Annotated in this window: 55 protein-coding genes and 1 riboswitch (1 of these 56 running past the window's edge); of the genes, 41 read left to right on the top strand and 14 right to left on the bottom strand. The window is 62.3% G+C overall.

The window, feature by feature from the left end:
• The 4 genes from C662_RS14955 to C662_RS14940 form a co-directional block, all read left to right on the top strand.
• Positions 1–2169, top strand: partial view of a GGDEF/EAL domain-containing response regulator gene (locus C662_RS14955; RefSeq protein WP_232433287.1) — the 3' portion only. 75 nt of this gene lie to the left of the window's left edge; 2169 of the gene's 2244 nt are visible here — the last part of the coding sequence; its start codon lies beyond the left edge, outside the window; its stop codon occupies positions 2167–2169.
• Positions 2166–3266, top strand: a complete 1101-nt coding sequence (locus tag C662_RS14950; protein ID WP_002930838.1) for an ABC transporter substrate-binding protein — start codon at positions 2166–2168, stop codon at positions 3264–3266. Before C662_RS14955 ends, C662_RS14950 begins: the two co-directional genes overlap by 4 nt.
• Complete coding sequence (locus C662_RS14945; protein ID WP_002930837.1) at positions 3267–5198, top strand: sensor histidine kinase; 1932 nt, start codon at positions 3267–3269, stop codon at positions 5196–5198.
• Positions 5199–5285: 87 nt separating this feature from the next.
• Complete coding sequence (locus C662_RS14940; protein ID WP_002930836.1) at positions 5286–6584, top strand: acetyl-CoA hydrolase/transferase family protein; 1299 nt, start codon at positions 5286–5288, stop codon at positions 6582–6584.
• A gap of 51 nt (positions 6585–6635) precedes the next feature.
• Here the strand turns inward: C662_RS14940 and C662_RS14935 are convergent, their stop codons facing one another.
• The 3 genes from C662_RS14935 to C662_RS14925 all read right to left on the bottom strand — a co-directional run bounded on the left by C662_RS14935 (position 6636) and on the right by C662_RS14925 (position 8839).
• Positions 6636–7070, bottom strand: coding sequence for a CBS domain-containing protein (locus tag C662_RS14935; protein WP_002930834.1), 435 nt, complete (start codon positions 7068–7070; stop codon positions 6636–6638).
• A 234-nt stretch (positions 7071–7304) separates the two neighbouring features.
• A complete protein-coding gene (gene asd / locus C662_RS14930; RefSeq protein ID WP_002930833.1) occupies positions 7305–8162 on the bottom strand; it encodes an archaetidylserine decarboxylase in 858 nt (285 codons plus the stop codon).
• Positions 8163–8233: 71 nt separating this feature from the next.
• Positions 8234–8839, bottom strand: coding sequence for a LysE/ArgO family amino acid transporter (locus tag C662_RS14925; protein WP_002930831.1), 606 nt, complete (start codon positions 8837–8839; stop codon positions 8234–8236).
• A 152-nt stretch (positions 8840–8991) separates the two neighbouring features.
• Between C662_RS14925 and C662_RS14920 the strand changes: the two genes are divergently transcribed.
• Positions 8992–9879, top strand: a complete 888-nt coding sequence (locus C662_RS14920; protein WP_002930830.1) for a LysR family transcriptional regulator ArgP — start codon at positions 8992–8994, stop codon at positions 9877–9879.
• A gap of 468 nt (positions 9880–10347) precedes the next feature.
• Here the strand turns inward: C662_RS14920 and C662_RS14915 are convergent, their stop codons facing one another.
• The 5 genes from C662_RS14915 to C662_RS14895 form a co-directional block, all read right to left on the bottom strand.
• The gene (locus C662_RS14915; protein ID WP_002930828.1) at positions 10348–11664 is read right to left on the bottom strand and encodes a cobyrinate a,c-diamide synthase; all 1317 of its coding nucleotides are present in this window, start codon (positions 11662–11664) and stop codon (positions 10348–10350) included.
• Positions 11661–12509, bottom strand: coding sequence for a uroporphyrinogen-III C-methyltransferase (gene cobA / locus C662_RS14910; protein ID WP_002930826.1), 849 nt, complete (start codon positions 12507–12509; stop codon positions 11661–11663). Before cobA ends, C662_RS14915 begins: the two co-directional genes overlap by 4 nt.
• Positions 12510–12744: 235 nt before the next feature.
• Complete coding sequence (locus tag C662_RS14905) at positions 12745–13551, bottom strand: ABC transporter ATP-binding protein (protein ID WP_002930824.1); 807 nt, start codon at positions 13549–13551, stop codon at positions 12745–12747.
• On the bottom strand, positions 13548–14537 hold the full coding sequence (locus tag C662_RS14900) for a FecCD family ABC transporter permease (protein WP_002930822.1): 990 nt from the start codon (positions 14535–14537) through the stop codon (positions 13548–13550). The genes C662_RS14905 and C662_RS14900 overlap by 4 nt, the downstream gene beginning before the upstream one ends.
• 31 nt (positions 14538–14568) lie before the next feature.
• Positions 14569–16530 carry a TonB-dependent receptor gene (locus tag C662_RS14895; RefSeq protein ID WP_037984776.1) on the bottom strand — a complete coding sequence of 654 codons (1962 nt, stop codon included), beginning with the start codon at positions 16528–16530 and terminating at the stop codon, positions 14569–14571.
• A 140-nt stretch (positions 16531–16670) separates the two neighbouring features.
• A riboswitch (cobalamin riboswitch) is annotated at positions 16671–16904 on the bottom strand.
• Between the two features lie 92 nt (positions 16905–16996).
• On the opposite strand from C662_RS14895, the gene cobU reads away from it, so the two are divergent.
• The 13 genes from cobU (at position 16997) to C662_RS14830 (ending at position 27440) form a co-directional block, all read left to right on the top strand.
• Positions 16997–17545: a bifunctional adenosylcobinamide kinase/adenosylcobinamide-phosphate guanylyltransferase gene (gene cobU / locus C662_RS14890; protein ID WP_002930818.1), complete on the top strand. Its 549-nt coding sequence runs from the start codon at positions 16997–16999 to the stop codon at positions 17543–17545.
• A gap of 55 nt (positions 17546–17600) precedes the next feature.
• Positions 17601–18647 (top strand): nicotinate-nucleotide--dimethylbenzimidazole phosphoribosyltransferase, encoded by a 1047-nt coding sequence (gene cobT, locus C662_RS14885; protein WP_002930815.1) that lies wholly within the window; start codon positions 17601–17603, stop codon positions 18645–18647.
• Between the two features lie 6 nt (positions 18648–18653).
• Positions 18654–19421 (top strand): adenosylcobinamide-GDP ribazoletransferase, encoded by a 768-nt coding sequence (locus C662_RS14880; RefSeq protein ID WP_002930813.1) that lies wholly within the window; start codon positions 18654–18656, stop codon positions 19419–19421.
• Positions 19422–19469: 48 nt separating this feature from the next.
• Positions 19470–19709: a type II toxin-antitoxin system VapB family antitoxin gene (gene vapB / locus C662_RS14875; protein ID WP_002930811.1), complete on the top strand. Its 240-nt coding sequence runs from the start codon at positions 19470–19472 to the stop codon at positions 19707–19709.
• A 2-nt stretch (positions 19710–19711) separates the two neighbouring features.
• A complete protein-coding gene (gene vapC / locus C662_RS14870) occupies positions 19712–20110 on the top strand; it encodes a type II toxin-antitoxin system tRNA(fMet)-specific endonuclease VapC (RefSeq protein ID WP_002930809.1) in 399 nt (132 codons plus the stop codon).
• 56 nt (positions 20111–20166) lie between these two features.
• A complete protein-coding gene (cobC, locus tag C662_RS14865; protein ID WP_002930807.1) occupies positions 20167–20760 on the top strand; it encodes an alpha-ribazole phosphatase family protein in 594 nt (197 codons plus the stop codon).
• Positions 20761–20853: 93 nt separating this feature from the next.
• The gene (locus C662_RS14860) at positions 20854–22023 is read left to right on the top strand and encodes an ATP-binding protein (RefSeq protein WP_002930806.1); all 1170 of its coding nucleotides are present in this window, start codon (positions 20854–20856) and stop codon (positions 22021–22023) included.
• On the top strand, positions 22020–22940 hold the full coding sequence (locus tag C662_RS14855; RefSeq protein ID WP_232433286.1) for a mitochondrial fission ELM1 family protein: 921 nt from the start codon (positions 22020–22022) through the stop codon (positions 22938–22940). The genes C662_RS14860 and C662_RS14855 overlap by 4 nt, the downstream gene beginning before the upstream one ends.
• Positions 22941–22997: 57 nt before the next feature.
• Entirely contained in the window at positions 22998–23591 is a 594-nt protein-coding gene (locus tag C662_RS14850; protein WP_002930804.1) for a Uma2 family endonuclease, read from the top strand.
• Positions 23592–23599: 8 nt separating this feature from the next.
• On the top strand, positions 23600–24724 hold the full coding sequence (locus C662_RS14845) for a glycosyltransferase family 4 protein (RefSeq protein ID WP_002930803.1): 1125 nt from the start codon (positions 23600–23602) through the stop codon (positions 24722–24724).
• A 41-nt stretch (positions 24725–24765) separates the two neighbouring features.
• A complete protein-coding gene (locus C662_RS14840; protein WP_002930802.1) occupies positions 24766–25536 on the top strand; it encodes a hypothetical protein in 771 nt (256 codons plus the stop codon).
• Positions 25533–26357 carry a glycosyltransferase family 25 protein gene (locus C662_RS14835; protein WP_002930801.1) on the top strand — a complete coding sequence of 275 codons (825 nt, stop codon included), beginning with the start codon at positions 25533–25535 and terminating at the stop codon, positions 26355–26357. The genes C662_RS14840 and C662_RS14835 overlap by 4 nt, the downstream gene beginning before the upstream one ends.
• Before the next feature lie 30 nt (positions 26358–26387).
• Complete coding sequence (locus C662_RS14830) at positions 26388–27440, top strand: glycosyltransferase family 10 domain-containing protein (RefSeq protein ID WP_002930800.1); 1053 nt, start codon at positions 26388–26390, stop codon at positions 27438–27440.
• Positions 27441–27444: 4 nt separating this feature from the next.
• On the opposite strand, the gene C662_RS14825 is transcribed toward C662_RS14830, so the two are convergent.
• Genes C662_RS14825 through C662_RS14815 form a run of 3 tightly spaced genes read right to left on the bottom strand, consistent with a single transcriptional unit; the run spans position 27445 to position 30217 of the window.
• Positions 27445–28248, bottom strand: coding sequence for a glycosyltransferase family 25 protein (locus C662_RS14825; protein WP_002930799.1), 804 nt, complete (start codon positions 28246–28248; stop codon positions 27445–27447).
• A gap of 35 nt (positions 28249–28283) precedes the next feature.
• The gene (locus C662_RS14820) at positions 28284–29156 is read right to left on the bottom strand and encodes an alpha-1,2-fucosyltransferase (RefSeq protein WP_002930798.1); all 873 of its coding nucleotides are present in this window, start codon (positions 29154–29156) and stop codon (positions 28284–28286) included.
• A gap of 56 nt (positions 29157–29212) precedes the next feature.
• Positions 29213–30217 (bottom strand): glycosyltransferase family 10 domain-containing protein, encoded by a 1005-nt coding sequence (locus C662_RS14815; RefSeq protein ID WP_002930796.1) that lies wholly within the window; start codon positions 30215–30217, stop codon positions 29213–29215.
• Between the two features lie 142 nt (positions 30218–30359).
• On the opposite strand from C662_RS14815, the gene gmd reads away from it, so the two are divergent.
• From gmd to C662_RS14710, 23 genes are all read left to right on the top strand, one after another.
• On the top strand, positions 30360–31493 hold the full coding sequence (gmd, locus tag C662_RS14810) for a GDP-mannose 4,6-dehydratase (RefSeq protein ID WP_002930785.1): 1134 nt from the start codon (positions 30360–30362) through the stop codon (positions 31491–31493).
• 37 nt (positions 31494–31530) lie between these two features.
• Complete coding sequence (fcl, locus tag C662_RS14805; RefSeq protein WP_002930784.1) at positions 31531–32499, top strand: GDP-L-fucose synthase; 969 nt, start codon at positions 31531–31533, stop codon at positions 32497–32499.
• An 18-nt stretch (positions 32500–32517) separates the two neighbouring features.
• The gene (locus C662_RS14800) at positions 32518–33777 is read left to right on the top strand and encodes an O-antigen ligase family protein (RefSeq protein ID WP_002930783.1); all 1260 of its coding nucleotides are present in this window, start codon (positions 32518–32520) and stop codon (positions 33775–33777) included.
• An 85-nt stretch (positions 33778–33862) separates the two neighbouring features.
• A complete protein-coding gene (locus tag C662_RS14795) occupies positions 33863–35053 on the top strand; it encodes a Wzz/FepE/Etk N-terminal domain-containing protein (RefSeq protein ID WP_002930782.1) in 1191 nt (396 codons plus the stop codon).
• A 135-nt stretch (positions 35054–35188) separates the two neighbouring features.
• Complete coding sequence (locus C662_RS20350; protein ID WP_157354564.1) at positions 35189–35644, top strand: hypothetical protein; 456 nt, start codon at positions 35189–35191, stop codon at positions 35642–35644.
• 36 nt (positions 35645–35680) lie between these two features.
• A complete protein-coding gene (locus C662_RS14790; RefSeq protein ID WP_002930779.1) occupies positions 35681–37171 on the top strand; it encodes an ATP-binding protein in 1491 nt (496 codons plus the stop codon).
• 41 nt (positions 37172–37212) lie between these two features.
• Positions 37213–37644 (top strand): hypothetical protein, encoded by a 432-nt coding sequence (locus C662_RS14785; RefSeq protein WP_002930778.1) that lies wholly within the window; start codon positions 37213–37215, stop codon positions 37642–37644.
• The gene (locus tag C662_RS14780) at positions 37637–38983 is read left to right on the top strand and encodes a hypothetical protein (protein ID WP_002930776.1); all 1347 of its coding nucleotides are present in this window, start codon (positions 37637–37639) and stop codon (positions 38981–38983) included. Before C662_RS14785 ends, C662_RS14780 begins: the two co-directional genes overlap by 8 nt.
• Before the next feature lie 77 nt (positions 38984–39060).
• Positions 39061–39609 (top strand): hypothetical protein, encoded by a 549-nt coding sequence (locus C662_RS14775; RefSeq protein WP_157354563.1) that lies wholly within the window; start codon positions 39061–39063, stop codon positions 39607–39609.
• Positions 39610–39640: 31 nt separating this feature from the next.
• Positions 39641–40894 (top strand): polysaccharide pyruvyl transferase family protein, encoded by a 1254-nt coding sequence (locus C662_RS14770; protein ID WP_002930772.1) that lies wholly within the window; start codon positions 39641–39643, stop codon positions 40892–40894.
• A gap of 10 nt (positions 40895–40904) precedes the next feature.
• The gene (locus tag C662_RS14765) at positions 40905–42116 is read left to right on the top strand and encodes a hypothetical protein (protein WP_232433285.1); all 1212 of its coding nucleotides are present in this window, start codon (positions 40905–40907) and stop codon (positions 42114–42116) included.
• Positions 42117–42126: 10 nt separating this feature from the next.
• Entirely contained in the window at positions 42127–43509 is a 1383-nt protein-coding gene (locus C662_RS20060) for a Coenzyme F420 hydrogenase/dehydrogenase, beta subunit C-terminal domain (RefSeq protein WP_002930767.1), read from the top strand.
• A gap of 21 nt (positions 43510–43530) precedes the next feature.
• Positions 43531–44808 (top strand): hypothetical protein, encoded by a 1278-nt coding sequence (locus C662_RS14760; RefSeq protein ID WP_002930765.1) that lies wholly within the window; start codon positions 43531–43533, stop codon positions 44806–44808.
• Entirely contained in the window at positions 44805–45887 is a 1083-nt protein-coding gene (locus C662_RS14755) for a glycosyltransferase (protein WP_002930764.1), read from the top strand. Before C662_RS14760 ends, C662_RS14755 begins: the two co-directional genes overlap by 4 nt.
• Positions 45884–46996, top strand: coding sequence for a DUF1972 domain-containing protein (locus C662_RS14750; protein WP_037984767.1), 1113 nt, complete (start codon positions 45884–45886; stop codon positions 46994–46996). The genes C662_RS14755 and C662_RS14750 overlap by 4 nt, the downstream gene beginning before the upstream one ends.
• Positions 46997–47008: 12 nt before the next feature.
• A complete protein-coding gene (gene rfbB, locus C662_RS14745; RefSeq protein ID WP_002930760.1) occupies positions 47009–48088 on the top strand; it encodes a dTDP-glucose 4,6-dehydratase in 1080 nt (359 codons plus the stop codon).
• Positions 48085–48966: a glucose-1-phosphate thymidylyltransferase RfbA gene (rfbA, locus tag C662_RS14740; protein WP_002930758.1), complete on the top strand. Its 882-nt coding sequence runs from the start codon at positions 48085–48087 to the stop codon at positions 48964–48966. The genes rfbB and rfbA overlap by 4 nt, the downstream gene beginning before the upstream one ends.
• Positions 48963–49490, top strand: coding sequence for a dTDP-4-dehydrorhamnose 3,5-epimerase (gene rfbC / locus C662_RS14735; protein ID WP_002930755.1), 528 nt, complete (start codon positions 48963–48965; stop codon positions 49488–49490). The genes rfbA and rfbC overlap by 4 nt, the downstream gene beginning before the upstream one ends.
• 43 nt (positions 49491–49533) lie before the next feature.
• On the top strand, positions 49534–49959 hold the full coding sequence (locus C662_RS20345; protein WP_002930753.1) for a hypothetical protein: 426 nt from the start codon (positions 49534–49536) through the stop codon (positions 49957–49959).
• Positions 49960–49999: 40 nt separating this feature from the next.
• On the top strand, positions 50000–50371 hold the full coding sequence (locus C662_RS14725) for a helix-turn-helix domain-containing protein (RefSeq protein WP_157354561.1): 372 nt from the start codon (positions 50000–50002) through the stop codon (positions 50369–50371).
• Positions 50364–50816: a hypothetical protein gene (locus C662_RS20340; RefSeq protein WP_002930743.1), complete on the top strand. Its 453-nt coding sequence runs from the start codon at positions 50364–50366 to the stop codon at positions 50814–50816. Before C662_RS14725 ends, C662_RS20340 begins: the two co-directional genes overlap by 8 nt.
• Before the next feature lie 467 nt (positions 50817–51283).
• Complete coding sequence (locus C662_RS14715) at positions 51284–51595, top strand: H-NS histone family protein (RefSeq protein WP_443080867.1); 312 nt, start codon at positions 51284–51286, stop codon at positions 51593–51595.
• A 44-nt stretch (positions 51596–51639) separates the two neighbouring features.
• The gene (locus C662_RS14710; protein WP_002930741.1) at positions 51640–53025 is read left to right on the top strand and encodes an undecaprenyl-phosphate glucose phosphotransferase; all 1386 of its coding nucleotides are present in this window, start codon (positions 51640–51642) and stop codon (positions 53023–53025) included.
• Positions 53026–53095: 70 nt separating this feature from the next.
• On the opposite strand, the gene msbA is transcribed toward C662_RS14710, so the two are convergent.
• From msbA to polA, 3 genes are all read right to left on the bottom strand, one after another.
• On the bottom strand, positions 53096–54931 hold the full coding sequence (msbA, locus tag C662_RS14705) for a lipid A export permease/ATP-binding protein MsbA (RefSeq protein ID WP_002930740.1): 1836 nt from the start codon (positions 54929–54931) through the stop codon (positions 53096–53098).
• 41 nt (positions 54932–54972) lie between these two features.
• A complete protein-coding gene (locus tag C662_RS14700; protein ID WP_002930739.1) occupies positions 54973–55773 on the bottom strand; it encodes a hypothetical protein in 801 nt (266 codons plus the stop codon).
• On the bottom strand, positions 55773–57671 hold a 1899-nt coding region (gene polA, locus C662_RS14695), incomplete at its 5' end, for a DNA polymerase I (RefSeq protein WP_002930738.1). The genes C662_RS14700 and polA, both read right to left, overlap by 1 nt.

The following is a 57671-nucleotide window of genomic DNA, read 5'->3' as shown; positions in this document are numbered from 1 at the left end:
AGACGCAGCTGGACCGTTCTCATCGTCGACGACGACGAGGACGTCCATGAGAGCACCCGTTTCGCCCTCCGCGGCCTGGACATAGAGGAGCGCCCACTGCGCCTGCTCCACGCCCATTCGGCGGCGGAATGCATGGCCGTGTTGCGCGCCGAGCGCGACGTCGCGGTCGTGCTGCTCGACGTGGTGATGGAGGCCTCCGACGCCGGGCTCGTCGCGGTGGAGGGCATCCGCGGCGAACTGGGCCTGCACAACACGCGCATCATCCTGCGCACCGGCCAGCCCGGCCAGGCGCCCGAGATCGACACGATCCGCCGCTACGACATCAACGACTACAAGACCAAGAGCGAACTCACGCGCACCAAGCTGTTTACCTCGCTGACCGCGGCAATCCGTTCCTACGCGCAGTTGTGTCAGCTCGACGAGAGCCGCAGGGGCCTGGAGCAGATCGTGGCCTCCAGCCACCACCTGATGGCGCACGACGGCGTACAGGGCTTCGCCGCTGGGGTGATCACCCAGATCGCCGGCCTGTTCGGCATCCCCTCGGAGGGACTGGTGTGCGCAAGCGCCAGCGGCGACCCGGACAGCCTGACCGCAGAACAACTCAGGATCATCGCCGCGGCGGGCTGCTTCAGCCACCTCGTCCAGCACCCCGTCTCCGAGATCGGCGATCCGCAGATCATCTCGAACCTCACCCGCTGCCTGCGCGAACAGCGCAACCTCGTAACCGAAACCAGTGTCACGCTGTGCTTTTCCGGCCACGAGGATACCCGCTATGCCGTGTTCATCGATTCACCCGAACCCCTGGGCGACGTCGATCGCGAACTGCTCGGCGTGTTCTGCACCAACATCTCGCTGTGCGCGGACAACGTCGAACTGGTCACCCGGCTGCGCGAGATCGCCTTTGTCGACCCCTTGCTGGGTCTGCCCAACCGTAGCGCCTTCGTCCAGCACCTGGACACTGCGATCGAGGCCGACGCCCTCGCGGGCTGCACGATCGCCCTCATCGACCTCGACCAGTTTGCCGAGACGAACGACATGTTCGGCCACGTCTATGGCGACCGCCTGCTTGGCGCCATCGCCAGCCGCCTTCGCAAGGCCCTGCCGGGCTCGTGTACGATCGCGCGGGTCTCGGGCGATGTGTTCGCGATCTGCGGCGACGAAACCCTGGTGTCGCCCGCCCACCTCGCACCACTATTCGAAACCCCTTACGTGTTCGACGGTATCGAGCGCCCGGTGTCGGCGTGCATGGGCTTCGTGCGAGCCGACACCGGCTCCAGCGCTGGGGCCGAACTGCTCAAGGATGCATCCATCGCGCTCAAGCGCGCCAAGGCGCGCGGACAGGGCGAGCACGAGTTCTACACCTCGGCAATCGGGCTGGAGTCGCGCCAGCACACCCGGCTGCTGCACGAACTGCAGCAATCCTTCGGCAGCGATGCGCTCTTTCTCGCTTTCCAGCCGCAGCTCTCACTGGAAAGCGGACGGGTCACCGGCGTGGAGGCCCTGCTGCGCTGGCGCAGGGCCGATGGCAGCTTCGTCCCGCCAGACCAGTTCATCCCGGTAGCCGAGCGCTCCGGCATCATCACCCTGCTGGGGAACTGGGTCATGCGCACCGCACTGGGCGCACTCGCGCAACTCGACCATGCCGGCTTCAGCGACATCCGCATGGCCATCAACGTCTCGCCCGCTCAGTTGCGCGACCGCAGCTATGCCGAACAGCTCGGCCTCGCCCTGCAGGAGAGCGGGGTGGCGCCAGGGCTGCTCGAACTGGAGATCACCGAGTCAGTGGCCGTCATGGGCATGGCCCGGGTGTCCGCGCTTCTCGCCGAAGTCAAGGCACTGGGCGTCGAGATCGCGATCGATGATTTCGGGACCGGCTTTTCATCGCTGTCCTACCTCGACCAGCTCCCGGTGGACCGGCTCAAGATCGACCGCAGCTTCATCGCCCTGCTCGACAGCTGCCGCCCCGGCGCCCGCATTGCGGAGATGATCGTACCCCTCGGCCATTGCCTTGGCATCGCGGTGCTTGCCGAGGGTGTGGAGACCGAACGCCAGGCCGAACGCCTGCGCGCGATGGGCTGCAACGAAGCGCAAGGCTACCTCTACGCGCGACCGATGCCGCTCGATGCGCTCCTGCAGTGGCTGCAGACATACCGGACAAGAGTCGCATGAGCGTACAACGCATCCTCATCTTTCTGCTCGCGGCCTTGCTGGCCGCATGCGGCAAACCCGAGCCGATCGTGATTGGCTTCATCGCCGGCCTCTCCAATCGCACCACAGACACCGGTGAAGCGGCGCGCAATGCGCTCACCCTTGCCATCGAGGAGCGCAACGCGGCGGGTGGCATCGGAGGCCGTCCGCTGCGACTGCTGGTCGGTGACGACGGCCAGGACGCTGCCACTGCTCACCAAGCCATGCAAGCGCTGATCCGTGCCCGCCCGGCGGTGATTGTCGGCCCGTACACCAGCGCGATGGCCGATGTCATCCTCCCGCTGGCCGACGCAGCAGGCGTCGTTGTCCTCAGCCCTGTCATCACGGCAATGCACTTCGTCGGCAAGGACGACATGCTGATCCGGCTCAACCGCAGCACGCGCGACAATGCCGCGGACTATGCCCGCGTGCTAGCCGAACGCGGCCTGCACCGGCTGGCTGTGGCTTACGACGTACGCAACCGGGCATTCTCCGAGTCCTGGCTCACCGAACTGCGCAGCCAGTTCCCAGCCTACGGCGGAGAGGTCATTGCCGCGGTCGAGTTCGAATCCGCCGCAGATACGATGTTCAGCGAGGTCGCCGCACGCCTTCTCGAAACCGAACCCGATGGGCTGCTGTTCATCGCCAATGCAGTGGATGTCGCGCGGCTGGCACAACAGACGCGCAAGCTCTCACCAAACATGCCGCTCGCTGCCGCGGAATGGGCCGCAAGCGAACAGCTGGTGGAGCTCGGCGGCCAGGCCGTGAACGGACTGTTGATCGCGCAATCCCACGATCGCACCGACGAAGCGCCTCGCTTCACTGCCTTCCGCGACGCCTACCGGGCCCGTTTCCAGCGCGACCCCGGCTATAGCGCGATCGCCAGCTACGATGCCGGCATCGTGCTGTTCCAGGCACTGGAACGGCGCAAGAGCGGGCAGTCCGTGAAGGACGCCGTCCTGCGCCACGGTCCCTACCCCGGCTTGCAGCACCTGATCGAGATCGACGCCTTCGGCGACAGCACGCGGCCGATCCATTTCGCAGAGATCCACGACGGCCAGTTCGTCCTGGTGCGCTGAATGACCCTCCGGAACTGGCGGCTGCGCAGCTTCGTCGTTGCCATCATGGCCGCCACGACCGTCATGGTCGTGGTGCTGGTGGTAGCGGCCCTGCTCGCGATCAGCATTCCCGCCCTCGAAGATGAGACCCAGCGCGAAGTGCAGTTGCAGGCCAACGACCACGCCAACCGCACACAGATCGTGCTCGGTGCTCTTGAGTCGCGCCTGGAGGTGGTAGGCGAGAGTCATGCTCTGGTTGACGCAGAGGTATTCGCGGGCGTCCTCGACATGATCATCGCGCGCACTCCGATGCTGCGAGCGCTTTACCTCGTCGATGCCAACGGGCGTGTGACAGCGGCAGGACTGGACTCGTCGATGAGCCGGCTACGCAGCGAGATCCTCGGTAGCGATCTGTCATCCACCCCCTTGTTGCGCGCAACCCAGGCGACCCGCAGTACGACCTGGAGTGACACCTACCTGTCCGCGCTCTCGGGGGTGCTCACCGTTGGCGTCGCGACACCGGCCGGTGACTCCCACGTACTGATCGGCGAGGTGCCGCTCGACGCCGTATTGAGCACCCTGGAAGAAACCGGCAGCACTCGCCTTGCAGCACTCTGGGTAATCGATAGCCGTGGCGAGGTCATCACCGAGTCCCGCCACGGCCCGGGTGCCCGACGCATGAATCTCAACGGCCTGCCGCTTCTTCAGGCCAGCCTTGCAGGCACCCCCCTGCCCCCCTACATCGACTTCGAAGGACAGCGCTACCACGCCGGGCTGGCGCTCTCGGAGGCCCTCAACTGGCGCTTCGTCACCATTGCCCCGACCGGCCTCGACAACCCACGTGTGAGCCGTATGGTGATCGCCATCGGGGCGGCGTTCGCGATCGCCTTGTTGCTCGGCGTACTGCTGTCACGCAGCCTCGCGCAGCTTCTGCTCGCGCCACTGAACAGCATCATTGCCCAGGCCCGCGACACAGCGCACGGCAGGCAGGGCCACTGGCCGCGTGGCCCGGTGGTCGAGCTCAATGCCCTGTCCGGCGACCTTGAGGCGATGGCCGCGCACCTGCAATCGCTCAACCTCGACCTGGAGCAGCGCGTAGCCCAGCGCACCGAGGCCCTCGCCGAAAGCAACCGTTCGCTGCAGGCCACGCTGGCAGAGCTCGAGCGCACCCAGCACGAACTCGTACGCGCCGAAAAGATGGCCGCCCTCGGCGGCCTGGTGGCCGGCGTCGCCCACGAACTCAACACTCCGATCGGCAACGGGCTGATGGCGGTGAGCACGCTGCAGGGGCAGGCCGGCGACTTCCGCCGCTGCATGCAGGCCGGGCTGCGACGCTCGGACCTCGATACCTTCCTGCTCAACGTAGACCAGGCGGCAGACATCGCAACGCGGAACCTGAGCCGTGCCGCCGACCTTGTGACCAGCTTCAAGCAGGTCGCCGTGGATCAGTCGAGTGCCCAGCGCCGTCGCTTCATGCTCGACGAGGTCGTCGACGAGATCATCATCACGCTGCGGCCCTCGATCAGACGCCTGCCGTTCTCGATCGAGACCGACATCCAGCCCGGCCTGGAACTCGACAGCTATCCGGGCCCGCTCGGGCAGGTCCTGGCCAACCTCATCAACAACGCCTTGATCCACGCATTCGAAGATCGCGAGCAGGGCACGATCGTCATCGCCGCACGCCGCGCTGAGGACGGACGCATCAGGCTGACCGTCAGCGATGATGGACAAGGCATGGACGCAAGCGTACTGGAGCAGGTGTTCGAACCCTTCTTCACCACGCGCAAGGGGCGCGGCGGTACCGGACTGGGCCTGCACATCGCCTTCAACGCCGTCGCCAACGTGTTGGGCGGCAGCCTCACGGCCAGCAGCGCAAAGGGCAGGGGCAGTTGCTTCGAACTGCACATCCCAGCGATTGCCCCAAGCATGAGCGAAACAGGCGCGACAGCCTGACGCCACATCGCATCCATACGCACCAGTATGGAACCCGGTATAATCCGCGGTTACGCCACTAAAAGTACCGTTGCCACGGAGGACAGCATGACCGAGCCGCAAGCCCTTTATCTCGAACGGCGCATGACACCCGCCGATGCCGCCGGCTTCGTGCGCGACGGCGACACGGTGGTCGTACCCACCGGCGTCGGTGAGCCGCCCGCGCTGCTGCACGCACTGTCCGAACGCCGCAACGCGCTGCGCGACGTCGCGGTGAGCCAGATCCTGCCGCTGCGCAAGTTTGCCTACCTCGACCCCGAGACGCGCGCGAACATCCGCCACGACGCCTACTTCTTCGGCGGCGCCACCCGTGCAGGTGGCCAGGCGGGCTGGGTGGACTTCATTCCCGCCTACTTCTCCGAGCTGCCGATGCTGATCGACCGCGGCCTGTCGCCGGCCGACGTGGTGGTGTCGATGGCCTCGCCGATGGACGAGCACGGTTACTTCAGCCTGGCGCTGGCGCCCGACTACACGATGGCAGCGATCCGGCGCGCCCGCGTGGTGCTGCTCGAAGTGAACCCGAACGTGCCGTTCGCCAACGGCAACTGCCACATCCACATCTCGCAGGTCACCGGCCTGGTCGAAAGCGCCGAGGAGCTGTTCGAGGTCGGCCTGCCACAGATCGGCCCGGTACAGGAAGCCATCGGCAAGTACGTCGCCGACCTCATCGACGACGGCGCCACACTGCAGATCGGCTACGGCGGCATCCCCGACGCGGTCGTCATGCAGCTGCAGCACAAGCGCGACCTCGGCATCCACACCGAGATGATCGGCGACGGCATCCTGTCGCTGATCGAATCCGGCGCCGTCACCAACCGCCAGAAAACCTTCATGCCGGGCAAGACGGTTGCCACCTTCGCGCTCGGCTCGCGGCGCCTGTATCGCCACCTGCATCGCAACCCGGCGGTCGAGATGCACCCGGTGGACTTCACCAACGACCCCTACATCGCAGCGCGCAACGACAAGCTGTGCGCGATCAACGCCACGCTGCAGATCGACCTGCTCGGCCAGTGCGGCTCGGAGAGCCTGGGCCACCTGCCCTACTCGGGTACCGGCGGCCAGGTGGACTTCGTGCGCGCAGCCAACCGTTCGAAGGACGGCAAGGCCTTCATCGTGCTGCCGTCGACGGCAAAGAACGACACCGTGTCGCGGATCGCGCCAGTGCTCTCGCCCGGCACTCATGTCACCACGAGCAAGAACGACATCAACTACGTGGTGACCGAGTATGGCGTCGCCGAACTTCGCGGCAAGACCGCCAAGCAACGCGCGCAAGCGCTGATCGGCATTGCCCACCCCGACTTCCGCGCCGAACTGCGCGAAGCTGCAAAGCGCATGGGGCTGCTGTAAGCGAAACCGGGAAGTCGTGCTGCAGGGCGATCGCCCCGCAGCACGGATCGCTCAGAGGATGACGGTGATTTCCTCGCGACGCACCAGTTCGGAACCGAAGTCCAGGGCATCGAGCGCAAGCGCATCGCGCGCCGTCACCACGCCAAGCGGACGACGGTCGGCATCGACCACCGGCACGTGGCGCACGCCGTTCTCGAACATCAGATGCAGGGCATGGCCGAAGGGCTTGTCATCGGTCAGCGTCTGCGGGTTGTGGGTCATCACCTCACCGACCGGCGTGGCGTCGGGATCGAGGCCGGCGGCAAGCACGCGGAAAGTGGCGTCCCGTTCGGTGAAGATGCCGGTGAGCACGCCATGCTCGGTGATGAGGGCAGCGCTGCAGTGCAGGTCCTGCATCATGCGGGTGACTTCGCGCACCGGCTTGAAGATCGAGACGCTGACGAAGGGACGCTCGGCGAGAACCTGATGGATCGGACGGCTGGGCATGATCTGTCTCCTGATGCTCTTGTGGAAAGGCACAGTTATCAAAGCTTCAACCGTGCCAGCTTCGGCACCCTCTGCCGCAACCCGACAGCAGGCGCCAAACACCTGTTTTAGCGCATCTTTTTGACAGCATAATGACGTTACAAGAATATTGCAGCGCAATATCCCGCCTGCAGCATGCCTCACCAGCGTGCATGGACAGCATGGCTCGCACCGCGACGGTGCAAGCGAGGACGCTCAGTCCTCAACCTTCTTGCACTGCGCCATGGCCTCGCCCATGCGTACCGGCCGCGCTGCGACCCACTCGGAACTGAAGCGCAGCACGTCGCGCGGGAACAGCATCACCACGGTTGAACCGAGCAGGAAACGCCCCATTTCAGCGCCCTGCTCGAGCACGACCTCGCCCTCGGCGTAAGCGCGCTTCTCGATGTCCGGCCGCCGCGGCGGATTGACGACGCCGTGCCATACGGTCGCCATGCTGCCGACGATGGTCGCACCCACCAGCACCATCACGAAGGGCCCGAACTCGCCCTCGAATACGCACACCACACGCTCGTTACGCGCAAACAAGCCCGGTACGCCGCGCGCGGTGGCCGGATTGACCGAGAACAGTTCGCCAGGCACGTAGATCATCTGGGTGAGGCGTCCCGCGCAGGGCATGTGGATGCGGTGGTAGTCGCGCGGCGACAGGTACAGGGTGGCGAAGTCACCGTCCTCGAAGCAGGCAGCCAGGCTGCGGTCGCCACCCACGAGCGCAGCGGTGGAATAGAAGTGCCCCTTGGCCTGAAAGATCTGGTCGCGCTCGATGGGCCCGAACTGGCTGATCGCACCATCCACCGGGCACACGAAGTCGGCCTCGGCATGCGGCCGCGCACCTTCGCGCAGCGGGCGGGTGAAAAATGCGTTGAAGCTGGCGTAGCTTGCCGGGTCGGGATTGGCCGCTTCGGCCATATCCACGCCGTAGCGCTTGATGAACCAGCGGATAACGGCAGTGGTCACGCGTCCGCCCTCGAGACCGGCCAGCTTGCCGGCAAGCTGGGTAAGCAGACGCTTGGGCAGGACGTACTGCAGGGCAACGGTGAGACGTTCGGACACGGCGAGATCCTGGACAAGAGCGGCGCAGCAGGCGCCAAGGCCACGATTATAGCGGCCGCCCCGGTCTCACCCTATGCCAGCAGCAGCGATGCGGCGATCCCCCACAGCATCAGGGCGACCAGCCCGTCCAGCACGCGCCACGCCAGCGGACGGGAGAACAGCGGCACGAGCAGACGCGCACCGTAGCCGAGCAGCACGAACCACACGATCGACGCACTGATCGCACCGGCGGCGAAAAGCGGACGCAGATCCTCCGCCTGCTGGCTACCGATCGAGCCGAGCAGCACCACGGTATCGAGATAGGCGTGCGGGTTGAGCAGGCTGAAACCGGCCGCCGCGAGCAGGGCCTGGCCTCGCGACATGCGTTTGTGCTCGGCGAGGTTCATTTCCCGCCCCCCGCGCAGCGCCGAGCGCAGGGCGCGGCTACCGTACCAGAGCAGGAATGCGGCGCCACCGTAGCGCGCCATTGCCATCAGGTCCGGGCTGGCGACGAAAAGGCTGCCAAGCCCTGCGATGCCGACCAGGATCAGCGCCATGTCGCACAGTGCCGACACGCTCACGGTCAGCAGCACGTGCTCGCCGCGCAGCCCCTGGCGCAGCACGTGGGCGTTCTGCGCGCCGATCGCCATGATCAGGCCAAGCGTGAGGATGAAGCCGTTTAAGTAGACATTGCTCATGATGCGTTCCGTTGTCGTTATGGGTCGGCGGCAGCGCCCGCGCGATCCTTTGTATGCAGCGAGCGGTGCAGCACCGCAATGACCAAATGTAGCGCCACAGAAACGCACTATTAAGTAAAATCGATTTAATTCATTTTCAACAAAAACTGCTAATGATCGACCATCGCCTGCTCGCCTTCGAAGCCGTGCTGCAGGAAGGCGGCTTCGAGCGCGCCGCGCGCCGCCTGGCGCTCACCCAGTCCGCGGTGTCGCAACGGGTGAAGCTGCTGGAGGCCGAATTCGGTCAGGTGCTGCTGGTGCGCAGCAAGCCGGTGCGCCCGACGCCGGCCGGCCGTCGCCTGCTGCCTTACCTCGCCCAGCTACGACTGATGGAGACCGAAGCGCGACGCGCCCTGGAGCCGGGACAGCGCCACGGCCCGATGCGGCTTGCGGTTGGCGTCAACGCCGACTCGCTCGCAACCTGGTTCATAGGCGCCGTCGCCGAAGTGGTCCGTGAAGAGGGCCTGGTCCTCGACTGCGTGGTGGACGACCAGGATCACACTCATGCCCTGCTGGCCGACGGCGAGGTACTGGGCTGCGTCTCCACCCGCCCGGACCCGATGCGCGGCTGCGCAGCGATCCGGCTTGGCGAGATGCCTTACCTGTGCGCTGCCTCGCCGGCCTTCCGCGCACGCTGGTTCCCGCGCGGCCTCAGCCGCAGCGCGCTGGCGCACGCGCCGGCGATCATCTTTGGCCGCAACGACGACATGCACGAGGCCTTCCTGCAGCGACACTTCGGGCTGGATACCGGGCAGTACCCTCACCACGTCGTACCCTCTTCCGAGGGCTTCATGGCCTTCGCGGTCGCCGGCCTGGGTTACGGCTTCATCCCCGAGATCCAGGCCCGCGCCCACCTGGCGCGGGGCGAGCTGATCGACCTCGCCCCGCAACGTGAGGAGGTGGTGCTTTACTGGCACCACTGGCAGGTACAGTCCCCGGTGATGGCGCGGCTCGCAGGCGCGATCGCAGAAGCCGCCGCGAGAGCGCTGGGTACGCCCTGATGACCAGCCCCCGGCAATCGCCCTTACCGCGCTGTTCGGTGGAAAGCGGCGCCAGCCGTGAAGGGTTGAAGGCGATGGGGGCGGGCGGGTGCGACAAAAGGCTCGCGACTTGCGTCGCTCCTACCGCACGCCGCGCGCGCCCCCTGTAGGAGCGGCGCCAGCCGCGAGGGGTTGAAGGCGATGGGGGTGGGCGGGTGCGACGAAAGGCTCGCGACTTGCGTCGCTCCTACCGCACACCGCGCGCGCCCCCCGTAGGAGCGGCGCCAGCCGCGAGGGGGTGAAGGCGATGGGGGGTTGGGCGGGACGACGAAAGGCTCGCGACTTGCGTCGCTCCTACCGCACACCGCGCGCGCCCCCGTAGGAGCGGCGCCAGCCGCGAGGGGGTGAAGGCGATGGGGGTGGCGGGTGCGACGAAAGGCTCGCGACTTGCGTCGCTCCTATGGCACGCCATCGGGCGGCGCGACGTGCCTACGCCGCGCGGGCGTTGCCAGCCAACAGGGCCGCAACGGCGGTCGGGTTGGAAGGGAACCAGAAATGCATGTAGGAGGCGGTAATCGAGCCGAGCCGATACACCGCCTCGCCCTCGCCGCCATCCGGCCGTTGCGCACGCAGCCAGGGCTCGAGCGGTGTCACGGTCTTCGAATAATGGAAGGTGTGACCGGTGATACGCCCTTCGGGCAGGTCCGCCTGCTGCATTCCGAGCGCAGCCAGACGCTGCTGCATGATCGCCCGCCCCGGCAGCACGCCGGCAAAGGCGTGCTCGACGCCTGCCTTGTCCACCACAGCTTCGAGCAGGCTCATCATGCCACCGCACTCGGCAAGCAGCGCCCGTCCGGCCGCCACGTGGGCATGGAGGTCGGCGCGCAGGCGCACGTTGGCCGCCAGCGCCGCGCCATGCAACTCGGGATAGCCACCAGGCAGCCATACCGCGGCGCTGCCCGCCGGCAGCGTCTCGCCTGCGAGCGGGGAGAAGAACGCCAGATCGGCACCCAGTGCGCGCAAGGTGTCAAGATTGGCCGGATAGATGAAGCCGTAGGCAGCATCGCGAGCAATGGCGATGCGCCGCCCCGCCAGCAGCGGCGGGGGTGCGGGCAGCGCCATTGGCGGAAAACTCACCGCGGGCGGCAGCGCGGCCGCGCCCGTCTGCTGCAGATGATCGGCAAGGCGGTCCAGGCGCTCGTCCAGGTCGGCGATCTCCGCCGCCTGCAGCAGGCCAAGGTGGCGCTCTGGCAGCGCAGCCTCGGCGTCGCGCATGACTGCGCCGAACCAGCGCATGCCCGCAGGCAGCGCCGCACGTAGCATGTCGGCATGGCGCGCGCTACCGACGTGGTTGGCAAGTACACCCGCAAAGGACAGTCCCGGCTGATAGTGCGCCAGGCCGTGTGCGACGGCGCCGAAGGTCTGCGCCATCGCGCGTGCGTCGATCACGGTCATCACCGGGATCCCGAAACGGCGTGCAATGTCGGCGGCGGAAGGGGTGCCATCGTAGAGCCCCATCACGCCTTCGACCAGGATCAGGTCTGCCTCGCCGGCAGCAGCGTACAGGCGCGCAGCAATGTCGGCCTCGCCGCACATGCCGAGGTCGATGTTATGCACCGGAGCCCCGCTCGCCACCGCATGGATCTGCGGGTCGAGGAAGTCCGGCCCGCACTTGAACACCCGCACCCTCCGTCCGAGCCGGGTGTGCATGCGCGCAAGCGCCGCGGTGATGGTGGTCTTGCCCTGGCCGGAGGCCGGTGCGGCAACGAGCAGCGCCGGGCAGGCACGCCCCCCTGCAGCGCTCACGCTGCGCCCTTGCCGTGCACCACGGCGCAACCGGCATGCGGCAGCGGCGAGGACTTGGGCTGGTCCTGGGGTTCGAACCAGGCGAGCTTGGGGTACAGGCCGACCACGCTGCCGATCACCGTCAGCGAGGGCGGGCGCACACCTTCTTCCAGCACACGCTGCGCCAGTGTCGCGAGGTTACCCACCACCACGCGCTGGGCGTGCGTGGTACCGCGCTCAATGACCCCGGCCGGCGTCTCCGGCGGCAGGCCGTGGGCGACGAACTGCGCACAGATATCGGCCAACCGCGAAATGCCCATGTAGATCACCACAGTCTGATGCGGACGCGCCAGCATCGGCCAGTCGAGATCGACCTTGCCCTCTTTGAGGAAGCCGGTTGCGAACACCACGGACTGGGCGTGGTCGCGGTGAGTGAGCGGAATGCCCGCGTACGCCGCGACACCCGCCGCCGCGGTTACGCCGGGGATGACCTCGACCGGGATGCCCGCATCGACCAGCACCTCCATCTCCTCGCCCCCACGACCGAAGATGAAGGGGTCGCCGCCTTTCAGGCGCACGACACGCTTGCCTTGCTGCGCGAGTTCCAGCAGCAGCTGGTTGATCTCGTCCTGAGGCAGCGAGTGGTCGGCAGCCTTCTTGCCGACGTAGATCCGCTCCGCCGCGGCAGGCGCGAGCTCGACGATGGCTGGGCTAACGAGGTTGTCGTACACGACGACATCCGCCCCGGCCACCAGTCGCGCACCGCGCAGCGTGAACAGCTCCGGATCACCAGGGCCTGCCCCCACCAGATACACCCAGCCGGGCTGGGGACCGGGACGATGAACGGCAAGATCGGGAATAGTCATGTCAATTGCTCCATACCGGCCGCCGCCTTCGCCCCTGCGGCGAGGTCAAATGCGTCCAGCTTCATGTCGATGACGCCGCCCGGCGTGCCAGGTCGCGTCCAGAGGGCGAGAGCGTACGTCCTTACGACGCGCAATGCACGCTCGGCCACAGGCTAAGGCGCCTTCTGTGGCGCGCATCCGGGCAGACGCGCCCGGCCTCTGCATCAGCTTCAACGGCTTCACTCGCCGGGGCACCTCAGTCCGGCAGGAACACCACCCGCCCTTCGTGCTCGATGCGGCGCAATGGGTGACCAAAAGCCTGGCCAAGCAGGTCCGCACGCAGCACAGCGTCGCGGTCACCGGCAATCACTCCGCCGCGGCCATCGAGCAGGATGATGTGGTCGGCATAGCGTGCAGCAAGGTTGATGTCGTGCAGCACCATCACGCTGCCGCGCCCCGTTCCAGGCTCGCGCACCAGGCGCTGGAACAGCTCGAGTGTGGCGATCTGGTGGTGCAGGTCGAGGTGGTTGAGCGGCTCGTCGAGCAGGAACAGCCGCGGCGCCTGCGTCAGCAGTGCGGCGATCGCCACGCGCTGGCGCTCGCCGCCCGACAGCGTATGCACCGCGCGCTGCTCGAAGCCCGCCAGCCCCACCTCGGCCAGCGTCCGGCGCGCGATCGCAACATCCTCCGCGCCCTCCCAGCCCCAGCGCCCGAGGTGCGGGTGGCGCCCCACCAGCACGGTCTCAAGCACACCGGCGGCGAAGGGGTCGGGCTGCTGCTGGGCGAGCAGACCGCGATAGCGCGCGGCCTCGAGTGCAGGCCACGCCGCATACGGCAGGCCGCCCAGGCGCACCTGCCCCACCGTGGGCTCGCGCAGGCCGGCGAGCGTATGCAACAGCGTGGTCTTGCCAGCGCCGTTGGGCCCGAGCAGCACCAGGCACTCGCCCGCGGCCAGGCTCAGGCTGAACTCGCAGCACAGCCAGCGCTCTCCCACCTGCAGTGCGAGGCGTTCGGCCTCGAGCAAGGGTGCGGCATCGACGGGCAGGCGGCGCGCGGCGTTCATGTGCTGCTGCGCGGACTGCGCGAAAGCAGGAACAGGAACACCGGCACGCCGATCATCGCGGTGAGCACGCCCACCGGCAGTTGCTGCGGCGCCAGCAGGGTGCGCGCCGCGGTGTCGGCCAGGGTGAGCAGGGTGCCGCCTACCAGCGCCGCCGCGGGGATGAGCACGCGCTGGTCATTGCCGAGGACGAGCCGCACCAGGTGCGGCACGATGAGGCCAACGAAACCCACCGAGCCAACCAGCGTGACCGCGGTGGCGGTAAGCAGCGAGGCCAGTACGTAGAGCACGATGCGCAGCCGTTGCACGCGCACGCCGAGCGCACGCGCCGTAAGCTCACCACGCGCGAGCACGTTCAGATCGCGCGCGAACGGCATCACCGCCAGCAGCGCCAGTACCAGCACGACCCCTGCCGGCCACGGCCGCGCCGCCGCGCTGGCGTCGCCCATCATCCAGAACAGCATCGGCATCACCCGCGTATCCGATGCCAGCGCCAGCAACATCGACACCGCCGCGCCACAGCCGGCCGCGACGATGACGCCGGTGAGCAACAGCCGCGTCTGCGTCCAGCTGCCGTCGCCGTGCGCCAGGCCGAACACCACCAGCATCGCCGTGAGCGCACCGGCAAAGGCCATCGCATCGATCCAGAACGCCGCTGCCCCGAGCGTGATTGCTCCCAGCGCCCCCACCGCCGCCCCACCCGAGATGCCAAGGATGTAGGGGTCGGCAAGCGGGTTGCGCAGCAGCACCTGCATGAGCGCGCCCGCGGTGGCGAGCAGGCCGCCACTGACGAACGCCGCGACGGCGCGGGGGAGGCGGAGCTCGAGGATGATGGCGGCCGACACCCCCCCTGCATCGTCAACAAGAGCACTCCAAACAGCGGCAAGATCCAACTGCAACTCACCAGCGCGCAAGGACAGCACGATGGCTCCCGCTGCTCCAAGCAGGAGCACGCCCAGCACGGCGATCAGTCTCCGGCGCTCATGCACCTTCGCCCCCCTTTCCTCCTGTTCGTATCACTCAGAACGTGACGCGAGCACCAATCTTCCAAGTGCGCTCGAAGTCGATCGGATAAATACGATCTCCAGCCCAAGCAGACTCCAACGCTAATCCGTTCTCGCGATCAAAGAGGTTGTTCACTGCGCCATAGACCTCAACTGCCTTAGACAATCGGTGCTTGTACACGAGATCAGTCGAGTTGTAGGCACGCTGCCGCGCGGCATTTCTGTTGTCGAAATCTCCATCCGCCCATGCCTTGCTCCGCCATGTGTGGGTGATATTCATGCTCGCTGTATCCGCCACACGAAAGTTGAGCCCCATGACCAAGCTATGTCGAGAAACGCCAGGCAGTTCCTTCTCGTTGTATGCTCCTCCTCCGTCGGATTCCCGGTCTATCACCGCGCGCGTCCACGCGTAATTGACTATCGCAGAAGCACCAGCCATTAACTGCAGGCTGTTCTGGATCTCAAATCCATACTTATGGGACTTGTCAATATTGGTGTTGCTGTATGAAATCGGCTCAAGATAGATCTCGTTCTTCAATTTGGTATAGAAGATAGACGCCTTGAATCGATTCCGATCGGTAAGGTGATTTGCCCCTAACGTAATCATGCGACTCTTGGCTGGCTCGATGAAGCCATTGAAGCGCTTACCGACAAACGCCCAAGTTAGAGGATCGTACTCGCTTGCGAAAAAGCGATCGATGTCGGGAGACAAGAAAGCATCGCTGTAACTTGCAAAAACAGACAGCACCGGACTGAGACTGTAGTTGGCGCCTGCCTCCCAGGATGTTAGGTGTTCCTCCTGGCCCAGTGCTGCCCCAGCCAAAGGCTTATAGCCATATTCCACACGCTCCCGGCGCACACCAGCCGACACTGTCAGCTGTTCAAACAAATATTGCCCGTGCAGGAAACCACCGAAATTGTCTTTCGTGGTAACGCCATCTGCCCCTTTGCGATCGCCGTCAAAGCTCTGCACCCCTGCGTTCAGAGCCAGCCCGCCACGCAGAAACTGCACCGAAATCTCATTTGACTTGTAGGTATATTTCGACGGAGAAGACGGAAGATACTGCGAGCTCTTGCCCTCATCCGCATGTCGAGCATATATCCGCCATTCTGGAGTGAGAGCGAAATCAGCACCAAGACTCCAATGATCAGAGTCGAGTTTCTGTCGAGTGTAATTTCGGGAATCACTCATTGCCGGGCTGTCACGAAACTGTGCCAGAGACAAGGAGTTCGGGTAACGCGTATCTATACGTGATGCGCCAGCCTCGAAATCCAGACGCAGGGCTTCTGTTGGCCTTCCACCAGCCGCAAAGCGCCAAGTATTTGCCTCAGACTGATCGCGATGGCCAGTGGGATCTCTGTCGCTGAATCCCCCGAACTTGCCGTGATCGAGCGTTGCGGAGAGATCGAACCGATCACGAACAACACCAGCCGCCAGCACGGCCCCGCGAGTACCATAGTTGCCTGTGTAAGCATCAAGGCTGACACCGTCGCGTACCCGGGTGTAGATCTGGATGCTCCCAGCAGTAGCCCCATCGCCATAGAGCACCGCCCCGCTGCCCTTCGTGATCTCGAGGCGCTCGATATCTGCAAGCGAAATGGAACCGATCAACTGTGGCGCCATATCAATATTGTTCAGCCTGCGCCCATCGACCGAGATTACTACGTTCTGATGTCCGTTCGCACTACCATAGCCGCGCATGCTGATCTGCGGCGTATAACGATTTCCATAGCTCGGCGTCACCTGCAAAGAGGTCTGCAACGCGAGATAGTCATAAAGCGAGCGGGCACCGGATCGCTCTATGTCCTCACGCGTATGCACCTCGGATGCGTAAGGCGCATCTTGATCCTGCATATCAATGCGGGTCGCGGACACGAGCACGGTCTGCCCAACACTTTCCTGGGCCACAGCTCCTTGCGCAACAACCGCAAGGGCGGCACAGACAGAGGCTTTCAGACGCGAAACATGAAATTTCATGGGAATCTCCCCTCGGTAGCTGCCATGCGTCCCCGCATGCGACAAGCCATCCAGCACATGGACGCACCACGACCCAGGTAGAACCGAAGAGAGCAGAAAGAGAAGCCACCACGCCCGTCGCCGCCACCCCGCGGCACATCCGCCATTTCGCGCTCCGGCCGGTCTCCGGGCTCGTGCGCTGTGCCGGCGGAGCCGGACGGATGGATCGCCTTCCCGGGTCGAAGACCCAGTGGCTGCATGACCCACCTTGCGCGCACTTACCGTTGCGGGGGCAGCACAGGCATTGCGGCCTCGTTTGCGAGGGGCCGCGCACCTGTTTCCCGTTTAACCCTGGGCGAGAAACACCCGTGGGCACCGATAACGCGTTGCCCCTTCCGGGGCAGTCGGCGCGGATGATACCGTACGGGGCGGTATCGTGCACTGCAATAAGATACAGACGTTCCCTACACAAGGACCCGCCAGAACAATGACATGCGAACTGATCCTCGGTGGCGCCCGCTCCGGCAAGAGCCGCGAGGCCGAGCGCCGGGCGGCGGCGTCGGGGCTGGCGGTGACGGTGATCGCCACCGCCGAGGCGCTGGATGCGGAGATGGCTGCGCGCATCCGGCGCCACCAGGCCGACCGCCCCGCCGGCTGGCGCACAGTGGAGGCGCCGATTGCGCTCGCGGACACGCTGCGCGAGGCCTCCGCCCCCGGGCGCTGCCTGGTGGTCGACTGCCTGACGCTGTGGCTGAGCAACCTGCTCACCGATGCCCACCACCTGCCCCCGGGCGCGAGCGCCGAAGACTTGCCTGCCTTCCGTCGCGAGCGCGACGCATTGCTGGCCGTGCTGCCGACCCTGCCAGGGCACATCATCCTCGTCGCCAACGAAGTCGGCCTGGGACTGGTCCCCGAAACCGCGCTTGGCCGGTTCTTCCGCGACGAGGCTGGCCGACTCAACCAAGCGGTTGCGGCAGCGTGCCCACGCGTAGTGTTCGTCGCTGCGGGGCTGCCGCTGGTGCTCAAGGACGGCTAAACTCGCGCTCATTCCGTCTGCATCCGGCAGGCCCGCGACCCGGCATTCGTAAATCATGAACTTCCAGCTCTCCCAGCCCGACACCCTGCTCAGCGCCGCCATCCAGCACAAGATCGACCGCAAGACCAAGCCAGTGGGCGCGCTCGGACGGCTCGAGGCGCTCGCGCTGCAGATCGCACTGGTGCAGCAGACGCCTGCCCCCGAACTGCACCAACCGCACATCGTCGTCTTTGCCGGCGACCATGGCGCGGCACGCGCCGGGGTATCGGCCTACCCGCAGGACGTGACCTGGCAGATGGTGGAGAACTTCCTCGCCGGCGGGGCCGCGATCAACGTCTTCAGCCGCCAGATGGGGCTGGGGCTGAGCGTGGTCGACGCAGGCGTGAATCATGAGTTCGGCAAGCGCCCGGGCCTGATCGACGCCAAGATCGGCCCCGGCACGGCGAGCTACATCGACCGCCCGGCGATGACGCCGGCGCAGCGCGACGCCGCCCTCGAGCGTGGGCGCGGCATCGCCCATGCACTCGCCGGCAACGGCAGCAACTGCATCGGCTTCGGCGAGATGGGGATCGGCAACACCGCCTCGGCGTCCCTGATCACCCATTGCCTGGTGGGCGCCGACCACGACGCCGAGCTCTACAACGTCACCGGCCGCGGCACCGGGCTGGATGACGCCGGCCTTTTCCGCAAGCGCAGCCTGCTGGCGCAAGCGCTCGAGCGCGGCGGCCGGCCGAGCGATCCGCTGGCCGTGCTGGCCGAGTACGGTGGCTTCGAGATCGCGATGATGGCCGGCGCCATGCTCGGCGCGGCCGAAAAGCGCATGCTGCTGCTGATCGACGGCTTCATCGTCACCTCGGCATTGCTTGTCGCCTACGCCATCGATCCGCGCATCCTCGCCTACTGCGTGTTCGCCCACCGATCGCAGGAGCCGGGCCACCGCGTGCAGCTCGACTTCCTGCAGGTCGAGCCGCTGATGGAGCTCGACCTGCGCCTGGGCGAGGGCACGGGCGCAGCGCTCGCCTTCCCGCTGGCGCAGGCGGCGGTCAACTTCCTCAACGAAATGGCGAGCTTCGAGTCGGCTGGCGTCAGCGACCAGAGCTGAAGCCCGATGCGCACGCAGCTCGAACTGTTCTGCATCGCCCTCGGCTACTTCACCCGCATCCCGGTGCCGGGCTGGGTGGCGTGGGCACCGGAGCGCCTCACCCACGCCGCACGCTGGCTTCCGCTGGTGGGCTGGGTGGTGGGTGGCACAGGTGCGGCAAGCCTGCTGCTGTTCGCCCAGTTCCTCCCGGCCAGCCTGGCGGTGATCCTGTCCATGGCAGTGACGATCCGCCTTACCGGCGCCTTCCACGAAGACGGCTTCGCCGACAGCTGCGACGGTCTCGGCGGCGGCTGGGACAAGGCGCAGATCCTGGCGATCATGAAGGACTCGCGCATCGGCAGCTATGGCGCCATCGGCCTCGTGCTGATGCTGCTCGCCAAGGCCGCGGCGCTAATCGAGCTGGCCGCGGCCAGCCCCGCCACCGCCGCGACCGCCCTCTTCGTCGCCCACGCGCTGTCGCGCCTGGCGGCCACCGCGGTGCTGCACGCCCTGCCCTATGCGCGCAGCGACGACAGCAGCAAGGCAGCGGCCGTCGTCGGCCACCTGGGCCGCAAGGACCTCCTCATCGCCGCCGCCTGCGGCCTGCTGCCCGCGTTCGTGCTGCTCGCACCGCTGCCGGCGCTGGCTGTGCTGAGCCTGGCGGCGCTGCTCACCGTATGGCTCGCCCGCCTCTGCCTGCGCCGTCTGGGCGGGCACACCGGCGACCTGCTCGGCGCCGTGCAGCAGGTGACGGAGCTGGCCTGCTATGTGGGCATCGTCGCTGTCAGCCTCTGAGCACCTGGGATATACTTCAACCATATCCACACAGAACGAGGTGAGGCCATGACGAGCTCGTCGCAAACCACCGTCTTTCGCAGCAACAAGACCCAGGCCGTGCGCCTGCCCAAGGCGCTCGAGCTGCCCGAATCGATCAAGAAGGTCACGATCACCGCGATCGGCAACACCCGCATCATCACCCCCGCCGAAGCGAGCTGGGACGCCTGGTTCGACGGCCCCGACGTCAGTGCCGACTTCTTGAGCAGCCGCGACCAACCTGCGGACCAGGTGCGCGAGGCCTGGTGAGCATGCTCAAGTACCTGCTCGACACCAACATCGTCAGCTACACCATCAAGAACAAGCCTGCCCAGGTGCGCGAACGCTTTCGCCAGCACGACGGCCAGATGGCCATCTCCAGCGTCAGCCTGGGCGAGCTCGTGTTCGGCGCCGAGCGCTCGGCCCAGCCGGAGGCGAACCTCGCCGTCGTCGAGGGCTTTGTCGCCCGTGTCGAGTCGCTGGATTTCGATGCCGCCGCCGCCCACCACTTCGGCCAGATTCGCGCCGAGCTCTGCCGCGCCGGCCGCCCCATCGGCCCCTACGACATGATGATCGCCGCCCACGCGCGCTCGCGCGGCCTCATCCTGGTGACCAACAACACCTCGGAGTTCGAGCGCGTTGCAGGCTTGCGGCTCGAGAACTGGGCCTGACGCGGCACGATCACCGACGCAAGCCCGGCCGCACTGCCCTCAGCCTCTCCACGCCCATGCAACTCCATCTCATCCGCCACCCCCGTCCCGCTGTCGCGCCCGGCATCTGCTATGGCCAGACCGACCTTGGCCTTGCCGAATGCCCGGCCACCGTCGCCGAGCGCCTGCGCCCGCTGCTGCCCGAAACCTTCGCCCTGCACACAAGCCCGCTCGCGCGCGCACGCCTGCTCGCCGAAGCGCTCGGCACGCCGCGCGAGGATGACCGCCTCAAGGAGATCCACTTCGGTGACTGGGAGGGCCGCAGCTTCGCCGACATCGGTCGCGCGATCGACGACTGGGCAGCTGACCCGCTCGGCTTTCGCGCACCGGGCGGCGAGTCGCCGCGCGAGATGGCCGCGCGGGTGCTGGCGTGGCTGGAGGAGGCAACGGGTAATGGGGGACAGACCCCGATTTCCGCGGAAATTGGGGTCTGTCCCCCATTACCGGAGGCGGTGGTCGTGGTAGCCCATGGCGGGCCGCTGCGCGCAATCGCCGGGCACCTGCTGGGCATGCCGCCCGAACGCTGGATCGGGCTCGACTTCGGCTGCGGGCAGGTGACGCGGATCGACGTCGAGCGTTGGGGGGTGGTGTTGAAGTGGTTCAATCGCTGAAGCTTCGCTCGCAGTGAAGTGGCCCTTCCAGCTTGCGACATGCGCACACACCACCTATCTTACAAATCTAAACTTCAACTTTAGATTTGTAAGATGATCCCGCGATCGGCTCTCTCGACCCTTCAGCGCCTGGCGCGTGGTTTCCCCGTAATCGCCATCACCGGCCCGCGCCAGGCCGGCAAGACCACGCTCGCTCAGCAAACCTTTGCCGACAAGGCGTATGTTTCGCTCGAGAACCCGGAGGAGCGCGAGTTTGCCGAATCCGACCCCAGGCGCTTTCTTGCCCGCTTCGAGGACGGCGCCATTCTCGATGAGGTTCAGCGCTGCCCTCAGCTTCTGTCATGGCTGCAGGGCATCGTCGACACGCGCAAGCGCATGGGTGACTTCGTGCTCACCGGCTCCCAGCAGTTCGAGCTCGTCTCGGGCATGACACAGTCGCTCGCGGGCCGGGTGGGCCGAGTCGAGTTGCTCGCGCTCTCCACCCAGGAGCTCGCCGCGGCTGCTCGCCTGCCCGCGCGCCTCGACGACATGCTGTTCAAGGGTGGCTACCCCGCCCTGTACGACCGCGACCTGAGCCCGAAAGAATGGTTCGCCAATTGCGTCGCCACCTACCTGGAGCGCGACGTCCGCCAACTGATCGCGATACGCGACCTCACCCAGTTTCAGCGCTTCGTGCGCATGTGTGCCGCACGCTCCGGCCAACTGCTAAACCTGAGCGCGCTCGGTGCCGACTGTGGCATCACCGCGGTCACCGCGCGCGAGTGGCTGTCCGTGCTTGAGGCCAGCTATCTGGTGGCGCGCATCCCGCCCTACTTCGAGAACTTCGGCAAGCGCCTGGTGAAGACACCCAAGCTCTACTTCCTCGATGTCGGCCTGATGTGCTGGCTGCTCGGCATCCGCGACGCCGAGACGATCGCCACCCACGCCATGCGCGGCACGCTGTTCGAAACCTGGGTCGTCTCCGAATTCATCAAACAGCAGTTCAATGCGGGCCGCCCCGCCGACCTTTACTTCTGGCGCGACAACGTGGGCCATGAGGTGGACCTGCTGTTCGAGACGCGGGACGGTCTGCAGGCGGTGGAAATCAAGTCTGGCCACACCTTCGCCAGCGACTGGCCGGCTTCCGCCCTGAAGTGGCAGAAATTGAGCGGCAGCCCCCTGGCACCGTGGATCATCTACGGAGGCGAGGGGGAATATGAACGCCAGGCTTGCCTCGCACTCGGCTGGCAAACCTTCGCCAAGCGGGACGTATCCGCCCGATGAGTAGCACGACACTCATGCTCACCCTCTGGCTCATCACCGACAACAAGCCCGGCCACCGCAGCCAGTTGCAGGGGCTGGCGCAAGCGCTGGCAGCGCGCACGGCGGTCGATACGCACTGGATCGACGCGCCAGCCGGGCGCAGGTCGCTGTGGCAATGGCTCGGGGGCCGCTTCCCAGCCGGCGCAGACCTGCCCGCCCCGGACCTGATCCTCGTCGCCGGCCACCGCACCCACCTCGCCGGCCTCGCCGCCCGGCGCGCACGCGGCGGCAAGCTGGTCGCGCTGATGCGGCCCAGCCTGCCGCTGGGCTGGTTCGATCTGTGCGTGATCCCGCAGCACGACGAGCCGCCCGCCCGCACCAATGTCCTCGCCACCCGCGGCGTGCTCAACACCGCCCGTCCCAGCGCCGAACGCGAGGCCGACACGGGGCTGTTCCTGATCGGCGGTCCATCGAAACACCACGGCTGGGACACCCACGGCCTGCTCGCCCAGATCGACGCCATCCTCGCCGCCACGCCCGGCATGCGGTGGACGCTGACCACCTCGCGGCGCACGCCGGCCGAAACGGAAGCCGCCCTGCTCACCCTGCGCGAACGCGGAGTCGACGTGCGGCCGGTGGCCGACACCCCGCCCGGCTGGGCGATGGCGCAGGTGGCACGCAGTGCCCAGGCCTGGGTGACGGAAGACAGCGTATCCATGGTGTACGAGAGCCTCACCGCCGGCGCCGCCACCGGCCTGCTCGCGGTGCCGCGGCTGGGCGAGACGCGTATCACGGCCGGGGTGGCGCAGCTGCAGCAGGAGGGTTTCGTTACGCCTTTCGCGGGCTGGCAGCGTGAGGGCCGGCTGCACACGCCACCAACGCCTCTGCGCGAGGCCGACCGCGTCGCGGACGCGGTCCTGTCTCGATGGCCGCAATAGCGCGCGGCGCGATCGCCTAGAATACGGACATCGCCGCAACCCGCCAGGGGCACCGCCATGGGTCTCGCACTGAAAGAGGAAAAGCACCACACCTACGCCGACTACCTCACGTGGCCGGACGACGCGCGCTACGAGCTCATCGACGGCGAAGCTTTCCTGATGGCGCCCGCGCCGCTCATCGAGCATCAGGAAGTCGCGGGCGAGGTGTTTCGCCAGCTGGCCAACCAGCTCGACGGCCAGCCCTGCCGCCCCTACATCGCCCCGGTCGACGTCCGCCTGCCGCGCGCGGACGAAACCGACGCTGCCATCGACACCGTGGTCCAGCCCGACGTCCTGGTGGTGTGCGACCAAGCGAAGATCGACCGCCGCGGCGTGCGCGGCGCGCCCGACTGGCTGCTTGAGGTACTTTCCCCCAGCACCGCCGCCCACGACCAGATCGCCAAACGCCGCACCTACGAACGCGCCGGCGTGCGTGAATACTGGCTGGTGCATCCGGGCGACCGCACGCTCACCGTCTATGTGCTCGAAAACGGCCAGTACGGCCGCCCGGAGATCTACGAACTGAAAGATGAGACCCCGATCGGCGTGCTGCCGGGCGTGTCGATCGCGTGGGATGCGCTCGTGGCGCGTCTGCCAAAGCCGGAGTACTGAACCGAGCGATGAAACCCCTCAAGGTCCTGCAACTGCTCCCCGCGCTCGACAGCGGCGGCGTCGAGCGCGGCACGCTGGAGATCGCGCGCGCGCTGGTCGCGGCCGGGCATGAATCAGTGGTGCTGTCCAAGGGCGGGCGGCTGGTCGAGCAGCTGCAGCGCGAGGGCTCGCGTCACATCACGCTCGACCTCGGGCGCAAGTCGCCGACCACCTTCCTGCAGTACCGCGCGCTGCGCAGGCTTTTCGAGGCCGAGCGCTTCGACATCGTCCATGCGCGCTCGCGCCTGCCCGCCTGGGTGGCCTGGCTCGCCTGGCGTGGAATGCCGGCGGACACGCGCCCGCACTTCGTCACCACGGTGCACGGCATGCACTCGGTGAGCCGCTACAGCGCCATCATGTGCGCTGGCGAGCGCGTGATCGCGGTCAGCGACACGGTGCGCGACTACATCCGCACGCATTACCCGCCGGCGCACTGGCCGCATCTCACCGATGACCGCATCACGGTAATCCCGCGCGGCATCGACCCGGCGGAGTTTCCATGCGACTACCAGCCATCTTCAGAGTGGCTGGCGCGCTTCCACGCCGAGTTCCCCCAGATCGGCCAGCGCAAGGTGCTGACGCTGCCGGGGCGGCTCACGCGGCTGAAGGGACATCACGACTTCATCACCCTCATCGGCAAGCTGGTCGCGGACGGACTGGACGTAATCGGGCTGATCGTCGGCCGCGATGACCCGAAGCGGCCCGGCTACGCGAAGGAAATCCGCGAGCGCGTGCAGGCCGAAGGGCTGGGTGAGCGCATCGTGTTTACCGGGCATCGAAGCGACGTCCGCGAAATCTATGCGATCTCGGACTGCGTGCTAAGCCTGTCGAGCACACCGGAGTCGTTCGGGCGCACGGTGCTGGAGCCGCTGGCGATGGGGCGGCCGGTGGTGGGGTATGCGCATGGGGGGGTGGCGGAAATTCTGGCGGCGCTGTTTCCGCAGGGGGCTGTGGCGAAGGGGGATCTGGAGGGCGCTGCCCGCAGCATCAAACACGCACTTACCGGACTGAACACCACGGTTAGCCCCAGTTTCCGTTACCTGCTGGACGAAATGCAATCGGCGACCCTGTCGCTATACTCAAGCCTGACCTGATATTCAAGACAGCCCAGAGACAACAAAGGAAGCGACTGCTCGTGACCACTCGCCCAGACCCGGTGAACATCCTCTGCCTCAAATGGGGCACACGCTACGGCGCGCACTACGTCAATACCCTCTACCGTTCAGTTTCGAGAAACCTGGACCGCCCCTTTCTTTTCCACTGCTGCACCGACGACCGTACAGGCCTCGACCCCGCTATCCGCATTATCCCGTTTCCAGAAAACCCGGGCGTCAAGCGCGGCTGGCCTGACATCCTCGTCAAGCTTCTGGTGCTTCAAGACGGCTTTGGCAACCTGCAGGGCCCAACCCTGTTCATGGATGTTGACCTAATCATCATGGGCAAGCTCGATTGTTTCTTCGACTACAAGCCGGGCGAGTACTGCATCATCCATAACTGGGTGAGCCGCCGCAAAGAGCTGCTCGGCCGTCGCCCTGCGGTGGGCAACTCGTCGGTTTTCCGCTTCGATGCGGGGAAATCGAACGAGGTGTATGAGACATTTCTGCGCGAAATGGCGCAGGCAGAAGACCGTCGTATGTTCAACACTGAACAAGCCTTCCTCACCCACGCAATGAAGGAGGTGAACTGGTGGCCCGAGGAATGGGTGCAGAGCTACAAGTGGAACTGCCGCCCCATCTTCCCACTGAATCTGTTCGTCACTCCAAAAGTTGCGCCAGACTGCCGGATTCTGGTCTTTCATGGGCGACCTGACCCAGCAGAGGCGATCACTGGCTACTCGGACGGAAAGCCGCACCATTACATCCGCCCTGCCCCATGGCTGTCAAAGTACTGGAGTGAACAGGGATGAGCGCTGCATCGCGCCTTGCCGACGGCGTCTTGGTCATCAACCTCGACGAGCGCACCGATCGGTGGCAGAGCTTCCTGGATCAGGCCGCAGATCAACTACGCCCTCTGGTACCCACACGCTTGTCCGCAGTGAAGGGCGTCGCTCTTCCTGGCTTTGGAGAGAAACCCTTCTTCCATGGTCGCAAGCGCGACAAGACTTGGGCAGGCCGCGCCGGCTGCGCGCTTTCGCACCGCTCAGCAATCGAGCATGCATCGAGAAACGGCTGGAAAAGAGTACTTGTCCTCGAAGACGACATCCAGCTTGAACCTGACTTCGACGACCTACTCACCTCAATTGAACAAGCCCTGAATACGCTCCAATGGGACATCTGCTATCTCGGCTACGCAGACCCCATCGGACCATTCATGAAGCGCTTACAACTCCCAAAGCACTATCAGCTATGCGAAATTTATGGGTGTAATGCAGCACATGCCTATGTCGTCAACGAAAGCGCCTACTCCACCCTACTGGCCAAACTTCCCACTGAGCGCACCATCTGGAAATGGCTGACCCGCAACCGCGCGATTGACCGCTGGTATGCACGCACCCTGTCCAAGACGCTGACTGTACTAGCCATCAGCACGTCAATCGTCACCCAGAGGGACGGCATCTCCGACATAACGGGGCGTAGTTACGAGAATCTCCATGTGACTGCCCTGCCGCAACCGGGATCCACCGCGCTATCCTATGCCATCGGACGCGCGCTGCGACGCAGTCTGTTCACACTGGAGGGCATTTACGATGCAGGCCGCGGATGGGTCAAACGACATCGCGGCTTTTGATAACCTGCAAGCGAGCACAGATTGCCAAAGATGGCGCTAACATCCTGCGCGGAAATCCGCATCAAGTTCCTCAGTAAGTACAAACCCGGCCACGACGGTGAAGGCTGGCTAAAAATGTTCCCTGGCAATCTTCAGCACTGGGGAAACTGCACGTTCATATTTGACCGCCACTGTCAGGAATACGATTGGCTGGTTGTATATGATGACCTGCCCTCAATCGCAGGCGAGCGGCACCCCTTATGGGAAGAGCGTCTCGCCTGCGACCCGCGCAACACACTGCTGATCACAACAGAGCCCTCTTCAATCAAGATCTACGGCAGAGCTTATCTCAAACAATATCAGTGGATTCTGTCGTCACAGGAAAGCTGGGCCTTGGGCCATCACCCCGGTCAGATATTCGAGCAACCCGCGCTGATCTGGTTCTATGCAGACACGCCCCCCCGCTGCGATTACGACACACTCGTCAGTCACGTTCCGACCGAGAAAACCTTGGATGTCTCGACCGTCTGCTCGTCCAAGCGACAAGGCAACACCCTGCACCGAGCGCGCTACGACTTCACCCAGGCACTCAAGGCGAAACTGCCCTCAATCGACATTTACGGCCACGGCGTAAGGCCGCTCATTGACAAAGCAGATGCACTTGACGACTACCGTTATCACCTCGCTATCGAGAATTTTTCTGGCCCCCATCACTGGACCGAAAAACTCGCGGATGCATTTCTTGGCGCCTGTCTGCCGTTCTACTACGGCTGCACGAACCTTCACGACTACTTCCCTTCGGAGAGCTTTGTCCTTATCGATATAACCGACCCCGAGGGCACAGCCAAGCTCCTGGAGCAGGCGATCCGCGAAAATTGGTACGAGAAAAGGCTACCTGCCATTCTTGAGAGCAGAAATCTCGTTCTCAAAAAATATGGCACTATCGCAACCATTGCGAGACTCGTGAATGAGCACCATACACCTTCGAGATCAAGCCTCGTCTCACGCTCCGCAACGATCAAGAGCCGACGACGAGTCAACAAGAATCCAATAAATGCCTTGCGGTACTTGATCGAAAAGCAGATTAATCGCCTAAAAAACTAGACCACTAAAACTTCAGACCAACTCGCCCTCGCAAGACTAACGCCCAGATGAAAAGGATGGGATAACGGGCCGTTTTTAAGATCGCAATACGCCGCTTCCTTAACCAACGCATCATCTTGTACTTCATCCCCATGGAAATACCAGCTTGCTGATGAGACGAGCTTGATGCAACTCGCTGCCCGCTTATCGTTGATGAGATCTCTCTGTTCTCCTGAACGGGGTAGGGCATGATCGCCAAAGTCTGAATGCCGGATATCCAGTCGTAGTCGATATAGACATCGACGGGCATCGTTATGGGCAGCGCCTTCGCCAGCAGCTTACGAGCTCCATCAGGAGAAATGCAGTACCCCTGGGTCCCTGTAGAGCCTCTCATCAATGCAACCAGCTCATGGTTTTGATCGAGATGGCCCAGCCTTACGTAAGGCACCTCACCCAGGCCTGCCAACCTGATCAGATCCCAAGAGCATTGAAGACCGGCAACTCCTTCAAGCAACTGAGCAATCCCCCCCTCGATATCTATATCATCTTCAAGAACAACGACAAATCCAGATGAACGCTCCGCTGCCTTCTCCCACAACCTGACATGACTCAGGTAGCAGCCAAGCTCAGCCCGTGACAAGTCGCGGTAACCTGAACTCAGCTGTTTCGCGCTGTCATAGCACTTCGAAACATCTTCTACAGAACCATCCACCGCCTCAAATCGCTCAAAGCTCAGCCCTGTGTCCTCAAGCAAAGCCGACATGCGCTCGAGCCTGTCGCGACTCCGAGCCATATTCACAACGAAAACATCAAATTCTCGGCTATTCATCTTTTCTTCTCTGAACCTCGGCGGCTCGTGCAATGTCACTCTGGCTGTGCATCCACGGCCTCCCAGCTCTTTGCGCACTTCAGCGCCAATCCAGACTGCCCCGGTGCCCAGACATGTCGCCCCGACCCCGCAGCTCCGCCAAGCCACGCCGCCCACCAACTGAAGGAACTGTTCGCAATGATCGCGTGACGACAACGCGTCATTAGCCAAAGATCTGCAAGTTCATCACTTTCGTCGTAATCCTGCCGTTCGTAGCCAGCTCCACGGAAGTCGATGTTATTTACGACCCATTCGATATCGTCTCCAAAAATCATAAAGACGGGCTTATTCAGTTCTGCACAGGCCAGATCAACCGCTTTTTGGTAGTAGCCTGCATCGAGAAGCGGCGAATAGCGGCATCTACGGACGTGGAGAAACACCGACTCCGTGCCCGCAAAGCGCTCCCCACGAGCTCTAACCTCGGGAGCATCAGGCATGGGCGGCCCTAGCTCCCTGCGTAGCAGTTCGGCGTAATCCAGGAAGTAAGCCTCATCCTGCCAATACCCCATGAGCGTGACGCGTTTTACGTTACGTCCGTGATTCCAAAGCGCGCCGGGTCGCGTATCACCGCGTTCAGCCACATAGAAACGCCACGCCTCTGGAAGATACTTGTTCAGCGCCCGGACCAGTTTCGCGCGGGGGTGCCGCAGCGTAGATGCAACCCGCCACTGCTCAGGCATTAACTCCGCTTCTATCGGAAAGCGATTCAGCCTAAAGCTTCTGCCGTAATCGTCGGCCAGGTATCCGCGCACCGCATCGAGGTACAACTGCCGCCCGGTCCGCAGCGCCATAGCCCTGGCTGCAGCGTAGATGAAGAGCTGATTACCCAGCCCCCCCTTGACGATCGCAATCAGCGCCCGATCCGTCATCAAAACACAGCCCACCCAGGTTGTCTTACCGTGAAATTCACTTGCCCCCTCATCGCCTAGTTCTCGCCAAACGCCTGACGCAACCGATAAATCAAGCCACGTGGAAATGGCCGAAAAGCCTTGTGAATGCGGATGACCACATCGGACTCAGGCCCAGGCCGATAGAGCGTTTCAGCCCAGTGGGCCGCCCACGCGAACGGGTTGTACTGATCCAGCACCCGAGTACGCGCCTGAGCAACTGCAGCCATTTCATCGGCCGCCTCCGGTGAGTCAAGCAACTGCTCGATACGCAGCGCAGCCGCCTCGAAGTCATCACCATCGATCGCACAGAACGCGTCCTGCGCAAAGAACTCATCCAGATTGGGGGTCCCGAGATACACAGGAAATGCCCACCCCAGATAAGCATCGGCCAACTTCTCGGTCCAGTAATTCGGCGCCTGAGTATTCTCAAGTACCAGATGGAATCGATAAGGCAGAATCGCGTCCATCTTGTCATCCACAGGTTGAAATCCCCTGCCGAAGTGAACAATCCGGTCACCCAGGCGCTGCTTCAGATAATCCAGCAAGGCCAAGCGGTGCCGTTGCCCGGGCGTAAAATTGGCGCTCGAGCATACAACTGAGATACGGTTGTCCTTCGCAGGGCGCGGCAAAGCCTTGAGATGGTCGTAGCCGAAGCGGTAAGTGCGCGTCTGCAAGTCGAGCCCAACATGCCAGTTGAGCCCGGGCGCCCCCAGAATCAAGCCCGGATGGCGAGACATCGGGTGGGTATCGAGTACGTGCCCGAACTGCCTGTAGAAGCTCTGCGCGTAGAGCTTCTTTTCAAGCGGCTCGCCCGCAATGAACAGCGTGTTCTGCGGTGCGCAGCGGAACTTGTCATAGGGCCTTGCGTTGGCCAGAACGACCGAAAAATCGGCCCGACCACCCGACGGCGGGTTGAGCTCGAGCTTCCAACGCCCCCAGCGCATGCGGCCTCCCGGACTCAGCAAGTCCATCCTGGCTGGGGCGATGTCCATATTCAGGCGCAGGACAAGATCTGCCCCGCGATCGGTCGATTCACTCATCGATACAGCTGCCCCAAGGCCGTGGTTTTGTGGCGTTGACAGGAGCGTGGGATAATCGCGGCCTGTCACACGTTCTCGGGCCGGATTGTAACGCACGCGCCAGCCCGCTTCCGCGCAAGCCAACCGTCACGCTCCCCTCCCCATGACCAAGACAGCCCTCATCACCGGCATCACGGGCCAGGACGGCTCCTACCTCGCCGAGTTCCTGCTCGCCAAAGGCTACGAAGTCCACGGCATCAAGCGCCGCGCCTCGAGCTTCAACACGCAGCGCATCGACCACATCTACCAGGATCCGCACACCCCCAACCCGCGCATGGTCCTGCACTACGGCGACCTCACCGACTCGTCCAACCTCACCCGCATCCTGCAGCAGGTGCAACCCGACGAGGTCTACAATCTCGGGGCGCAGTCGCATGTAGCGGTGAGCTTCGAGTCGCCAGAGTACACAGCCGACGTCGACGCCATGGGCACGCTGCGCCTGCTCGAGGCCATCCGCCTGCTCGGCCTGGACAAGAAGACGCGCTTCTACCAGGCCTCCACCTCCGAGCTCTACGGCCTGGTGCAGGAGATCCCGCAGAAGGAAACCACCCCCTTCTACCCGCGCAGTCCCTACGCGGTGGCCAAGCTCTACGCCTACTGGATCACGGTGAACTACCGCGAAGCCTACGGCATGTATGCCTGCAACGGCATCCTGTTCAACCACGAAAGCCCGCGCCGCGGCGAAACCTTCGTCACCCGCAAGATCACTCGCGGTCTCGCCAACATCGCACAGGGCCTGGAAGACTGCCTGTACATGGGCAACATGGACGCGCTGCGCGACTGGGGCCATGCCAAGGACTACGTGCGCATGCAGTGGATGATGCTGCAGCAGGACCAGCCTGAAGACTTCGTGATCGCCACCGGTGTGCAGTATTCGGTGCGCGAGTTCATCCGCTGGTCGGCGGCGGAGCTGGGGATCACGCTGCGCTTCGAGGGCAAGGGCCTGGAAGAGCACGCAGTGGTCGAGCACATCGACGGCGAGGGGAGCGAACTGAGAGCCCCCGCGCTGAAGGTGGGCGACGTCATCGTGCGCGTCGATCCACGCTACTTCCGTCCCGCCGAGGTCGAGACCCTGCTCGGCGATCCCGCCAAGGCCAAGGAAAAGCTCGGGTGGACACCGGAGATCACCGTGCAGGAGATGTGCGCGGAAATGGTCGCCGAAGATCTCAAGGTGGCGCAGCGGCATGCGTTCCTGAAGGCGCATGGGCACGATGTGCCGGTGGCTGTTGAAAATTGATCGACTCGAACATCGCGGCTTGCGCCGCGCATACAGAATGAACCTCACCGACACCATCTTCGTCGCCGGCCATCGCGGCATGGTCGGCTCGGCTATCGTGCGCCGGCTACAGGCGCTTGGCTACGCCAACATCCTCACCGCCGGCCGCGACGCGCTCGACCTCACCAACCAACACGCGGTCAATGCCTTCTTCGCCGCCCAGCGCATCGACCAGGTCTATCTGGCCGCGGCCAAGGTCGGCGGCATCCACGCCAACAACACCTACCCGGCCGAGTTCATCCACCAGAACCTGATGATCGAGGCCAACATCATCCACGCCGCTCACACGCACGGCGTGCACAGGCTGATGTTCCTCGGCTCGTCGTGCATCTACCCCAAGCTCGCCCAGCAGCCGATGAAGGAAGAGGCGCTGCTCACCGGCCTGCTCGAGCCCACCAACGAGCCCTACGCGATCGCCAAGATCGCCGGCATCAAACTGTGCGAGAGCTACAACCGCCAGTACGGCCGCGACTACCGCAGCGCCATGCCCACCAACCTCTACGGCCCGGGCGACAACTTCCACCCCGAGAACAGCCACGTCATCCCCGCGCTGATGCGGCGCATCCACGAGGCCAAGCTGGCGAGGGCGCCCGAGGTGGTGATCTGGGGCAGCGGCACACCGATGCGGGAGTTTCTGCATGTGGACGACCTGGCCGAGGCCGTGGTGCATCTGCAGAACATCTCGCAGGAGCGCTACGCGAGCGAGACCGAGCCGATGCGCTCGCACATCAATGTGGGCACGGGAACGGACGTAACCATTCGCGAACTGGCCGAGACGCTCGTAGAGGTGATCGGTTACGAGGGCAGGCTGGTGTTCGACACCACCAAGCCGGATGGGACACCGCGCAAGCTGATGGATGTTGGCCGACTGGCGAGACTGGGGTGGCAGGCGCGCACCTCTTTGAAGCGCGGCCTCAACGAAACCTACACGTGGTTCCTGGCCCATCTCGGCGCCGCCAGGATCTGAGGAGCGAATCTATTACATTTGTCCAATTCCTTCGCAACGGACTCGGGTGACATAATCCGGGCTTTCCCGTCCGTCACGCCCGTGCAGATCTCTCCACCGACCGCTTGGCAGGCTCACGCCGTCAAGCTGCTCGCAGCGCTGTTCATTCTCAGCCTGCCCTTCAAGCTCGCTACGGTACACATCGCTGCGATATTGCTTGCTGCAAGCTTGATCAGCGCCAAGCAAAGCGAACTGCACGCAGCGCCGGCACGGCTCTATCTGGGGACGACGCTGCCCTGGCTCATACCAGTCCTTGTCGCCACCGCTTGGCATTACTTCGCCCCCCTCACAGTAGAGCCCAGTTTCGCTGAGGCTGTGAAAGCCGTGGCGCGTATCCTGCTGCTCGGATTGGCCTGGGCTGTAATGCTGGAGCGCGGCTGGCTCAGCGTACGGTTCGCGGTAACGCTCAGCATGATCACCGTGGCGGCAGTGATCCTGTCCGGCTACTACGACCTGTACAACCACTGGTCGGCCGGCACTGCACCGAATTGGAATCATCGCATCTCGGGCGCCGTATACCACCCTAACGCACTCGGCCTGTTCATGGCTCTCGGCATCGTGCTGTCTGCCGCACTCCTGCGTACGAGACACGCCGGCCCCTGGCCCTGGCTGCTGATCATCCTTGCCCTACCCATACTCTGGGCCACAGGCTCAAGAGGAAGCCTCATCGGCACGCTTGCAGGCCTCCTCTGTCTGGTTGCTTACACCAACGTCCGACATCTCGCGCTACTTGTCTCCATTGCCGCATCAGTCTGGGCTGCAGAGGCCCTCGAGATCATCGACTTCCAGCGAGCGGGGAGCGACGTTACGCGCCGCGCCCTGCTCGAGCTAGCCATTGCAAAGTGGCGCGAGGCGCCCTGGTTCGGCTGGGGTGTGGGCACCTTCCCGTTCCTGGAGGGCAATCGCTGGAGGACCGGAACCCACAACGTACTGCTAGACATGGGAGTAAGCGTCGGCGTGTTTGCCGTACTGGGCTGGCTATACAGCACATTGCGCCTACTTGGGGGGCTGATCACGCGGCGTAATGAAGCAGTTCGCGGTCCGCTGGCGATGCTCGTGACGCTCCTCGCGGCGGGGATGGTCGACTACACCCTTCTCACATCCTCCCTTTACCAAGGCTTGTGGGTTCTGATCGCAGTCCATGCCTGTTGGGCAATCAGCCCTTTCACTAGTACAGCCAGGGCCATGCCGGCCAACCCTTTGCCGGTGGGGTCGCCTGAGCCTCAAAAACCCCAATGACATGATTTTGGAGTACTACTTTCGTTGAATTCATAATCGCGGCAATGGGGTGAGATAATCCCAGTTTCCGCATTCTCCGAGCACCATGCAAATCCCCCAGCCTTCCCAACAGCCATACGACGACGACGAGATCGACCTGCGCCAACTTGTAAAAACGCTCTGGCGACAGAAGAACCTCATCGTCGGCACCGGCGTCCTCGGCGCCATCCTCGGCGTGGGCGCGAGCCTCATCTCGACCAAGTACGTCACTGATGGGCTGTTCATGACCCCCGGCGTATCGGCAGCCAACTACAAGCGCTTCGAGGTGGTGTTTTCCAACGGACCGCGCTTGCAGCAGTACCTGCGCAGCACCAATCAGGTAAGTACCCCCTACGGGGCCATGCTGTACGAGCTCGCCGACAATCAGGATGCACTACGTGACACGCTCAAGCCGGAATTCGCCTTCACCGACAAGGACCAGAAGACGTTTGGCGTCAAGGTTACCGAGAACGACGAACCGGGGGCCATGATCGGCGTCCGTATCCAGTTCAAGCACAAGGAGCCAACCAACGGTCCCCCTGTCGCCCTGCTGGCCGAGTATGTGCGAGACACCCTCATAAGAGTTAATTTCGAGGGCACGATGCTCGCCCGCTGTGCCGACTTTCGCACACGCGAGCAGGAGTTGAGGAACGCCCAACTCACCAACGACTTCGCCATCACCCAGGAAGAACGCCGAGTCGCAACCCTGCGCGACATCATCGCCCGCAACCCCGAGGCGGCAGTGAGCGACAACCGCCAGATCGTCTCGCTGGAGAAGGGCAGCGAGCGCTTCCTCTCTCCAGCCGCGCAGCTTGTCGCAGCCGAGATCCAGATCGCTGACATGAAGCTGGCCGAAGTACGTCGTGAGCGGGAACGCGTTGCCAGCGCACTCAAGCGCGACTATTACTGCCAAGCACAGCAAGCCCTTCAGCAACCCACTACGGGGCCCGCTTTCCTTGAGGGCCTCGCAAACATCCAGACCGCAATTTTCCAGGACCAGGACAAGTCGGTCGACATCGTCGAACAGACCTGGAACGAACTCGACGTAGAGCGAGCGAACTGGACCAACACCTACCTGCGCGCGATGCGCTTTGTCGCCTCGCCTGACGGCACGGAGATCAAGGAGCGCAAACCGGGTATGGCGCTTGGCCTGGTGCTGGGCGGACTGCTGGGCGGCATGCTGGGCGTGTTCGGCGCGCTGGTGAGGGCGTGGTGGCGCGGGGACGGCGACGGCGGCACCGAGAAAACCGGGGGCTGACGCCAATTTAGAATCCTCCGCCGATTCCGACGGACCGCGCCTGACCGCAAGCCACGATACTTTTTTCGACCACCCGCCAACTAACCGCAAACTATTCGACCTCTCCGCCGCTTTTTCGACCGCCACACCCCACTCATGCCCGCCCCCCTCTTTAACCCGCACGCACTCACACTCGACGCCTCCCGGCGTTGGGTGGGCTATGCCGCGCTGGTGCGGGGCTTGGGGCTGAGCGCGCCGGTGGCGAGCGAATGTGAGGTGGCCGACGGGCATATCCGTGGCAGCGTGCGGGCCGAGGCCGGCATACGCATCTTCGACCAACGTTACCGCCCCACGGACGACATCCCGGGCCACCTGCAGTTTGCGCTCAAACACGAAACGCTCGACCTGCTCGTGCTCTCGCGCGTGTTCCGGCATGTGGGGACAGAGGCGATCACCGCTGGCGGAGAACCGGGGTCTGCCCCCTATTTCCCTACAAATTTCCCACTCAACGACCTCGCCGTTCGAGTTGCAGCAGAACGACGCAACAAATCAAATAATATTCAATTAATTGTTTATAAACAAACACTTAAATCAAATAACAAGCTAACGTAAAACTTTTTACATTAGAAACAAAAGCACAATCCAACCATGCAACCCTGGGGCTTCTACGGTCGACAACGCGAACTTGCGGATCTGCGCGCAATCCTCGAGCGTGGGCGCTGGTTTTTCGTGCAGGTGTCGGGGCGGCGGCGCATCGGAAAGACCTCACTCATCCAGCAAGCGCTCAACCAAACCGGGCGCCAGAAGCGGCTCTACATCCAGATCCCGAACTCGGACCCCACGGGTGTATTAGTTGCCTGCAACGATTACCTCGAGACCTTTGGCATCAAGGACCGTGTCCGCAGCCTTGGCGAACTTGCCCAGCTGATCGCGAAGCTTGCCGAACAAGGCTATGTCATCGCCCTGGACGAGTTTCAGTACTTCAGCCGTAAGCCCCTGTTCGACTTTTGCTCGCTGCTACAGGCCGAGATCGATGCCCTTTCGGCGCGCGCCGACCGCGTCCGAGGAGGGCTCATCGTTCTTGGCTCCCTGCACGCCGAAATGGCCGCCTTGCTCGAAGACCGTGCTGCCCCGCTTTTCAACCGCAGCACCGACAAGTTGATGCTGGACCACCTGGATGTCGCATCCCTGCTCAAGATGCTCGATATCCACGCCGACTGCGAGCCCGAGCACCTGCTCTTTCTATGGAACCTGTTCGAGGGTGTCCCCAAGTTCTATCGGGACGCCTACGAGCAAGGCGTGCTCAATGCCGACCGCCCGGCTTTGCTCCGTGCGCTGTTCTTCAGCAGCTCTTCGCCGCTCAAAGGCGAGGCAGACAACTGGTTCTTGCGTGAATTCAGAGGGCGCTACGACATGCTGCTCCAGCACATCGCCCGACACCCCGGATGCACCAACGCTGATATCGAAGCCGCGATCACCAACGTATCCCCTCAAGAAGGGAAGCAGGTCGGTGGCTACCTCAAGGTGCTGAGCGACCGTTACGCCATGATCGAGCGCCGCCTGCCCATCTTTGCCAAACCCAAGGCACGCAGCGGTCGCTACTACATCCGCGACAACTTCCTCAGAAGTTGGCTCGCAGCCCTGCAGCGCCCCGTTTCGGCAGTGCATTTCAGCCCGGAAGCACAGCTCATTGCCCAGGCAGATCAAGTGCTGGCAGAAGCAGAGGGCTCGGCTCTGGAAAAGTTAGCAGGTCGGCTTTACGAAGAGACCAGCCGCAAAGGGCTGAGCGACTTCCCATTATCCGAGCGCATCAAGGGCTATTGGGATCGCGCCGGCATCGAGATCGACCTTGTCGCTGTCAGCGAAAGCACCCGCCGCATCCGGTTCGGCACCTGCAAACGTAACCCCGACAAACTACTCCCTAGTCTCGCCAATCTGCGCAGCAACGCTGACGCCTTCATAAGACATCACACGCAGTATGTGAACTGGACGATCGAATACTGCGCGATCGCGCCACGGATCTCGCCCGCACTTGAGGACAAGCTTGCCGCCGAAGGGGTAATCGCACAATCACTGACGGATCTTTGGCAGCCGCTGCTGCCCACACACGCAGTGCCAAGCGGAAAAACCGGGGTCTGACCCCAATTAACGCCCCTATTTCCGTTTCCCTCCCAGCACCCATGAAAACACGCTACAAGCAGTTCAACCCCAAGCGACGCATCGCCTCTTCGGGCCATGCGTCGCAGGTGGCGTTGGACGCGCTCGCGCAGCGTGTGCGCTACGGCGGCAATCCGGAGCACAAGCGGAACCCCGGTGATTTTGGCCTGACGCCACCCGCTGATCCTCGCCCGGGCAAGTCGCTGTGCGATACCGCAGCGCTGTTCCGCAGAAGCGAGGCGCTACACGTGTTGCAAGCCGGCGTTCGCAAAGGCTTGATCAGCGATCGCCACGAAGGCGCATGGCCCAAGAACTTGTGGTCGGTGACCTCGAGCGGCATTCCGCTCGAAGCACAGCTCGAGAACGCTGCCAAAGGGGTCTATCACGGCTACCCTATGCCCGAAAGCGCCCCGCTCGCCGCCGAAGTCCTCTCACGGTGGACCATGCATGACTGAGTTTCGTCTCGACCTCGACTGGCAAGCCACCGGCGACGCAGACCCGCTCCTGCGTGACACGTCGGCGTGGCTGGCGATTCGCCTTGGCGACGCCTGTCTCACGCGTAATCTGGACACCTGGTCCAGAACCGTGCGCGACAACATCCTGGTCTCCGCATACCCGGTGGCGATGTGGCTCGCCGCGTCCTGGTGGCGGCTCAGTTTCGAGCCCCTTCCGGCGCCCGGCACCCAGCCAGACGTCGATTGGCGCATGGCCCACGAGCTCGGCGCGGCCAACCACGGCTACGTGTGGCCGCGAGTCGTCTTTGCGGCAGACGGCCAGTCGATCAACGTCTGGGCGCATCAAGCCGACAATCCGAAACAGTCCGCAAACTATCTCTGCAATCTCGACGCCCCCCGCGCTGTGCTGCTTGCCGACTTCCAGCTTGGCGTCACCCGGTTCATCGAAGAGGTCATCTACCGCGCCGAGGCGTGCGACCATCGGAGCACAGACCTCGCTGCCCTGTGGGCAGCGGTGCGCGAAGACATGAGCGACGAACGCGCCCGCGCGCGCCGCACCCTCGAAGCCGAGCTGGGATTCGAGCCCGAAGAATGCCCCGCCGAGCACATCGCCCACGCCTTGCGCCTGCAAGACGCGACCGGCACCAGCGCGATGTCCGAACTCGCCCCTATTTTCGGCAAAAGCCGTCACGGCACGGCGCTCGACCAGCTTGAAGCGCTCAAGGACGCGCGCGGTCTGATGGGCGCGCCGCAGATCACACCCAGCCCCCACACGCCAAGCCCCACCACACCCCCGTGGCAGCAGGGCATGGCCGCAGCCCGCGCTTTGCGCAAACAGCTCGGCAACTGCGGCGCCCCGATCAACAACGCACAACTGCTCGACCTGCTCGGCATCACCCAAAGCCAGGAGGCTGCCTGGCAGCCTCAGCAAAAACACCCCGTCGGGATTGCCAAGCCGACTTCCCGAGGCTTGATCGACTTCCTTCCGCGAAAGCGGCACCCCATCGGCAAACGCTTCGAGCTTGCCCGCGTGGTTGGCGAATACATGATGCGGACGGGCGCAGAATCCGACTGGCTAGTCGAATCTGACCTTGCCACCGCCACGCAAAAACGCCAGCGTGCCTTCGCCGCCGAACTGCTGTGCCCGATCGACGCCTTGGTCGAGTTTCTGGACGGCGACTACTCCGAGTCCGCCCAGGAAGACGCCGCGGACCACTTCGAGGTCGGCGAGACCACCATCGCCGCGCTACTGGCCAACAATGCATGCCTGCCGATCGCCGAAAGCGCACGCCTGCCATATCGCGTGCAGACACAGGCATTCCAGAGGCTCGACACATGAGGAATGCGAAAATCGAGGCCAAGACGTTCAGGGAAAACCGGGGTCTGACCCCAATTTCCACCCCTAGGCCATCCTCCATGCTCGACATCCCAGCGCTCCTCGCCAACAAGTCCGAAGCTCAGCTCAAAGCTGCGCTCGAACACCTCCTGGCCGCCCACACCCTGCCCGTCTTCGGCGCGGCCAAGCAGGTCGAGCACGAGGTCGCGGCGCTGCGCGCCCTGAAGATGCTCGGCGCGCTCCCAGACAATGCCGACGAATACACCCTCGTCACCACCTTGCGCATCACCAAGGCCAAAGCCCGTAACCTGCTCTACCAGGACGCGCTGCGCACCCTTACGTCACCGCAACAGATCGACGACGCGCTTCGCACACTCGCCGCGCTCATCCAGGACCTCGTCCCACCCGCCGACCGCAAATCCGTGGCCGACCGACTGCAACGCCAAGGCATTGAAGGCGACGATCTTCGGAGCCTTATTCCTTATTTTTGGGCTAATCAAGGCTGCGGGCCTTACTACGACTGGAAGCGCGCGCGAGCACCTGCGTGCAGCCCTTGCAGAAGGCGCCGGGACCGCGCTCGCGCACGGCACTCGGTTCGCAGCCAAACTGAAATCGTCGTAACCGTATGAACGATGCAAGCACACAAGCACAGGCAATAACATGAAGAAAACGCAAAACCAACCAACCATATTGATGATCGATGCTTTTAGCACACTCCACGTTGGGAACGGCGCGCTCATCGACAATACCTACAAGCTCTGTAAGCAATATCTGGGCGAAGATGTCGAGATACTTTCCATTGACGCCCCTACAAACGAAGGTCGATTTCCCGTAGTACGCGCTGATATCTTCACCGACTACGGCGGCACTTTTATCCAAAAGCTTAAAAAAGCTTTGTCGATTATATCTTTCTTCATTATTGAATACCTCAACACAATCCTATTCCGAAGCAAACTCCGTCCCCCTTGGCCGAAGCGTTTCGCGGACTTCCTTTCTGCAGTAGACCGGGCCGATATCTGCGTGTCACTTTCAGGAGAGACGATTAATGATCACTACCGTCCGCACATGTATCTTCGTCTGCTGACATACTACTTAACTATCGTTAAAGGCAAGAAATTCATTGTCTTTCCTCAGAGTATCGGACCAGTTTTCCGCCCAACATCAAAGTGGCTGCTGCGCAAGACTCTTGGCGACGCGCATACAATCTTTGCGAGAGACATCCCATCTTTTGAGCTCGCCCGCGCTCTTTGGTCCGACAAAACGGTGAGCATCGTTTTCTGCCCCGACGTTGCCACAACGCAAGAATCGACGCCGCAACCCCTACCTACCTCAACCCGAGAGAAGACGATTGGGCTAACTGTCTCTGATATCCCAAAGGCAGAAATGGGTGTCAAAAATGACTACCTTCCTGCACTTCTCGGCGGCATTGCGAACGCTCTCGACAAGGAAAGGTTCAACATATTACTGATGCCATCCAATTACAGGCACGGTTCACGAAGCGCTGATTACGCTACATGCCTGGAAGCGAAGAAGTTCCTTGAAGAAAGGGGCTTCTCCGCATCAATCCTCCCTGACCAGATCGTCCACCCCGACGCTTACCAAGGACTACAGAAAAACCTCTATGCATTCCTAAGCACCCGAATGCACGTTGGAATACTGGCAACCAGCGCCGGGATCCCCACCCTAATGATCAACACGCAGCACAAAATTCGTTCGTACATGTCACTGATAGGAATGGACGACTTTACGGTTGAACTCGACCAACTGCACACCGTACCCGAAAAATTGAACCGCCTTATCAACGAGAACGAAGAGCTTCGCTTCCAGTTGAAAAACGGCAACGATCATCTTCGTCAACAAGTAACAGACGCTATGATTACGTTGAGCGAATCCTTACTTGAACAGCAGCGCTGATTAATTCGCCGTGCTGAAGACTGGATTGATCCTCGCTTTTGCATCGTTGTGCGGCTTTCTAGCGAACTTCGCTTTCTCTGCCGTTCTCGACAAGCTCGCATATGGCGAGCTTGTCGCCGTATTTGCAATCGTCAGCATTTTGGCCCTGGTCGCTCCCTTAGGCACTAACGCCTATTCATTAACAAACCCGACTCATTACGAGAGGCATGCCAATGCCGCAGTTGTCGTCCCATCTCTAATTGCGAGCACGATCGGATTAGCATTATTTCTGCAAAATATGTCTCTTCCGTACTTCGCCCTCGTCACGATGCTCGTGGCCAGCACTCTTTCGGTGCAGGGGGTTATGGCTTGCCAGATAAAGAAAAATGGACCCGGCGCAGCCATCTTTCAGTCCATTCAATCTTTCATCAAAATCTGTGCGGCGGTCATTGCAGTTGTTTTGTTCTTTACAGACCTAAGTCCAAACAACCGCAACTACGCACTTTTTTTTACGCTCGCAGCACTCAGCGCCCTATCTATACCGCTAATCTTGAAACACCTTATAGACTCAAAGCGAGGCGGACCTGTAATTAGCCTAAACTTCTATAAAGAACTAGAAAAGAAAGAAAGAAAACGCCTTTTTTCATTCTGGCTATCATCAAACCTTGGCACCGCCTATAGCCTCGGAATAATTCCGCTCGTTGCTTACTTCCACGGCAAGGAGTACGCCGCCTATTTAGGCATTTATTTTATCTACTGGTCCGGCGCAAACATTCTCATCAACATAGTCATCAACCACCACTACTGGCCAAGATACTGCTCAGCCCAGTCCCAACAGCTTAACGCCCGGCCACTTCTTGTACGGTCATTAGCTGCTACCGTCACTGCAAGCATCCTAGTTTATTGTGGGCTAACCCTTACAACCCTTTACTTCAGCGAACGTCTTTGGCCCGAGTACGCGGACCTTCAAAACTTCTTGCTTATAACCACATGCGCAGTTTCCATTCGAATATTGAGCGCATGGCTAAGCATGATGATCCTGAGCTTCGGTGACCTCATAATCCGTAAAACCAAGGTCCAATTCCTCATACTACTGACTATGCTTGTAGCCGTTCCGGCTCTCAACGAACCATCTTACGTAACAATTGGCTGGCTTGTTTTCTCCCTGGAGACCACATATTTTCTCGCTTATGTTCTCTCCTCAGCCAAACCCCTCCACGAAAAGCTCATAAAACAAAAGTGAAATACACCTTATGAACAGCACGCCAAAACTGGGGATTACCGAGTTAATCAGTGAAGGGCTGTGCATCGGCTGCGGCAATTGTGCCGCATACGAACCGAAGCGGTTTTCAATCGTCGAGACCGCACAAGGCCTCTTGCAGGCCGAAGAGCATCAACAGCCACCCTACGACGATAGCGCCGATGTCTGCCCTTTTCTTAACGACACCCATAACGAAGACTACTTCAACAACCACTACGAAGCCGACTCGAATCATTTCGACCCAGAGATTGGCTTCTTCAGAAATGTTTTTGCGGGCTATGTAACTAGCGAAAAATCGAGACTTGAAAGTAGCTCCGGCGGCTTAGCCACCTATTTATTAGAGCAACTTTTTAAGCGAAAGTTAATTACTGGTGCAATTGTTGTTCATCCTGCTCCAGGCAAGAATGGACGCCTTGAATACAGAATCGCCCGAAACCCGCTTGACCTTGAGGGCAGCAGGAAGTCTAAGTACCACATGGTCTCGCACGACTCAGTGATATCCGAGATCCTCGCATCTCACGAGGACGAACGCCTTATTTATGTCGGCATTCCGTGCGGCGTCAAGGCCATAAAGCTGCTTTGCAAGAGAATTCCGCACTTAAACGATCGCATTATTTACACAGCTGCAATTTTTTGCGGACATCAGAAATCTCACGCATTCACCGAATTTGTTGGCTGGCAAATGGGCGTGCATCCAACAAAGCTTGACTCTCTCGACTATAGAGTCAAAAGGCCTACCAGCGATGCCTCGCGTTATTTCTACAGAGCAATCAGCGCGGACGGCGCGCATGAGCAGCGCGTAGACAGGTTGAAGTGGATGGATTGGGGACTTGGTCTCTTCAAGCCAAAGGCATGTGATTTCTGTGATGACGTGACTGGCGAAGCTGCAGACATTATTTTCGGAGATGCGTGGCATCGGAAGTACGCCAGGGACTATCGCGGAACAAATCTCGTTATTACTCGAAGCGCTGAGCTTGAGAGGATATTAATTGACGGCAGTGACTCTGGAGAGATAACACTATCCAGCGAGGAAAAAAGCCTCATCTACGCAACCCAAGGTGGAAATTTTAGACATAGGCACGAAGGCCTTCTCAGTCGGATTAGACTGTACGAGAGCAAGAACTTAGTGACTCCGCCTAAAAGCACTGCGAGACTTTCCAGATACACAAGCAAAACGAATAGAGATAATACCTATACAAATAGGCACTATATTTCACAGAAAAGCCATGCTGCATTTTTACTCGCAAAAAAAAGCGGCAACCTTGATGTTTTCTATAATGAAATGCAAGGCAGCATTTCCGAGTACTATCGCGAAACACGAACTGTAATAAGCGCAATAAAAGCTACGATTCGCAAATTACTCAGAATATTCTAAAATATATTTGAATGGCATGATATGAAGGACTACCTGAGGCTCCGCCCTGATCTTGTTTTGGTGGGCATGGCTTGCCTCCTGTTTGCTGTTGAACCCGTCCAGGGCTATCTATTTGGTGGCGATCTATCGAAAGCCGGGACGAATCTCATTGCTATTGCGTTCATTTTCGCGATGACGGCCATCTCATTCGTGGCACCCAACTATCGGCGAAATTTACTCAACACGAGCAACATTTTCATCGTAGTCGTTTCGCTACATACTTTGACATATATCGTTATTTCCGGCTCGCTGAACGATGCCGTTCGATACGATATCTTCGCACTCCTCCGATCCATAGTATTAGGTTACCTGCTCTACAACTTTTGCAGAGCGATCCCATACGAGAACCGTGAGCCGACACTCAAGAGGATAGCCTTAATAGTTTGGTGGACTGTATGCATTACAATTCTAGCTGGCAATCTTTCAGGCAGGGGCCTTTATACATATGCAGACCACTCGTCTGGATATAAATTCTTTTACCCATCTCTCAATGAATTGAGCTTTGTTTTCTTCTCCAGCTTTTTAATTCTGCTGGCGACCAACCAGAATAACACTCGCAAAGCAATCTACACCCTCTTAACTTTACTAACATTTCTTGTGATCGGAAACAAGTCGTTTATTGCTCTATTTTCGATCAGCCTTACCGCGTATTTCTTCCTAAGTCGTGGAGCTATTGCGCGCACTACAATTCTGCTCATTCTCTGCGCCATATTGATTGCCCTTGCCAGCACGAATATAGCTGAGACTTTGATCGATAAATTTTTTGCCTTAGTGATTTACATCCTTACTGAATACAGCTCTGGATCATCTAAATTGCTCCTAAAACTTTCCTATCTTGATCCGTTCTCCGCTTTAGTTAGTGAGCGCGACAAACTTCTTTCGATCGCAGCTGATATCTACCGCACAAACTACGGTTTACTTGAGACACTTTTCGGACTCGGGTACTCAAACTACGGATCAATCTACGGCATAGCGCGGGGCAGCGGTACGTTTTCTTATTCCGAGATGGATCCAGTCGACATTTTCATGTCTTATGGAATCCTTGGCCTGTTCATTACATTTTATATCGCGTTGTCAATTTATTCTGAGCGCAACGAGATATCTAATCGTCTTTACATGCTGCGCAGAATTTTAGTCATATTGTTCTTTTCAACCGGAGCTCTGACAGGACACTTATATCTCATGGGCTTCCCAGTATTCTTCTTTGCATGCTATGCGGGCCTTTGCGCCTCACCGTACAGAAGATTGGGTCTGGCATGAAGGTTCTCGTTATCTCCAATATGTACCCGACGCATGAAAACCCTGGCTTCGGCGTTTTCGTCAAGAACTTTGTTGACGCACTCGGCGTTCAGGGTGCGCAGATTGATCTGGCGGTCATTCGAGGGAGAGGAAAGGGCAAGCTCAACAAGTTACTAAAGTACTTGACTTTTGGCGCGGCGGTTTTGGTGAAAGGATTCACAAGGCGTTATGACTGCATTTACGTGCACTACGTAGCGCACTCCATGCTACCGGTGGGGGCATTAATGGGATTAAAGCGTACAGTCCTGGTCTGTAATGCTCACGGCGAAGATCTTCTCCCCGCAAGGAAGAGCGAGAAGCTTATTTTCAGACTGGTCAGACCTACCATCGAGAAGGCGAGACTTATCGTTGTGCCTTCTAGCTATTTCCAGTCCATTGCTAAGGACCTTTTCCCGAAAAACGAGATTTTCGTTTCACCGTCGGCTGGAGTGGATCTCGAGGTTTTTAAGCCCAATGAGCCAATACGGGAACGTTTTCATAGCAGCCCTCTAAGAGTCGGCTTCGTCTCGCGAATCGATTCAGGGAAGGGTTGGGATGTGCTGTTGGATGCTGTTGCGATTTTGCGTAAGCAGAGTCCTTCGTTGGAGCTAGAGGTTGCCCTCGTAGGCGAAGGCTCCGAGATCGCGACTTTGACAAAGCGAATTAGGGATTTGGGTCTTGAAGGTGTGGCGGCTCACGTTGGAGCAATGCCTCAACGGCGTCTGCCTGATTTTTATTCATCGCTCGACGTATTCGTATTTCCAACCCTGCTCCCTGAATCTCTCGGACTTGTAGGCATTGAAGCGCTTGCCAGCGGCACCCCAGCGATTTGCTCGGACATAGGGGGCATCCAAAGCTACATGCGGGACGGCATAAACGGCTATCTTTTTCCCCCCGGAGACTCTAGTGCGCTCGCCCAAAGAATCATGGCTTTCTCACAGTTGAGCATTGAGGAAATGTGCGCAATGCGCTCAGCTGCACTGGCGACGGCACAGCAATATGAACGAAAGAAAGTGGGCGCGGAGCTACATGCGAAGTTGGTTGAGGTTATAGGCCATTGACGACATACACACTAAATATCCTTGGTATTCGCGGCGTACCTGCGCAACATGGCGGATTCGAAACTTTTGCCGAGAAGCTTTCTCTTTACCTGTCGAAGCGCGGCTGGTCTATCACGGTTTACTGCCAGGAGGATGGTCCCGGCGTGCCCTGGGAGAGTGACTGGCAGGGGGTGCGACGGATTCACATCCCGGTTAAACGTCGGGGCGCTGCGGGTACGGTGATTTTCGATTGGGCCGCAACACGGCATGCAATGACGCAGGAAGGGCTGTTCCTTACGCTGGGCTACAACACGGCGGTCTTCAATTTGCTTCAACGCGCAAAGGGGCAAGTCAACGTCATCAACATGGACGGCATCGAATGGCGCCGCGACAAGTGGGGCCTGATTGCCAAGACATGGTTCTGGCTCAACGAACGCGCTGGCTGTTGGATCGGCAACCATCTCGTCGCCGATCACCCGCGCATCAAGGACCACCTTGCCACGCGGGTCCGTGCAGACAAGATCACGATGATTCCTTATGGGGGCGACGAGGTTCTCTCCGCTGACGCTGGGCTGCTTACTGCGTACGGCATCGAACCAGGCGAGTTCTCGGTAATCATCGCCCGCCCCGAGCCCGAAAACTCCTTCCTCGAGATGGTTCGCGCGTTCAGTTCAAAGCAGCGCGCCCACAAGTTGGTGGTGCTGGGTAACTTCACTCCCGAGCGCAATGCATTCCACAAACAGGTGATGGACGCCGCGAGCGACGAAGTGATCTTCCCCGGCGCAATCTATGAGGCTCCCGTGGTGCAGGCCTTGCGCTTCTACAGCCGGTTCTACCTGCACGGCCACCGGGTCGGTGGCACGAACCCCTCCCTCGTTGAGGCCTTGGGTGCCGGCTGTGCGGTGATCGCGCACGACAACCACTTCAACCGCTGGGTGGCGGGGCCGGAAGCAGCCTATTTCAAGGACGAAGCAGAGTGCGCTGCTCTCTTCGATCGCCTGCTAGCAGACGATGCAGCCCTGCAGCGTATGAAGGCTGCCAGCCGCGCACGCTTCTACGAGCGCTTTACCTGGGAGCAGGTGTTGAGTGAGTACGAGGAATTGCTCACCCGCTGGTATCCAAAGAACTGAACGACCTATCCCATGACTCATCGCATCCTCGTTACCGGCGGGGCCGGCTTCATCGGCTCGGCCGTGGTTCGGCACTTGATAGAGAGCACGACGCACCACGTCGCGAACCTCGACAAGCTCACCTATGCCGGCAATCTCGAATCGCTTACCTCGATCGCCAACTCGTCGCGCTACCGCTTTTACGAGGTCGATATCTGCAACGCTGCGGCCTTGGACGAGGTCTTCGCCGCATTCCGCCCTACTGCGGTGATGCACCTCGCCGCCGAGTCCCACGTCGATCGCTCGATCGACGGACCGGCCGAGTTCATCCAGACCAACATGGTCGGCACCTACACCTTGCTCGAGGCCGCGCGGCGGTACTGGAATGGCCTCGCTGATGACGCGAAAGCCGCGTTTCGCTTCCACCACATCTCCACCGATGAGGTGTATGGCGACCTGGAAGGCACGGGCGACCTGTTCACCGAAACCACGCCCTACGCGCCCAGCTCGCCGTACTCCACATCCAAGGCCAGCTCCGATCATCTGGTGCGGGCGTGGCAGCGGACCTACGGGCTGCCGACGCTGGTGACCAACTGTTCGAACAACTACGGGCCCTTCCATTTCCCCGAGAAGCTCATCCCGCACATGATCCTCAACGCGCTGGCGGGCAAGCCGCTGCCGGTGTATGGCGATGGATCGCAGATTCGGGATTGGCTCTATGTGGAGGACCACGCGCGGGCGCTGGTCGAGGTGGTGACGCGGGGGAAGGTTGGGGAGACCTACAACATCGGGGGGCACAACGAGAAGCGGAATCTCGAGGTGGTGGAGACGATTTGTGAATTGCTGGATGAGATGGCGCCCCTTGCTGGCGTTGATCGCGGCTTGCGCCGCTCTTACAGGGAGTTGATCACGTTTGTGAAGGATCGGCCGGGGCATGATCGGCGGTATGCGATCGATGCGTCGAAGATCGAGCGCGAGCTGGGGTGGAAGCCGCAGGAGACCTTCGAGAGCGGCATTTGCAAGACGGTGCGGTGGTATCTGGACAATCGTCAGTGGTGGGAGCGCGTCCTCGACGGCAGCTACCAGTTGGCCCGTTTGGGAGAGAAGGCATGAAAGGCATCATCCTCGCCGGGGGTTCCGGCACCCGGCTGCATCCGATTACGCGCGGCGTTTCCAAACAACTGCTGCCGATCTACGACAAGCCGATGATCTACTACCCGCTGTCGGTGCTGATGCTGGCGGGCATACGCGAGATCCTGGTGATTTCGACGCCCGACGACCTGCCCAATTTCCGCAAGCTGCTGGGTGATGGGTCGGATTTCGGCATCGCGCTGAGCTACGCCGAGCAGCCCTCGCCGGATGGCCTGGCGCAGGCCTTCCTGATCGGCGAGGACTTCATCGGCGACAGCAGCGTTTGCCTGATCCTCGGCGACAACATCTTCTATGGCTACGGCTTCAGCGCCATGCTGCGCGAAGCCGCTTCGCGCGAGCGCGGAGCAACGGTGTTCGGCTATCACGTCTCCGACCCCGAGCGTTTCGGCGTGGTGGAGTTCGATGCGGCCGGCAAAGCGGTCTCGATCGAGGAGAAGCCGAAGGCGCCGAAGTCGAGCTATGCGGTGACCGGGCTGTACTTCTACGACAACTCGGTGGTGGAGATCGCCAAGCAGGTGAAGCCCTCGCCGCGCGGCGAACTGGAGATTACCGACGTCAATAACGCCTACCTGCAGCGCGGCGACCTGCACGTGAGCCTGCTCGGGCGCGGCTTCGCCTGGCTGGACACCGGCACGCACGACTCGCTGATGGAGGCGAGCCACTTCGTGCAGACCATCGAGGCGCGCCAGGGGCTTAAGGTGGCCTGCCTGGAAGAGATCGCCTACCACCAGGGCTGGCTGACGGCCAAGCAGCTCGCGGCGCACGCCCAGGCCCTGAGCAAGACCGGCTATGGACAATATCTGCAGCGGGTGCTGACCCAGGTGGAGGTGATCAAGTGAAGGTCATCGAAACCGCCCTGCCGGGCGTGCTGATCATCGAGCCGAAAGTATTCGGCGACCATCGCGGCTTCTTCCTGGAAACTTTCCAGGTCGATCGCTACCGTGAGGCCGGCATTACCCTGCCTTTCGTGCAGGACAACCACTCGCGCTCGCAGCGCGGCGTGCTGCGCGGGCTGCATTTCCAGAAGACCCGCCCGCAGGGCAAGCTGGTGAGCGTGAGCCGGGGAGCGGTGTATGACGTGGCGGTGGACATCGACCCGGCTTCGGCCACCTACGGCCAGTTCGTCGGCGTGGAACTGAGCGACGACAACCACCGCCAGTTGTGGATTCCGCCAGGCTACGCGCATGGGTTCTGTGTGGTGAGCGATGTGGCGGATTTTCAGTACAAGTGCACGGATTTGTATTTCCCGGAGGATGAGGGCGGGTTGATCTGGAACGACCCGGATGTGGGGATTCCGTGGCCGATCGATGCGCCGCAGTTGTCGGGGAAGGATTTGAAGAATCCGCGGTTGCGGGAGTTGTAAGCAGAAAGCCAAAGGCTGGATAACATATCCTGGACGATATATAGTGACAGTCCTGAGAACCATCGAAGAGCTTGAAAGCGAGCTTGACGAGTTAGCAGAACGCTACCCTGATGTGGTGGGCGTGATCGATGCGCTGCTTGATGAGCTGGCCGCGGACGATGACTTGTTGGATGTTCTGTTCTCCGAGGTGCCAAAGTGGCATTACCTGTTTAAGCCGCCCTTCGAAATCAAGCGCTTCGAGGCTTGCTGGCAATCCGGACGAAGCGTCTACATCCTCAAGCCTTACGACGAAGACGGGCACCTGATCGACTTCCGCCTCTTTCTGGGGCACGACATCCGGACCGATGAGTGCTTTGTGCTGACAGTTCAACATCGGAGCACGTGCTATGACACGACCACCCCAGCCTACCGAAACCTCTGTGTTCGTTATGACCAGCTCGACATTCCTGCCGTTAGGCGGAACAGCTAATGCAGTGGTCGGGCTTCATGTAACACCAGTCCTCGTTCAGTTGAACCAACAGATCAGGCCGGCGGCAATGCCGCGGGGCCTGTCGACTGCAGAGCGCGCCGCGCGCATCGCTCGAAATCCGGCCCGGTCGAAAGCGCTTGTGCAGGGGCGCCAGCGCCTGGCGAGAGTCATCGAACGGATGAATGAAGGCGTGCGACCACTTGCCGCCTTGCGGCTCGCTGCGGGCCTGTCTCAAAGTGAGCTGGCGGCGCGAATGGACATGCAGCAGCCCAACATCGCACGACTCGAGAAACGGCCGGGTGACCCAAGCTTGTCGACCCTCCGGAAGCTGGCAAGCGCGCTCGACGCCCCGCTGGAGGAAGTCATCGCCGCAGTGGATGCTGCCAACATGGCGGAGGGTAAACATGGCTAATACAACCTACCTGCACTGCATCTATGCCGAGGATGTCAGGCCTGAAACCTCGGGACAGGTGTCGGTCATCGGTGTGTTCCAGGGTGGTCTCAGAGTACTGTCCGCACCAACTCAGCTTGCAAAGCTAACGGTCATCGCCGACCTTTTTGTTCCACTATCACGCCAATCTCCTCAGCGAATCAAGCTTGAAGTGCTGCGTGACGGCGAAGTGCTCCAGTCGATCGAGGCGCCGACCGAGTTCGTGCGCTCAGCGTTCGAGAAGGCGGTAGAGGAGGCGGATGCCGAAGGCGTCAGCATGCAGTTCGTGCTCGGTTTTGCGGGATTCCCGGTCCCTGGCGCATGCAAAGTGAGGGCACACGCCTATGTCGACGGTGAGCTGGTGACGGGGAATGCGTTGAAGGTGACTGTGGAACCCACCGGGCTACGCGCAGCGGATTCTGCGTAGTGGGCGAGGACGATTCAGCCACGACGGAGAAGCGTAATGACCTTGCCGATACGCATTCCTATACTGGCAGCTCGACTAGAAAGGAGCGACGATCATGTCTGCGGTCGATCCAGGTCGAGCGGATTGGCAACGATCTGTGGCTGCATCCCGAAACGACGCCCGAGCAGGACATGGGCCTTTGGCTGCAGCAGTCCTACTCAAACAACGAGGCCTGGCCCGCAGATTTTCTGGCAGAGCGGAGGGGTCCGCCACCCCAGGAACGTGACTGGGCCTGACCAAGGCGAACGCCACGCATGTTGCGTACCCTGGACACAAACATCTGCAGCTACATCCTGCGTCGCCACCACCAACAACGCAAGTGAGTTTCTGCGGGTACCTGGGCTTGCAGTGGAAGAATGGGCGATTGAATCTCCGTAATAATCTGGTCAATTTTTAAAGGGAATCACATGCCGACTTATGCCGAACTGATGTCGCAGATCGAAGCGCTGCAGAAACAGGCCGAGGAGGTTCGCCGTTCGGAGATCGCGGGCGTGATCGCCGAGATCAGGCAGAAGATCCAGGACTACGACCTGACAGCGGCCGATCTGGGATTCGTGGCCGTCGTGCCGACAAAAGCCGAGACCGCCAGCCGCAGTGACAAGCGCACCGCCGTCAAGCCCAAGTATCGCGACCCGGCATCGGGCAAGACTTGGACCGGCCGCGGCGTGATGCCAAAGTGGATGAAGGACGCGGTCGAATCAGGGCGTCGCCGTGAAGAGTTTCTGATCCCCGACAACTGACTTTCTTTGCCTGCCGCGCTGACGACACGGCAGGCCGGGTAACCATGCCTTACTCCATAAACTACTCTCCAACCTTTGCCGAGCGCTACCCCGTTGCGCTGGCCGCTGCGCTGGTCGACGCAGGTGCGGCTGTGCTGGCGGCGTATCTAGCCTTCTACCTGCGGTTCAACAATACAGAACTCAGCCCGCTCTACGTGGCTGGCGCGATCCTGTGGGCCAGCTTGGCGGTACTTATGCTGTTCCTGGTAGGCGCCTACAGCTCGTGGCGCGGCCAGTCGTTCGCACGACGGGCCGCGCGCTCCGTCAGTGGCTGGCTCCTCGCTGCCACCGCACTGACAATGCTCGGCTTCTTGTTGAAGGTATCAGAGGACTATTCACGGCTCTGGTTCGCTTACACGGTCACGTTAAGCGTGGGGCTCGGCATTGGCCTGCGTATCTGCGCGTTCGTGGCCTTGCGCCGAGCCCGTCGCTCGGGACGAAACCTGAAACAGCTGGTCGTTGTAACACCCGCCGGCGTTCGCAGTTCGAAGTTGCCGCCTGAGCCAGCACTTCGCGAGCAGGGCTATACCGTTTCGCGAGCCGTCTCTTGCAGCTCATCGCCCGAATGGCTGGAGGAGTTGGCTGCGGCAGTGGAAGGCACTCGAGCGCATGAAGTCTGGCTGATGCTGCCCCTGAATGAAGGCGCGCAGATCCAGGCCGCCGTATATGCGCTGCGGCACCACGTGGTTTCGGTGCGCTTCATGCCCCAGCTGAACGACCTTCCTCTTCTCAACCACCAAGTGAGCCGTGTCGCGGGTTTCTACTCGATCGATCTCAGTGTCACGCCGATGGATGGCCCCGCTCGCATCGTCAAACGCGCGGAGGACCTCATCATAGGTGGTCTGATCTTCCTGATGATCCTGCCGCTATGCGCCGTAATCGCAACGGCCATCAAGCTCACATCACCAGGACCTGTGCTGTTCAAGCAATACCGCACGGGAATCAACGGCAGGAACTTCAAGGTTTATAAGTTTCGCTCAATGGTCGTTCACCGGGAGAGCGGGGGACAGGTCACCCAGGCCACTAAGGACGATGTCCGTATCACGCCCATCGGGGCCTTTCTGCGGCGCACAAGCCTCGACGAGCTACCGCAGTTTTTCAATGTGCTGCAAGGCCGCATGTCCATCGTCGGGCCACGCCCGCACGCGCTTGCCCACAACGAGTACTACAAGGACCTCGTCGAGTCCTACATGCAGCGTCACCAAGTCAAGCCAGGCATCACCGGCTGGGCACAGGTCAATGGATTGCGCGGTGAGACGGACACGCTCGAAAAGATGCAGGCACGCGTAGAGCACGACCTTTGGTACATCGACAACTGGTCGCTGTGGCTTGACCTGAAGATCATCCTACTGACGATCTTGAAGGGCTTCGTGAATCCGAACGCGTACTGAGAAAGGTGCTCGACCCAGAACAGCAACCTCGGGCCCAGCACTCGAGCGCATCACAATCTCGATGACAGCCTCAGCGCACAGTATCCGGTTCCTCCCCGATCGCCTGCAGCCGAGCATACACCCCACCCCGCGCCACCAGCTCCGCGTGCGTCCCCCGTTCCACGATGCGCCCGGCTTCCATCACCAGGATCTGGTCCGCCTTCTCGATCGTCGATAGGCGGTGGGCGATGACGATGGTCGTGCGGCCTTCCATCAGGCGCTCGATCGCTGCCTGGATCAGGCGCTCGGACTCGGTGTCGAGTGCGGAGGTTGCCTCGTCGAGGATCAGGATCGGCGCGTTCTTCAACAAGGCGCGCGCAATCGCCAGGCGCTGGCGCTGGCCGCCCGAGAGCAGCACGCCGTTCTCGCCGATCTCGGTGTCGAAGCCCTGGGGCAAGCGGTCGATGAACTCGCGCGCGTTGGCGGCCTCGGCGGCGGCGACGATCTCTTCGCGGCTGGCAGCGGCAAGCTCGCCGTAGGCGATGTTCTCGGCCACCGTACCGTTGAACAGCGTGACCTGCTGGGTGACGAGCGCGATGTGACGGCGCAGGTTGGCGAGCGTGTAGTCCTCCACTGCCACGCCGTCGACCAGCAGCCGGCCTTCGTCGTGCTGGTAGAAGCGCGGGATGAGGTTGGCGAGGGTGGACTTGCCACTGCCCGACTTGCCCACCAGGGCGATCATCTGCCCCGGCTCGGCCTTGAAGTCGATGCCTTGCAATGCATGCCCTTCCGCACCGGGATAGGTGAAGCCCAGGCCCTGGGCCTCGACGCGACCGCTGATGTGTTCGCGCTCGACGCTGCCGCCATCGGGCTCCGGCGCTTCGTCGAGTTGCTCGAAGATGCTGTCGGCTGCGGCCACGCCGCGCTGGATCTTGGAGCTGACCTCGCCCAGTTGGCGGATGGCGCGCGGCAACAGGCCGGCGGCAGTCATGAAGGCGACGACGTCGCCCGCGGTGGCGTCGCCCCGCACCTTCAGCACCATGAACAGCAGAACGCCCATGGCGGTATAGATGATGAGGTTCATCAGCGCCGAGAAAACCTCCTCGGTGCGCACCATCTTGAGCTGGCGCTTGGTGTTGTCCAGGCTGGCATGCACGAAGCGACCGCGCTCGTAGTCCGCGCCGCCGAAGCTACGTACCACGCGGTAGCCCTGGATGGTTTCGGAGGCCACATGGGTGACCTCGCCCATGGCGGTCTGGATGTTCTTGGACAGGCGGCGGAACTTGCGGCTGGCGTTCGACACCAGCCAGCCGATGATGGGCAGCACCACGAGCAGGGTCAGGGTGAGCTGCCAGTTCATCCACAGCAGGTAGCCCAGCAGCGCGATGACGGTGAGGCCCTCGCGGAACAGCGTCTTCACCGCGTCGGTCGCGGCACCGGTGACCATCGTGACGTTGTAGGTGAGCTTGGAGACCAGGTGGCCGGAGTTCTGCGCGTCGTAGAAGCGGTTGGGCAGCACCAGGAAGCTCTCGAAGAGCTGGGTGCGCAGGTCGTGCACCAGCCCGAGCGACACCTTGGAGATGGCGTAGTTGCCCAGGAAGGTACCCACCCCTTGCCAGAGCGCGATCAGCATCACCATGACCGGGATCGCGTACACGATGTCGAGCGCATCGAGCCAGCCGATGCCGGTGGTGGCCGGGGCATCGGGCGTGGCCAGCCCATCGACGAAGAACTTGAACACCGCTGCCAGGCCCGCCTTGCCGCCGCCGGCGATGGCGAAGCCAAGGATGCTGAGCAGGAAGTAGCCGAGGTAGGGCTTGGTATAGCCAAGCAGGCGGGTGTAGATCGTGAGGCTGCTCGCAGGCGCGGATGCTGGCACCGCCTCGGGCGCGGGCGTGGGCTCGGTACTGGAAGGGGCTGGGCTCATGGCGGCCAATGATATGCCAAGCCGACGCGGTGCTCGTGGCGTCAGCGCGACAGGCCCTGCAACAGCCAGGCCACCGCACGCAGGCGCTGACCGTCGCGGCCGAAGCGGCGCCCACGCGGCAGATGGCGCAGCCAGGCCAGACGGCCCGCCGTGCGCAGTACCTGGGCGCGGATATCGGCATCTACCGCGGCGAGGGCAGCGCGCACCCTGGGGGCGGCGGCCTCAAGCAGTTCGCGCTGGTCGAGGATGAGCGCGGTCGAGTGCAGGTAGCACAGCCAGTCACGCGCCTGGCACTGGGCGAGCCCGAGCGCACGGCCGGGGTCGTCCTCGAAATCGATGAAGGCGATGCGGCCGTCTGCGGCGCGCACCATGTTGCGGGCAAAGCCCTGGCTCAGGTAGCCGCCGCGGCGATGGAGGTCGGCCAGCGCGGCGAGGCCCTCGTCGAACAGGGCGAGGCAGGCGGATACGTCCTTGGCGGTGGCCATTTCCTGTTGCAGGCTCAGACCCGGCTCGCCCGTGCTGCCCAGGTCCTTGAGCATCAGGCCGGTATCACTCCAGGCCAGCACCTCAGGCACGAACACGCCCTGCGCAGCCAGGGTCTGCAGGCGGCGCACCTCGGTATTGATGGCGTCGGCACCGCCAAAGTTGGGTACCGGGCTGAGCACCCCGAGACCGAGCGCGCGCGACAGGAAGCCCATCAGCATGTAGCGCCAGCGCGGGTTGCGAGGGCCCGCCTTTTTCACCCACACGCGCTCGCCGCCAAAGTCGTGGGCGCCAACGTTATGCACCTGGCGCGCCAGCGCCTCGGCCAGGAAACGCTCGGCAGCGGTGTCCGCCGCCATCAGTGCGCTTCGTCCCAGTTGTCGCCCGCCCCCACCTCGACCAGCAACGGCACCTTGAGCTCGGCGACACCGCCCATCAGCTTCGGCAGTTCGGTGCGAATCGTGTCGAGCTCGGATTTCGGCACTTCCAGCACCAGTTCGTCGTGCACCTGCAGCACCAGCCTGGACTTCAGCCCCGACGCGGCCAGCCAGGCGTCGGTGGCGATCATCGCCTTCTTGATCAGGTCGGCGGCCGTGCCCTGCATCGGCGCGTTGATCGCCGCACGCTCCGCGCCGGCGCGGCGGCCGGCCTGGCTGGCGCGGATGTCGGGCAGGTACAGCCGGCGGCCGAACACGGTCTCGACATAGCCTTGCTCGCGCGCCTCGGCGCGGGTGCGGTCCATGTAGGCCGCGACGCCGGGGTAGCGCGCGAAGTAGCGGTCGATCCAGCTCTGCGCAGCGGCGCGCTCGATGCCCAGGTTCTTGGCCAGGCCGTGCGCGCTCATGCCGTAGATGAGGCCGAAGTTGATCACCTTGGCGTAGCGGCGCTGCTCGCTGGTCACCTCGGCCGGTGCCACGCCGAAAACCTCGCCGGCGGTGGCGCGGTGCACGTCCTCGCCTTGGGCGAACGCTTCGAGCAAGCGGGCGTCGTCCGACAGGTGGGCCATGATGCGCAGTTCGATCTGCGAGTAGTCGGCCGACACGATGAGGTGCTCACGCGGCGCAATGAAGGCAGCGCGGATGCGGCGGCCCTCCGGCGTGCGGATCGGGATGTTCTGCAGGTTGGGCTCGGAGCTCGACAGCCGGCCGGTGACGGCGGTGGCCTGCGAGAAGCTGGTGTGCACGCGACCGGTCTTCGGATTGACCATGCGCGGCAGCTTGTCGGCGTAGGTGCTCTTGAGCTTGGCCAGGCTACGGTGCTCGAGCAGCAGCTTGGGCAGGGGGTAATCCTCGGCGAGCTTCTCGAGTACTTCCTCGTCGGTGGAGGGCTGGCCGGTGGCGGTCTTCTTGACCACCGGCAGGCCGAGCTTGCCGAACAGGATCTCGCCGAGCTGCTTCGGCGAGCCGAGGTTGAAGGGCTGGCCGGCGAGGTCGTGGGCTTCGCGCTCCAGATCGTGCAGGCGGCGGCCGAGTTCCTCGGAATGCTGGCTGAGCAGGAAGGGGTCGATCAGCACCCCGGTGCGCTCCATGCGCTGCAGCACGCCGAGCACCGGCATCTCGATGTCGCGGTAGAGGGCATCGAGCGCCGCCGTCCCTTGCAGCTGCGGGTGCAGGTGCAGGTGCAGGCGCAGGGTGACGTCGGCATCTTCGGCGGCGTATTCGGTGGCGCGGTCGATGGCGACCTCGTCGAAGCCGATCTGCTTGGCGCCCTTGCCGCAGACCTCGGTGTAGGGAATGGTGGCCAGGCCGAGGTGGCGCTTGGCGAGCGAATCCATGTCGTGCGGCTTGTCGCTCTCCAGCACGTAGGATTCGAGCAGGGTGTCGTGGGCGATGCCGCGCAGCGCGATGCCGTGGTTGGCGAGCACGTGGGCGTCGTACTTGAGGTTCTGGCCGAGCTTGGCGTGCTGGTCCGACTCCAGCCAGGGACGGAGCTTGTCCAGCACCTCGTTCAGGGGCAGCTGCGCCGGCGCATCGGATGCACGGTGCGCCAGCGGCAGGTAGGCCGCCTCGCCCGGCTCGACCGCGAAGGACATGCCGACCAACTGCGCCGCCATCGGGTCGAGGCTGGTGGTTTCGGTGTCGAATGCGGTGAGCGCGGCGGCGGAGATCTTCGCCAGCCAGGCATCGAAGCCCGGCCAGTCGAGGATGGTCACATAGCCGCTGCGGTGGGCGCCTGCAACGCCCCCCGTAGGAGCGGCGCCAGCCGCGAGCTTTTCCTCGCCCGGCCCATCGCCGAAAAGGCTCGCGGCTGGCGCCGC

It is taken from the genome of Thauera sp. 28, assembly GCF_000310145.2.
In the GTDB taxonomy this organism is placed as follows: Bacteria; Pseudomonadota; Gammaproteobacteria; order Burkholderiales; family Rhodocyclaceae; genus Thauera; species Thauera mechernichensis.
The sequence above is the reverse complement of the archived record's forward strand: the minus strand, read 5'-3'. Positions and strand labels throughout refer to the sequence as shown.

Excerpts from the sequence above, each read along its gene's own strand:
- C662_RS14950 (WP_002930838.1), top strand. The coding sequence starts at position 2,166 with ATGAGCGTACAACGCATCCTCATCTTTCTGCTCGCGGCCTTGCTGGCC.
- C662_RS14945 (WP_002930837.1), top strand. The coding sequence starts at position 3,267 with ATGACCCTCCGGAACTGGCGGCTGCGCAGCTTCGTCGTTGCCATCATG.
- C662_RS14940 (WP_002930836.1), top strand. The coding sequence starts at position 5,286 with ATGACCGAGCCGCAAGCCCTTTATCTCGAACGGCGCATGACACCCGCC.
- C662_RS14935 (WP_002930834.1), bottom strand. The coding sequence starts at position 7,070 with ATGCCCAGCCGTCCGATCCATCAGGTTCTCGCCGAGCGTCCCTTCGTC.
- C662_RS14925 (WP_002930831.1), bottom strand. The coding sequence starts at position 8,839 with ATGAGCAATGTCTACTTAAACGGCTTCATCCTCACGCTTGGCCTGATC.
- C662_RS14920 (WP_002930830.1), top strand. The coding sequence starts at position 8,992 with ATGATCGACCATCGCCTGCTCGCCTTCGAAGCCGTGCTGCAGGAAGGC.
- cobA (WP_002930826.1), bottom strand. The coding sequence starts at position 12,509 with ATGACTATTCCCGATCTTGCCGTTCATCGTCCCGGTCCCCAGCCCGGC.
- C662_RS14905 (WP_002930824.1), bottom strand. The coding sequence starts at position 13,551 with ATGAACGCCGCGCGCCGCCTGCCCGTCGATGCCGCACCCTTGCTCGAG.
- C662_RS14895 (WP_037984776.1), bottom strand. The coding sequence starts at position 16,530 with ATGAAATTTCATGTTTCGCGTCTGAAAGCCTCTGTCTGTGCCGCCCTT.
- cobU (WP_002930818.1), top strand. The coding sequence starts at position 16,997 with ATGACATGCGAACTGATCCTCGGTGGCGCCCGCTCCGGCAAGAGCCGC.
- cobT (WP_002930815.1), top strand. The coding sequence starts at position 17,601 with ATGAACTTCCAGCTCTCCCAGCCCGACACCCTGCTCAGCGCCGCCATC.
- C662_RS14880 (WP_002930813.1), top strand. The coding sequence starts at position 18,654 with ATGCGCACGCAGCTCGAACTGTTCTGCATCGCCCTCGGCTACTTCACC.
- vapB (WP_002930811.1), top strand. The coding sequence starts at position 19,470 with ATGACGAGCTCGTCGCAAACCACCGTCTTTCGCAGCAACAAGACCCAG.
- vapC (WP_002930809.1), top strand. The coding sequence starts at position 19,712 with ATGCTCAAGTACCTGCTCGACACCAACATCGTCAGCTACACCATCAAG.
- cobC (WP_002930807.1), top strand. The coding sequence starts at position 20,167 with ATGCAACTCCATCTCATCCGCCACCCCCGTCCCGCTGTCGCGCCCGGC.
- C662_RS14860 (WP_002930806.1), top strand. The coding sequence starts at position 20,854 with ATGATCCCGCGATCGGCTCTCTCGACCCTTCAGCGCCTGGCGCGTGGT.
- C662_RS14855 (WP_232433286.1), top strand. The coding sequence starts at position 22,020 with ATGAGTAGCACGACACTCATGCTCACCCTCTGGCTCATCACCGACAAC.
- C662_RS14850 (WP_002930804.1), top strand. The coding sequence starts at position 22,998 with ATGGGTCTCGCACTGAAAGAGGAAAAGCACCACACCTACGCCGACTAC.
- C662_RS14845 (WP_002930803.1), top strand. The coding sequence starts at position 23,600 with ATGAAACCCCTCAAGGTCCTGCAACTGCTCCCCGCGCTCGACAGCGGC.
- C662_RS14835 (WP_002930801.1), top strand. The coding sequence starts at position 25,533 with ATGAGCGCTGCATCGCGCCTTGCCGACGGCGTCTTGGTCATCAACCTC.
- C662_RS14830 (WP_002930800.1), top strand. The coding sequence starts at position 26,388 with ATGGCGCTAACATCCTGCGCGGAAATCCGCATCAAGTTCCTCAGTAAG.
- C662_RS14825 (WP_002930799.1), bottom strand. The coding sequence starts at position 28,248 with ATGAATAGCCGAGAATTTGATGTTTTCGTTGTGAATATGGCTCGGAGT.
- C662_RS14820 (WP_002930798.1), bottom strand. The coding sequence starts at position 29,156 with ATGACGGATCGGGCGCTGATTGCGATCGTCAAGGGGGGGCTGGGTAAT.
- C662_RS14815 (WP_002930796.1), bottom strand. The coding sequence starts at position 30,217 with ATGAGTGAATCGACCGATCGCGGGGCAGATCTTGTCCTGCGCCTGAAT.
- gmd (WP_002930785.1), top strand. The coding sequence starts at position 30,360 with ATGACCAAGACAGCCCTCATCACCGGCATCACGGGCCAGGACGGCTCC.
- fcl (WP_002930784.1), top strand. The coding sequence starts at position 31,531 with ATGAACCTCACCGACACCATCTTCGTCGCCGGCCATCGCGGCATGGTC.
- C662_RS14795 (WP_002930782.1), top strand. The coding sequence starts at position 33,863 with ATGCAAATCCCCCAGCCTTCCCAACAGCCATACGACGACGACGAGATC.
- C662_RS20350 (WP_157354564.1), top strand. The coding sequence starts at position 35,189 with ATGCCCGCCCCCCTCTTTAACCCGCACGCACTCACACTCGACGCCTCC.
- C662_RS14790 (WP_002930779.1), top strand. The coding sequence starts at position 35,681 with ATGCAACCCTGGGGCTTCTACGGTCGACAACGCGAACTTGCGGATCTG.
- C662_RS14785 (WP_002930778.1), top strand. The coding sequence starts at position 37,213 with ATGAAAACACGCTACAAGCAGTTCAACCCCAAGCGACGCATCGCCTCT.
- C662_RS14780 (WP_002930776.1), top strand. The coding sequence starts at position 37,637 with ATGACTGAGTTTCGTCTCGACCTCGACTGGCAAGCCACCGGCGACGCA.
- C662_RS14775 (WP_157354563.1), top strand. The coding sequence starts at position 39,061 with ATGCTCGACATCCCAGCGCTCCTCGCCAACAAGTCCGAAGCTCAGCTC.
- C662_RS14770 (WP_002930772.1), top strand. The coding sequence starts at position 39,641 with ATGAAGAAAACGCAAAACCAACCAACCATATTGATGATCGATGCTTTT.
- C662_RS20060 (WP_002930767.1), top strand. The coding sequence starts at position 42,127 with ATGAACAGCACGCCAAAACTGGGGATTACCGAGTTAATCAGTGAAGGG.
- C662_RS14760 (WP_002930765.1), top strand. The coding sequence starts at position 43,531 with ATGAAGGACTACCTGAGGCTCCGCCCTGATCTTGTTTTGGTGGGCATG.
- C662_RS14755 (WP_002930764.1), top strand. The coding sequence starts at position 44,805 with ATGAAGGTTCTCGTTATCTCCAATATGTACCCGACGCATGAAAACCCT.
- rfbB (WP_002930760.1), top strand. The coding sequence starts at position 47,009 with ATGACTCATCGCATCCTCGTTACCGGCGGGGCCGGCTTCATCGGCTCG.
- rfbA (WP_002930758.1), top strand. The coding sequence starts at position 48,085 with ATGAAAGGCATCATCCTCGCCGGGGGTTCCGGCACCCGGCTGCATCCG.
- C662_RS20340 (WP_002930743.1), top strand. The coding sequence starts at position 50,364 with ATGGCTAATACAACCTACCTGCACTGCATCTATGCCGAGGATGTCAGG.
- C662_RS14715 (WP_443080867.1), top strand. The coding sequence starts at position 51,284 with ATGTCGCAGATCGAAGCGCTGCAGAAACAGGCCGAGGAGGTTCGCCGT.
- C662_RS14710 (WP_002930741.1), top strand. The coding sequence starts at position 51,640 with ATGCCTTACTCCATAAACTACTCTCCAACCTTTGCCGAGCGCTACCCC.
- msbA (WP_002930740.1), bottom strand. The coding sequence starts at position 54,931 with ATGAGCCCAGCCCCTTCCAGTACCGAGCCCACGCCCGCGCCCGAGGCG.
- C662_RS14700 (WP_002930739.1), bottom strand. The coding sequence starts at position 55,773 with ATGGCGGCGGACACCGCTGCCGAGCGTTTCCTGGCCGAGGCGCTGGCG.